The sequence below is a fragment of the Streptomyces sp. bgisy027 genome, assembly GCF_057710365.1.
Map to the genome: position 1 here is coordinate 1 of NZ_JBYIVZ010000028.1, position 57671 is coordinate 57671.

45 protein-coding genes and 7 pseudogenes (1 of these 52 running past the window's edge) are annotated in these 57671 nt (G+C 69.3%); 27 read left to right on the forward strand and 25 right to left on the reverse strand.

Going from position 1 to position 57671, the window contains the following annotated elements:
- Nucleotides 1-139 precede the first annotated feature (139 nt).
- From AC3ETA_RS26900 to AC3ETA_RS26910, 3 genes are all read left to right on the forward strand, one after another.
- Entirely contained in the window at nucleotides 140-1102 is a 963-nt protein-coding gene (locus tag AC3ETA_RS26900; RefSeq protein ID WP_432195485.1) for a threonine ammonia-lyase, read from the forward strand.
- Nucleotides 1103-1160: 58 nt separating this feature from the next.
- Nucleotides 1161-2306: a serine hydrolase domain-containing protein gene (locus AC3ETA_RS26905; RefSeq protein ID WP_432195486.1), complete on the forward strand. Its 1146-nt coding sequence runs from the start codon at nucleotides 1161-1163 to the stop codon at nucleotides 2304-2306.
- 223 nt (nucleotides 2307-2529) lie between these two features.
- Nucleotides 2530-3411 carry a GNAT family N-acetyltransferase gene (locus AC3ETA_RS26910; RefSeq protein WP_432195487.1) on the forward strand — a complete coding sequence of 294 codons (882 nt, stop codon included), beginning with the start codon at nucleotides 2530-2532 and terminating at the stop codon, nucleotides 3409-3411.
- 55 nt (nucleotides 3412-3466) lie between these two features.
- On the opposite strand, the gene AC3ETA_RS26915 is transcribed toward AC3ETA_RS26910, so the two are convergent.
- Nucleotides 3467-4348, reverse strand: a complete 882-nt coding sequence (locus tag AC3ETA_RS26915; RefSeq protein WP_432195488.1) for an alpha/beta fold hydrolase — start codon at nucleotides 4346-4348, stop codon at nucleotides 3467-3469.
- A gap of 132 nt (nucleotides 4349-4480) precedes the next feature.
- Between AC3ETA_RS26915 and AC3ETA_RS26920 the strand changes: the two genes are divergently transcribed.
- Both AC3ETA_RS26920 and AC3ETA_RS26925 read left to right on the forward strand, forming a co-directional pair.
- Nucleotides 4481-4834: an antibiotic biosynthesis monooxygenase family protein gene (locus AC3ETA_RS26920; protein ID WP_432195489.1), complete on the forward strand. Its 354-nt coding sequence runs from the start codon at nucleotides 4481-4483 to the stop codon at nucleotides 4832-4834.
- A gap of 101 nt (nucleotides 4835-4935) precedes the next feature.
- Nucleotides 4936-5331: a cupin domain-containing protein gene (locus tag AC3ETA_RS26925; protein ID WP_432195490.1), complete on the forward strand. Its 396-nt coding sequence runs from the start codon at nucleotides 4936-4938 to the stop codon at nucleotides 5329-5331.
- 155 nt (nucleotides 5332-5486) lie between these two features.
- On the opposite strand, the gene AC3ETA_RS26930 is transcribed toward AC3ETA_RS26925, so the two are convergent.
- The 3 genes from AC3ETA_RS26930 to AC3ETA_RS26940 all read right to left on the reverse strand — a co-directional run bounded on the left by AC3ETA_RS26930 (nucleotide 5487) and on the right by AC3ETA_RS26940 (nucleotide 10775).
- Nucleotides 5487-6107: a DUF7691 family protein gene (locus AC3ETA_RS26930; protein ID WP_432195491.1), complete on the reverse strand. Its 621-nt coding sequence runs from the start codon at nucleotides 6105-6107 to the stop codon at nucleotides 5487-5489.
- Complete coding sequence (locus AC3ETA_RS26935) at nucleotides 6104-7627, reverse strand: hypothetical protein (RefSeq protein WP_432195492.1); 1524 nt, start codon at nucleotides 7625-7627, stop codon at nucleotides 6104-6106. Before AC3ETA_RS26935 ends, AC3ETA_RS26930 begins: the two co-directional genes overlap by 4 nt.
- A 139-nt stretch (nucleotides 7628-7766) precedes the next feature.
- Nucleotides 7767-10775, reverse strand: coding sequence for a 3-keto-alpha-glucoside-1,2-lyase-like domain-containing protein (locus AC3ETA_RS26940; RefSeq protein ID WP_432195493.1), 3009 nt, complete (start codon nucleotides 10773-10775; stop codon nucleotides 7767-7769).
- Nucleotides 10776-11043: 268 nt separating this feature from the next.
- On the opposite strand from AC3ETA_RS26940, the gene AC3ETA_RS26945 reads away from it, so the two are divergent.
- From AC3ETA_RS26945 to AC3ETA_RS26960, 4 genes are all read left to right on the forward strand, one after another.
- On the forward strand, nucleotides 11044-11937 hold the full coding sequence (locus AC3ETA_RS26945; protein ID WP_432195494.1) for a LysR family transcriptional regulator: 894 nt from the start codon (nucleotides 11044-11046) through the stop codon (nucleotides 11935-11937).
- Between the two features lie 227 nt (nucleotides 11938-12164).
- Nucleotides 12165-14525, forward strand: coding sequence for a sulfatase-like hydrolase/transferase (locus AC3ETA_RS26950; RefSeq protein ID WP_432195495.1), 2361 nt, complete (start codon nucleotides 12165-12167; stop codon nucleotides 14523-14525).
- An 83-nt stretch (nucleotides 14526-14608) separates the two neighbouring features.
- A complete protein-coding gene (locus tag AC3ETA_RS26955; RefSeq protein ID WP_432195573.1) occupies nucleotides 14609-15412 on the forward strand; it encodes a formylglycine-generating enzyme family protein in 804 nt (267 codons plus the stop codon).
- 68 nt (nucleotides 15413-15480) lie between these two features.
- Nucleotides 15481-16452, forward strand: coding sequence for an ABC transporter substrate-binding protein (locus AC3ETA_RS26960; protein WP_432195496.1), 972 nt, complete (start codon nucleotides 15481-15483; stop codon nucleotides 16450-16452).
- 19 nt (nucleotides 16453-16471) lie between these two features.
- On the opposite strand, the pseudogene AC3ETA_RS26965 reads toward AC3ETA_RS26960, so the two are convergent.
- A pseudogene (locus AC3ETA_RS26965) lies at nucleotides 16472-16704 on the reverse strand (aldehyde dehydrogenase family protein); the annotation flags it as partial.
- A gap of 139 nt (nucleotides 16705-16843) precedes the next feature.
- On the opposite strand from AC3ETA_RS26965, the pseudogene AC3ETA_RS26970 reads away from it, so the two are divergent.
- Nucleotides 16844-17206, forward strand: a pseudogene (locus AC3ETA_RS26970) (DUF6461 domain-containing protein); the annotation flags it as partial.
- Nucleotides 17207-17260: 54 nt separating this feature from the next.
- Here AC3ETA_RS26970 and AC3ETA_RS26975 read toward each other — a convergent pair.
- The 4 genes and pseudogenes from AC3ETA_RS26975 to AC3ETA_RS26990 form a co-directional block, all read right to left on the reverse strand.
- Nucleotides 17261-17467: pseudogene (locus AC3ETA_RS26975) on the reverse strand (zinc ribbon domain-containing protein); the annotation flags it as partial.
- Between the two features lie 166 nt (nucleotides 17468-17633).
- Nucleotides 17634-19508 (reverse strand): AMP-binding protein, encoded by a 1875-nt coding sequence (locus AC3ETA_RS26980; protein WP_432195497.1) that lies wholly within the window; start codon nucleotides 19506-19508, stop codon nucleotides 17634-17636.
- An 813-nt stretch (nucleotides 19509-20321) separates the two neighbouring features.
- A pseudogene (locus AC3ETA_RS26985) lies at nucleotides 20322-21196 on the reverse strand (Tn3 family transposase); the annotation flags it as partial.
- 70 nt (nucleotides 21197-21266) lie between these two features.
- Nucleotides 21267-21761, reverse strand: a pseudogene (locus tag AC3ETA_RS26990) (DUF4158 domain-containing protein); the annotation flags it as partial.
- A 177-nt stretch (nucleotides 21762-21938) separates the two neighbouring features.
- On the opposite strand from AC3ETA_RS26990, the gene AC3ETA_RS26995 reads away from it, so the two are divergent.
- Both AC3ETA_RS26995 and infA read left to right on the forward strand, forming a co-directional pair.
- Nucleotides 21939-22730, forward strand: a complete 792-nt coding sequence (locus tag AC3ETA_RS26995; protein WP_432195498.1) for a GNAT family N-acetyltransferase — start codon at nucleotides 21939-21941, stop codon at nucleotides 22728-22730.
- Nucleotides 22727-22951 (forward strand): translation initiation factor IF-1, encoded by a 225-nt coding sequence (gene infA / locus AC3ETA_RS27000; protein ID WP_269637243.1) that lies wholly within the window; start codon nucleotides 22727-22729, stop codon nucleotides 22949-22951. Before AC3ETA_RS26995 ends, infA begins: the two co-directional genes overlap by 4 nt.
- A gap of 165 nt (nucleotides 22952-23116) precedes the next feature.
- Here infA and AC3ETA_RS27005 read toward each other — a convergent pair whose 3' ends face one another.
- Nucleotides 23117-23935, reverse strand: a complete 819-nt coding sequence (locus AC3ETA_RS27005) for an SAM-dependent methyltransferase (RefSeq protein WP_432195499.1) — start codon at nucleotides 23933-23935, stop codon at nucleotides 23117-23119.
- 215 nt (nucleotides 23936-24150) lie between these two features.
- Here AC3ETA_RS27005 and AC3ETA_RS27010 point away from each other — a divergent pair, with 215 nt between their 5' ends.
- On the forward strand, nucleotides 24151-25617 hold the full coding sequence (locus AC3ETA_RS27010; RefSeq protein ID WP_432195500.1) for a glycoside hydrolase family 43 protein: 1467 nt from the start codon (nucleotides 24151-24153) through the stop codon (nucleotides 25615-25617).
- 84 nt (nucleotides 25618-25701) lie between these two features.
- Here the strand turns inward: AC3ETA_RS27010 and AC3ETA_RS27015 are convergent, their stop codons facing one another.
- From AC3ETA_RS27015 to AC3ETA_RS27030, 4 genes are all read right to left on the reverse strand, one after another.
- Nucleotides 25702-26988, reverse strand: coding sequence for an ATP-binding protein (locus AC3ETA_RS27015; protein WP_432195574.1), 1287 nt, complete (start codon nucleotides 26986-26988; stop codon nucleotides 25702-25704).
- Between the two features lie 100 nt (nucleotides 26989-27088).
- Nucleotides 27089-27370, reverse strand: coding sequence for an SHOCT domain-containing protein (locus AC3ETA_RS27020; RefSeq protein ID WP_432195501.1), 282 nt, complete (start codon nucleotides 27368-27370; stop codon nucleotides 27089-27091).
- A gap of 89 nt (nucleotides 27371-27459) precedes the next feature.
- Nucleotides 27460-27903, reverse strand: a complete 444-nt coding sequence (locus AC3ETA_RS27025; protein WP_432195502.1) for a DUF6325 family protein — start codon at nucleotides 27901-27903, stop codon at nucleotides 27460-27462.
- Between the two features lie 189 nt (nucleotides 27904-28092).
- The gene (locus tag AC3ETA_RS27030) at nucleotides 28093-28413 is read right to left on the reverse strand and encodes a hypothetical protein (protein WP_432195503.1); all 321 of its coding nucleotides are present in this window, start codon (nucleotides 28411-28413) and stop codon (nucleotides 28093-28095) included.
- 278 nt (nucleotides 28414-28691) lie between these two features.
- Between AC3ETA_RS27030 and AC3ETA_RS27035 the strand changes: the two genes are divergently transcribed.
- Complete coding sequence (locus tag AC3ETA_RS27035; protein WP_432195504.1) at nucleotides 28692-30623, forward strand: protein-arginine deiminase domain-containing protein; 1932 nt, start codon at nucleotides 28692-28694, stop codon at nucleotides 30621-30623.
- A 400-nt stretch (nucleotides 30624-31023) separates the two neighbouring features.
- Here the strand turns inward: AC3ETA_RS27035 and AC3ETA_RS27040 are convergent, their stop codons facing one another.
- Together AC3ETA_RS27040 and AC3ETA_RS27045 are read right to left on the reverse strand one after the other, a co-directional pair.
- Nucleotides 31024-31608 carry a DinB family protein gene (locus AC3ETA_RS27040; protein WP_432195505.1) on the reverse strand — a complete coding sequence of 195 codons (585 nt, stop codon included), beginning with the start codon at nucleotides 31606-31608 and terminating at the stop codon, nucleotides 31024-31026.
- Between the two features lie 187 nt (nucleotides 31609-31795).
- Nucleotides 31796-33112 (reverse strand): MFS transporter, encoded by a 1317-nt coding sequence (locus tag AC3ETA_RS27045; RefSeq protein WP_432195506.1) that lies wholly within the window; start codon nucleotides 33110-33112, stop codon nucleotides 31796-31798.
- Between the two features lie 89 nt (nucleotides 33113-33201).
- Here AC3ETA_RS27045 and AC3ETA_RS27050 point away from each other — a divergent pair, with 89 nt between their 5' ends.
- A complete protein-coding gene (locus AC3ETA_RS27050) occupies nucleotides 33202-34182 on the forward strand; it encodes a winged helix-turn-helix domain-containing protein (protein ID WP_432195507.1) in 981 nt (326 codons plus the stop codon).
- A 164-nt stretch (nucleotides 34183-34346) separates the two neighbouring features.
- Here the strand turns inward: AC3ETA_RS27050 and AC3ETA_RS27055 are convergent, their stop codons facing one another.
- Nucleotides 34347-35609 (reverse strand): AI-2E family transporter, encoded by a 1263-nt coding sequence (locus AC3ETA_RS27055; protein WP_432195508.1) that lies wholly within the window; start codon nucleotides 35607-35609, stop codon nucleotides 34347-34349.
- Nucleotides 35610-35806: 197 nt separating this feature from the next.
- On the opposite strand from AC3ETA_RS27055, the gene AC3ETA_RS27060 reads away from it, so the two are divergent.
- Complete coding sequence (locus AC3ETA_RS27060) at nucleotides 35807-36001, forward strand: HAD family hydrolase (protein WP_432195509.1); 195 nt, start codon at nucleotides 35807-35809, stop codon at nucleotides 35999-36001.
- A gap of 519 nt (nucleotides 36002-36520) precedes the next feature.
- Here the strand turns inward: AC3ETA_RS27060 and AC3ETA_RS27065 are convergent.
- The 5 genes from AC3ETA_RS27065 to AC3ETA_RS27085 form a co-directional block, all read right to left on the reverse strand.
- Nucleotides 36521-37954, reverse strand: coding sequence for a cellulose binding domain-containing protein (locus AC3ETA_RS27065; RefSeq protein WP_432195510.1), 1434 nt, complete (start codon nucleotides 37952-37954; stop codon nucleotides 36521-36523).
- Between the two features lie 47 nt (nucleotides 37955-38001).
- Complete coding sequence (locus AC3ETA_RS27070) at nucleotides 38002-39534, reverse strand: beta-N-acetylhexosaminidase (protein ID WP_432195511.1); 1533 nt, start codon at nucleotides 39532-39534, stop codon at nucleotides 38002-38004.
- A gap of 105 nt (nucleotides 39535-39639) precedes the next feature.
- A complete protein-coding gene (locus tag AC3ETA_RS27075; protein ID WP_432195512.1) occupies nucleotides 39640-40503 on the reverse strand; it encodes a carbohydrate ABC transporter permease in 864 nt (287 codons plus the stop codon).
- Nucleotides 40500-41492, reverse strand: a complete 993-nt coding sequence (locus AC3ETA_RS27080; RefSeq protein ID WP_432195513.1) for a carbohydrate ABC transporter permease — start codon at nucleotides 41490-41492, stop codon at nucleotides 40500-40502. Before AC3ETA_RS27080 ends, AC3ETA_RS27075 begins: the two co-directional genes overlap by 4 nt.
- A gap of 86 nt (nucleotides 41493-41578) precedes the next feature.
- Entirely contained in the window at nucleotides 41579-42847 is a 1269-nt protein-coding gene (locus tag AC3ETA_RS27085; RefSeq protein WP_488187647.1) for an extracellular solute-binding protein, read from the reverse strand.
- A 266-nt stretch (nucleotides 42848-43113) separates the two neighbouring features.
- On the opposite strand from AC3ETA_RS27085, the gene AC3ETA_RS27090 reads away from it, so the two are divergent.
- The 4 genes and pseudogenes from AC3ETA_RS27090 to AC3ETA_RS27105 all read left to right on the forward strand — a co-directional run bounded on the left by AC3ETA_RS27090 (nucleotide 43114) and on the right by AC3ETA_RS27105 (nucleotide 46679).
- A complete protein-coding gene (locus AC3ETA_RS27090) occupies nucleotides 43114-43956 on the forward strand; it encodes a GntR family transcriptional regulator (protein ID WP_432195515.1) in 843 nt (280 codons plus the stop codon).
- Nucleotides 43957-44012: 56 nt separating this feature from the next.
- A pseudogene (locus AC3ETA_RS27095) lies at nucleotides 44013-44123 on the forward strand (RNA-guided endonuclease TnpB family protein); the annotation flags it as partial.
- Between the two features lie 144 nt (nucleotides 44124-44267).
- Entirely contained in the window at nucleotides 44268-45545 is a 1278-nt protein-coding gene (locus AC3ETA_RS27100) for an IS701 family transposase (RefSeq protein ID WP_432195575.1), read from the forward strand.
- 270 nt (nucleotides 45546-45815) lie between these two features.
- Entirely contained in the window at nucleotides 45816-46679 is an 864-nt protein-coding gene (locus AC3ETA_RS27105) for a helix-turn-helix domain-containing protein (RefSeq protein ID WP_432195516.1), read from the forward strand.
- Here the strand turns inward: AC3ETA_RS27105 and AC3ETA_RS27110 are convergent.
- Together AC3ETA_RS27110 and AC3ETA_RS27115 are read right to left on the reverse strand one after the other, a co-directional pair.
- Entirely contained in the window at nucleotides 46618-47985 is a 1368-nt protein-coding gene (locus AC3ETA_RS27110) for a tryptophanase (RefSeq protein ID WP_432195517.1), read from the reverse strand. The genes AC3ETA_RS27105 and AC3ETA_RS27110 overlap by 62 nt on opposite strands.
- Before the next feature lie 63 nt (nucleotides 47986-48048).
- Nucleotides 48049-49299: a tryptophan dimethylallyltransferase family protein gene (locus AC3ETA_RS27115; protein ID WP_432195518.1), complete on the reverse strand. Its 1251-nt coding sequence runs from the start codon at nucleotides 49297-49299 to the stop codon at nucleotides 48049-48051.
- A 181-nt stretch (nucleotides 49300-49480) separates the two neighbouring features.
- On the opposite strand from AC3ETA_RS27115, the gene AC3ETA_RS27120 reads away from it, so the two are divergent.
- The 3 genes and pseudogenes from AC3ETA_RS27120 (at nucleotide 49481) to AC3ETA_RS27130 (ending at nucleotide 53741) form a co-directional block, all read left to right on the forward strand.
- Nucleotides 49481-52402: an nSTAND1 domain-containing NTPase gene (locus tag AC3ETA_RS27120; RefSeq protein WP_432195519.1), complete on the forward strand. Its 2922-nt coding sequence runs from the start codon at nucleotides 49481-49483 to the stop codon at nucleotides 52400-52402.
- Nucleotides 52338-52712: pseudogene (locus AC3ETA_RS27125) on the forward strand (ATP-binding cassette domain-containing protein); the annotation flags it as partial. The gene AC3ETA_RS27120 and the pseudogene AC3ETA_RS27125, both read left to right, overlap by 65 nt.
- Before the next feature lie 132 nt (nucleotides 52713-52844).
- The gene (locus AC3ETA_RS27130) at nucleotides 52845-53741 is read left to right on the forward strand and encodes a LysR family transcriptional regulator (protein ID WP_432195520.1); all 897 of its coding nucleotides are present in this window, start codon (nucleotides 52845-52847) and stop codon (nucleotides 53739-53741) included.
- Nucleotides 53742-53811: 70 nt separating this feature from the next.
- On the opposite strand, the gene AC3ETA_RS27135 is transcribed toward AC3ETA_RS27130, so the two are convergent.
- On the reverse strand, nucleotides 53812-54582 hold the full coding sequence (locus AC3ETA_RS27135; protein WP_432195521.1) for an SDR family oxidoreductase: 771 nt from the start codon (nucleotides 54580-54582) through the stop codon (nucleotides 53812-53814).
- Nucleotides 54583-54859: 277 nt separating this feature from the next.
- Here AC3ETA_RS27135 and AC3ETA_RS27140 point away from each other — a divergent pair, with 277 nt between their 5' ends.
- From AC3ETA_RS27140 to AC3ETA_RS27155, 4 genes are all read left to right on the forward strand, one after another.
- Nucleotides 54860-55351: a DUF2975 domain-containing protein gene (locus tag AC3ETA_RS27140; RefSeq protein WP_432195522.1), complete on the forward strand. Its 492-nt coding sequence runs from the start codon at nucleotides 54860-54862 to the stop codon at nucleotides 55349-55351.
- Nucleotides 55351-55572: a helix-turn-helix domain-containing protein gene (locus AC3ETA_RS27145; protein WP_046086987.1), complete on the forward strand. Its 222-nt coding sequence runs from the start codon at nucleotides 55351-55353 to the stop codon at nucleotides 55570-55572. The genes AC3ETA_RS27140 and AC3ETA_RS27145 overlap by 1 nt, the downstream gene beginning before the upstream one ends.
- A 145-nt stretch (nucleotides 55573-55717) precedes the next feature.
- A complete protein-coding gene (locus AC3ETA_RS27150) occupies nucleotides 55718-56284 on the forward strand; it encodes a PadR family transcriptional regulator (protein WP_432195523.1) in 567 nt (188 codons plus the stop codon).
- Nucleotides 56285-56398: 114 nt separating this feature from the next.
- Nucleotides 56399-57671, forward strand: the 5' portion of a protein-coding gene (locus AC3ETA_RS27155; RefSeq protein ID WP_432195524.1) for an acyl-CoA dehydrogenase family protein. Its footprint extends 446 nt past the window's final position; the window shows 1273 of its 1719 coding nt (coding positions 1-1273); its start codon is at nucleotides 56399-56401; the stop codon falls past the right edge of the window.

A 57671-nucleotide genomic window follows, 5' to 3' on the forward strand; every position in this document is an offset into this window, starting at 1 on the left:
TTCCTGCCCGTTGATGTGGTGTCGATCATTCGACCGGTGAAGGCCGCCAAAGTCATCGCTGCGGACGGTGTGCGCTGGGTCACGAGAGCCCGAGCGGAGGTGACCTTCCCGAATGCCGACGGCGCTAGGCTCCTGTGTCGTGCAGGAGACGCGCCTGAACACTGCCCGGATCAGGGCAGCCCGCCGAGTGATCGACCCGGTCTTTCTCGACACGCCGCTGTACCGCTGCGAGGCGCTGGAGCCCGCCCTCGGCTGCACGGTGAGCATCAAACTCGAAACGGCGAACCCGGTCCGCAGCTTCAAGGGGCGCGGCACCGAAGTGGTCGCGAGCCGGCTCGCAGAGCAGGGCCCGCGAGCCGTGGTGTGTGCCAGCGCGGGCAACTTGGGCCAGGCTCTGGCTTGGTCCGGCCGCGGTCGTGGTCTCGACGTCACCGTCGTGGCGTCCCGCTTCGCGACCGCGGCCAAGCTTGATCGCATCCGCGCACTGGGCGCCACGCTGGAACTGGTGGACGGCGACCATGAGATGGCGCGCGAGCGGGCCGCGGCCATCGCCCGTCGCGAGGGCATTCGGCTGGTCGAGGACAGCCTGGACATCGAGACCTGCGAGGGCGCGGCGACCGTCGGACTGGAGCTGGTGGAAGCCGTGCCGTCCTTCGACACCGTGTTGATCGCCCTCGGCGGCGGCGCGCTCGCCACCGGGGTGGGGCATGTGGTGAAGGCATTGGCGCCCGAAGCAGAGGTGATCTGCGTCCAGCCGCAGGGCGCACCGGCGATGACCCGCTCGTGGCACAGGCGGCGTGTCGTCATCACCGACTCGACCGACACCATCGCTGACGGCGTCGCCGGCCGATGCCCGATCCCGGCCGTCCTGGACGACCTCCTCGTGGTCGCCGACGACGCGGTCCTGGTCCAGGAGGCGTCGATCACCGCCGGTATGCGGATGCTGCTCGACCACGCCGGCCTGGTCGTCGAACCGTCGGCCGCACTCGGCATCGCGGCGCTCCTTGAGGACCGTGACCGCTTCGCCGGCCGGCACGTGGTCACCATCGTGTGCGGCAGCAACGTCGACATGGACGCATATCACCGCTGGGTCGGCCGATGAGTTTCCGGCGGCCGGACAGTCGTAGACCCTACGACCACCTCGACCGGAAGGCCGCCCGATGAGCGCTCTGCACGAGACCCTGCACCGGTACGTCGACGACGGGACGGTGCCGGGCGCCGTCGGCCTCGTGGCCCGTGGCGAGGACGTGGAGGTGGTGACGGTCGGTTCGGTGGACTTCGACGGCACCGCCCCCATAGCGAGGGACTCGCTCTTCCGGATCGCGTCCATCACCAAGCCGATCACGGCGGCCGCGGTTCTGATGCTGGTGGAGGAAGGCCGGCTCGTTCTGGAGGCGCCGGTCGAGGAATGGCTGCCGGAGCTCGCGAAGCCGAGCGTGGTGCGCACTCCCGAAGCCGCCGTCGAGGACGTCGTCCCCGCGGTCCGTCCGATCACCGTCGAAGACCTGCTCAGCTCCCGCACCGGCTGGGGCTTCCCCTCCGACTTCTCGCTCCCGGCCGTGCAGTCCCTGTTCACGGTGCAGAAGGACGGCCGCGCCCTCCAGGACTGGCCCGACGCGGACACTTGGCTGAGCCTCCTCGCGCAGGTACCGATGCTCCACCAGCCGGGAGACGCCTGGCTGTACGGCACCTCGTCCGACCTCCAGGGCATCCTGGTCGCCCGTGCGTCGGGCAGCACGCTCCCCGACTTCCTCGCGGAACGGATCTTCGAGCCGCTCGGCATGACGGACACGGCCTTCGAGGTGAGCGAGTCGAAGCGGCACCGCTTCACCTCGCTCTACACCCCGACCGCGGACGGCCCTGCGGAACTGACGGATACCCCCGACGGGCTGTGGAGCCGCCTTCCGCGCTTCCACTCGGGCGGCGGCGGCCTCGTCTCCACGGCGGACGACTGGCTGGCCTTCGGCCGCATGCTGCTGAACAGCGGCGAGAGCAATGGCCACCGGATCCTCACCGCCACCTCGGTAAGCCGCATGACCACCAACCACCTCACGGCCGAGCAGCGCGCCGACGCCACGCTCTTCCTGGAGGGCCAAGGCTGGGGCTACGGCGGCCAGGTCGACGTCGCCCCGGCCGACCCCTGGAACGTCCCCGGCCGCTACGGCTGGGTGGGCGGCACCGGCACGACGGCACACGTCGTCCCGGCCACGGGAACGATCGCGATCATGCTGACCCAGGTGGGGATGACGAGCCCGACACCGACACTGCTGATGCGGGACTTCTGGCGGAGCGTGGCGGGGAGCTAGGGACCACCGGGCACGCCGGTGGGCTTCAGGTGCGCTGCCGCTGGGCCTCCGGCCCTTGGGGAATTCAGTTGCCGAGCAACGAAGCGCCAACTAGATTCTCCGAGCCGTCCGCTGCGTCCCCGGACCGGCACTGTCGACGAGGAGGTGTGGAGCACATGCGCAGGAGTGCCCAGCAGTTCAGCCCGCGTATCGACCTTTGCTACCCCCTCACGACGGAGACACCTTGTCACTGCGCATCACCCCACTGACCGACCCCGACGACGGGCCGCGCAGCCGGTCGCTCGTCTGGCTGGCGTCCGATGCCGCCTCCATCCCGCTCGGGACGGCCTTTCTACGCCTGTTCACCGATCCCGGACAGGAGCACCTGGCCGAGCTGACGCTCCAGGTCCATCCCGCCGAGCGACGCAAGGGGGTTGGTTCGCGGCTCCTCGACGCTGCCGTGGCCAGCGCCCGGGACGCCGGCCGACGCTGCGTCACAGCGCAGGCCGACGCCGGATCGCCCGGCGACGGCTTCCTGGCGGCGCGCGGCTTCCGCAAGGTCCTCACCCTGCGGTACTCCCGCCTGCCACTGGCCGACGTGAACCCCACCGCTCTCACCGAGATCACCGAGCGACCGCATCCGGGCTACCGACTGGCCCACTGGCAGGGAACAGTCCCCGACGACCTCGCCCACACCTTCGCCGCCTCACGTCGTGCCATGGACGACATGCCCATGGACGACACCGACTACGGCACCGTGACCTGGGACGTGGACCGCGTCCGAGCCGTGGCCAAGGTCGTCGAGCAGCGCGGCGACCATCTGCACACCGTCGTCGCCATCGACACCGTCACCGGCTCGATCGCCGGATTCACCGAACTCGTCATCCCGGCCGACGGCACGGGGGACGCCCAGCACTACGGCACCGGCGTACTGCCCGAACACCGCGGCCACGACCTCGGCCGCTGGATGAAAGCCGAGTCGATCCGACAGGCGCGCGGCACCTATCCGAACCTTGTCGGCCTCCTGACCGACACCGCCGACAGCAACACCCACATGAGGCGCATCAACGACGGCCTCGGCTACACACCCACGCACACCACACACCAGCATCAGCTCGACCTCTAGCGGCGCACGGGCGGGTCGGACGAGGACATCACCTCGCTCGGCCGGCCCGTCGGCCTCAGCCGGTATGGGCCTCCACGGCATCGAGGAGTTGGGGCCAGAGTGCGCGTGGGCGGTCGTGGCCCATGTCGGGGACCAGGAGGAGTCGGGCGCCGGGTACCAGTTCCGCGGTGCGTTGCCCGCCGCTGGGGTCGATCAGCGTGTCGTCCAGGCCGTGGATCACCAGCGTGGGCACGCGGAGTTCGCGGAGCGCGTCCGCGCGCGAGCCGCTGAGGATCATCGCTCCGAGCTGTCGGGCGATGCCGGCGGGGTAGTAGGCGCGGTCGTAGCTGTCGGCCGCCAGCTCACGGAGCACCTCTGTGTCGCCGTAGCGCTTGGAGGCCCACACCAGTTCGTTGTCGGCCGCCGCGACGTAGCCCTCGCGGTCCGCCGGTTTCGGGGCGAACAACACCGCTTGCGCTTCGGGGCCGGGCTGACCGTAGTCGCTCTCGCCGGTCGAGGACATCATGGACGTCAGGGTCACCACCTGCTCGGGGTGGGCGATGGCGATGGTCTGGGCGATCATTCCCCCCATCGAGGCGCCGACGACGTGAGCGCGTTCGATGCCGAGTGCGGTGAGGAGGCCGAGGGCGTCGTCGGCCATGTCCTGTAGCCGGTAGGGCACCATCGCGAGGGCGGCGGGGATGTCGCCCGAGCTCACGGCTGCGATGAACTTCCCCATGTCGACGGGGTGGTCGTCGAACCTGGTGGACAGCCCGCAGTCGCGGTTGTCGTACCGGATCACATAACGCCCGCGGTCGGCCAACGCGCGGCAGAAGTCCTCGTGCCAGGCGATCATCTGGGCACCGAAGCCCATGACGAGCAGAACGGGGCTGTCACCAGGGTCGCCAAAGGTCTCGTAGGCGATGGACACCCTGGGTGACACGTCAACGAGCGGCATGCCGGGAGCATGCCATGATCGGCCTGCGGAACACACCCGGATTGTTGCGTGCGACCTGCGTACCTTCCTTCGGGTCGCAGCAGTTGGAGCGGTCCTGCGCGCGGTGCCGGGCTCGGCGCTACGGTGGGTGCCATGAGTGATCACTCGGAAGCGCCTGTCATGCCGGTCGAGGCTTATGAACCCCCTTACTACGTGGCGGTGTTCACCACTGTGCGAACCCAGGAACAGGGCGGCTACAGCGAGACCAACGCGCGCATGGAAGAGCTGGTGAAGGGCGTCCCTGGGTTCCTCGGGATGGACCACGCGCAGACTCCTGGCGGGCTGGGCATCACCGTCGGGTACTTCCGCGATGCCGAGGCACTCACGGAGTGGCGTACCAACGCCGAGCACCGTGCGGCGCAGGAGCGCGGGCGCGCCGAGTGGTACCAGAGCTACACCCTGCATGTGGCGAAGGTGGAGCGGAGCCACGGGTTCCGGCGCGCGTAGATCAGCCAGGGTGGCGCGGCCGTGCTGTCACAGATGGGGAGGCTGTCTTGTCCCTGCTCTGAGCAGTCCTTGTTTGGAGGCGAGAGATGAGTGCTGAGCATATGCAGGTGCCGCCGGGCGTCGAGGTGATCTCGACGCGATCCGAGGCGGCGGCCTGGATCCCGGCGGGCGCCGAGGCCAGGACGATCCGGGTCACCCTCGTGCCCGGCGATCCCGGCGCGCCGCCGCACCGGCATCCCGGGCCGGTCTTCGGCTACGTCACCGAGGGCGAGATCCTCTTCGAGCTGGAGGGGCAGGAACCCCGGGTGCTCAAGGCCGGCGAGGCCCTGTTCGAGCCCGGGGGCGATGTGATCCATTACCAGGGCGCCAACAATCTTCCCGATGCGCAGTCGCAGTTGGTGGTGACGATGTTCGCGCCGCCGGGAACGCCGATTCTGACGGTGGTGAGCGCGCAGGAACTGGCGGAGCGACGGCACCTGCGGGTCACGCAACCCTGATGGTCACCAAGTAGCGAGGACAAGACGGCGCGGGGTCGCGCACGATGCCTGCTTCGCCGGGCCCGCACGGGCTTGGTACTGCTGGTGTCGGCGCGGTCCAGTGCGTTGGCGCGGACGGGAATGGACACCCCAGGCGGTCAGCCCTCTGTCCGGCGTCAGGAACGGAAACCGATGACCCCGAACCCCGGTCGTTCCTGCGCGTGCCTCATCCAGCCGATGCACTGCATGACGGCGTCGACGACCTCGGGCTCCAACGGCGGTGCTTCGCCCGACTCGTCGACCGCGCGCTTGGTCGCCTCGAACTGCTCCAGGGCCTGGGCGATCTGACCGGGCGTCCACTCACCGCAGCCGGGGGTGAAGGTGTACGGCAGAGGTGAGGGCAGACCGTTGTAGCCGAACTCCTCGACGGACACCGCGGTGATGCCGAGGGCCTTCAAGCCCTGGTCGACGACCGACAGCCAGTCCCCGCGATGCGGTGTGAAGCTGCTGTTGTCCAGGAACGAGCCGGTGAGTGAGCACAGCCGCTTGTAGGCATAGCCGTACTGAAAGGCATGGTCCTCGTCGTCGCTGAAGGGCCCGCCGTGGACGACCGCCCGCAGTGCCTCGTACGCCCTGGGGGCGCCCTGCTCGATCTCGTAGCTGAAGTAGTCGTCGTCGCGAGCCAGGTCGTCGCCGAAACTGCCGCTGATCACTTCCAGGAGTTGATCGTTGCGGGATCCGACGAGGGCGCGCGTCGCGGCCACATCGAGCAGGTAGACACTCAGAGAGGAACTCATGGGACGAACCTAAGGGATGCCACTGACATCACGGTGGGAGCAAGGGAGCGGTTGGAGGCTGCCGCCTCCGCCACCCGGTCGTCGTTGTCGGTGAGCAGTTCCGCGATGACGGGCGGGGGCAGATTCGGGTGAGCGGCGGCCAGCGGGCGGGCGTGCTCATCGGTCAGGCAGGCCAGCAGCGCGGGAGCGGGCGCGTGGGGGTGCCGGGCGACCTCGCGGAAGACCTTCCGCACCGGGGGCTGATGCCGGGTCAGGTCCGCCAACAGGGCGGGCGGGGCTTCCGGGTTGGCCGCTACTCCGGCCACCACCTGGACTCCGTGGCGGGCGACCATGGTGCGCAGAAGGGTGTCGGAGAGGCCCGGGTGGGGTGCGACGGACTTGGCCACCTTGGCGTCGGGGTCGACGGCCAGCGCGTCGCGGATAGCGGCCGGCAGGTCGCGTCGTTGGGCCAGGAGCATCCGTACGGCCGGATCGGGTGAGACGGCGAGTTGCACCGTCTCGTCCGGGGAGGCAGCGGCGATCCGCGGCAGCAGGGTGGAACCGATCCTGGTCGCCCGCGCCAGGTCGGCCAGCACGTCGAGCGGCACGTTGGGGTTGTGGGCCAGTCGGCGCTGCACGTCGTGGCCATGGTCGGCGGCCAGTGTTCGGATCAGGGAATCGTCGATCGCGGGATTCTCGGCCAGGTCGGCCCGGACCCCGGGGATGGGGTCTTTGGCGAGCTGCGCGCCCAGGCCCGGCGGCAGGTCCGGTCGGCTTGCGAGGGCGCTGCGCAGCAGCATGGAGGGGTGATCGGCGAAGCGGACGGCGGCGTCGATCGGGGTGGTGGGGTTGAGCAGCGCCATTCGCTGGATCTCGTGGACGGTCGACTGGTGAGAGCCGTCGCAGGCGGCGCCCGCGGGCAGATCGCACTCGGGCCGTGGGCAGGACCACTCATGTACGTACGGTGTTTCCTCGCGGTCGCAGACCAGGCACTGCCGCGCCGGCGCGAGCCCTTCCCCGGTGATGAGCATTTCCAGCACAGCCGGTGGCGTCGAGTCGTTGGCCGCAGCCGCGCGGCGTACCTCGGCGTGCGGGTGCCGTGCGAGCCTGGCGGGCGTTTCGCCGGTTGTCCACAGTGCGAGTTCCGCGACCACCTTGATGTCCGGGTCGGCGGCGAGTGTCCGTACGACGTCGGGCGGCAGGTCGGGGCAGGCGGCGAGTTTCTCGCGGATCCGGGTGGTCGGGTGGGTTGCCAGGAAGGGTGTCCACTCCTGGCGGCCGGCCCCTTCGTCGAGCAGGGCGAGCGCGGCGTAGGGGTGGACGGCGGGATCGATGTCGTCCGCGGTCAGCCGTCCCTCGTACGCCAGTTGGACCGCGATCTCGTCGCCGCGGGCGGCCAGCGTGGTCAGCTGGGTCGGGGTGAGGTCCGTGCGTGTGGCGAGCTCGCTGCTGAGGTCGAGGTCGGCCATGGTGATGAGCCGGTCGATCAGTTCGGGTGGCAGGGACGGGTTGGCGGCGAGTCCGTGCAGGACGGGGTTCACGGGCACATCCTGGTCGGACTTCGGTCGGATGGCTCGTGGAATTCGAGGTGAGGACGCGCCTACGTGGCTGCGCAGGCGCGCCCCTCTCGTTGCCGCTTCTCCTGGCTCAGCGGCTCCACGCAGTCTCTTGCCGCTCCTTCTAGCTCAGCGGCTCCACCCAGATGTTGCGGTAGCGCACCTTGTTGCCGTGGTCCTGGAGGCGGATCGCCCCGGCCGACGGTCCTTCCGGTCGGCCGCCGCCGGTCGGGCCGTCGATTGTGATGTCGTCGTGGATCTTCTTGCCGTTCCAGACGACGGTGGCCCGCGCGTCGGCAGTCTTGGTGCCGTCGGCGTCGAAGCGGGCCGCGCGGAAGGTGATGTCGTACGTCTGCCAGGTCTCCGGCGCTGTGGCGGCGTTGACGTCCGGAGCCTTCTTGAGATAGATCGCGCCTGCTTCGTTCGTGTCGAGCGTCGTGTCACCGAAGGAGTCGAGGATCTGAAGCTCGTACCGGTCCTGGAAGTAGACGCCGCTGTTGCCGCGGTCCTGGCCGGTCACGTCGTCCGGCAGGAGGGGTACGCGGAACTCCACGTGCAGCTTGAAGTCCTGGTAGGCGTCCTTCGTGCGGAGGTCGCCGCAGCACACCTCCATCGACTGCTCGTCGGTCAGCGGCCATTCGACGGTACGTCCGTCGGTGTGCTGCCACTGCCCCTGCGACGCGGCGGAGCCGTCGAAGAGGGCGATCCGGGCGCCGTGCGGGTGGACCGTGATCAGGTCCAGGTTGACATGGCCCGTGTCGCCGGAGTCGAAGCTGTACGCAATGGTGTTCTTGCCTGCGCGCAGGGTGACCCGTTCGGTCCGGGTCGACCAGGTGTCCCAGTTGCTCGTGGAGGGGAGTTTGGTCTGTCTGAGCTTCTGTCCGTTGGCGTACAGGGAGAGGGACTTGGTGCCCTGGAAGGGGTTGGGGCCGTTGGAGTAGCGCAGGTTGACGTCGTAGTCGCCGGCCTGGGGGACGGTGACGTCGAAGGTGGTGGCGACCTTGCCCTCGGTGGCGTAGCGGTCGACGAAGCCGCTGCCCGAGTAGCCGGGGTGGTCGGTGTTGATTCCGGCCGTGCCGGTCAGCCGTGCCTCCTCGGCCTCGTACAGCGTCGCGGGTGGCGGCTGCTTGCCCGGCAGGGCGTTGAGCGTGTACCAGGCCTCCGTGCTCCACAGTGTCTCGCCGGACGTGGACGCGAAGGGGCGGGGTGAGCGGACGTGGACGACGTGGCCCGGCTTGAGGCCGTCAAGGCGCAGAGAGACCGTGCGGCCGTCCTCGGAAAGGGTCGCCGAGCGGACGTCGAGCCGCTGTTCGGCGATCTTCGGGCCCCCGTAGTCCGATGTGGGGGTGTAGCGCCACTGTTCGGCCAGGTAGTGGGAAGCCAGCTTCTCCGCGGTGGTCCCGGACAGCGGCTGGGTGTACTCCAGGTCGAAGCCGCCGGGGACGGCGCGCATCTCCTTGATGTCGAAGGTGTTGCCGCCGTTGGGCGTCAGCTTCTGGAGGCCGAATCTCAGCTTTCCTTCCTGGCCCCAGTTGCCGTCGGCGCCGAGCCCGCCCGCGTAGACGGCACCGTCCGGGCCCATGGTGATGCGGTTGACGCCGGCTTCGAGTCCCTGCGTGTAGCGGAACACGGCGCCCTGGTACTGGCCCTTCACCTTCTCCAGATAGGCGCGCTGGAGCCCGCCGTAGGTGACGTCACCGAGGAGCATCTGTCCGGCGAAGCGGCCCTTGGTCAGGTACAGCGGTGTGCTGGGGGAGTTGGCGATCTCGTTCTGCGGCAGCCACAGCACCGGTTCGGTCACCGACCGGTCGTCGAAGGGGCCGGAGGGCTCGGTGTAGTGGTTGAAGAAGCGGTCCTGTTTGATGTGGACCAGCTTGGACGCCGGCAGCCAGCCGCCTTGGTTGTCGGTGGTGAAGACGTCGCCGCCGGGTCCCCAGCCGATGCCGTTGGGGGTGCGCAGGCCTCCCGCGATCGGCTGGATCTTCCCTGTCTTCTTGCTGATCTTGTACGTGGTTCCGCGACCGGGTGCCGGCTGTGGGGTCGTGGTCGCGCCGCCGTAGTTGATGGCGACGGACAGGTTCACGTAGAAGTAGCCCTTGCGGTAGAGCAGCCCGAAGGCGAACTCGTGGAAGTTGCCGCCGTAGGGCCAGGTCGCGACGGTGCGGTAGGCGTCGGTGACGAAGTCCTGGTTCGTGTCGACCAGTCGGGTCAGCTCGTGCTTCTGCGACACGTACAGCGAGCCGTCGACGTACTTGATGCCCATCGGCTCGCGCAGCCCGCTCGCGATCTTCTGCACGGTCACCTTGTCGCGACTGGTGTCGCCGGTGACGTGGTCGAGGAGGTACGCCTCGCCCGTGGTCGTCTGCGAGCCGCCCCAGGTGGTGATGGCCAGGCGTCCGTCGGGCAGCCAGTCCATACCGGTGACCTGCGGCTCGAAGCCGTCCGGGCGCAGGTCGGTGAGGGTGAGGTCGGGGCGTACGTCGGTCAGCGGCAGACCGTCGCCCGGGCTGTCCGCCCCGGACTCGCACTCCTTGCGTCCCGGGGCGGTGACCCGCACCACCCCGGCGTCGGTGCTCAGTGCCTCGCTCGGCACGGTGCTGAAGTCGTTCGCGGACGGCGGCTTCCAGGCCAGTGCGAGGCGCTGCTCGCCGCCCCGTTCGAAGTAGTCGATGCGGAACGGGTGTGATCCGGCGGTGAGTTGGACGGATCCGTCCTTGGGCTCGGCGGCGTGCAGTCCGTCGTGGTCGATGACCGTCCGGTCGTCGATGGTCAGACGGGAGCCGTCGTCGCTGGTCAGGCGGAAGGTGTAGGACCCGTCGTCGGGGATGACGAGATAGCCGGACACCTCGGCCGAGAAGTTGTCGGCGAAGCCGCCGAAGTCGCCGGTCGTGGACCAGTCCACGGTCGGCATCAGCTTGTCGTGGTTGGGTGTCTGCCCCGGCTTGAGCTTGCACAGCTTGCTGAGCGGGACCTGGGTGTCGAACACCCGCAGGGTCACTCCCGGTTCCTGGGGCGGAACGTCATCGGGGGCTGCGGCGGACGGGGGCGCTGTCCACACGCCTCCGATCAGGAAGCTGCCGAGGAGCAGGGGAGTGAGGCGTCTTCGGGCATGGCGGAACCACCGTTGATGCATCGGTCCTCCAGAACGGACCGGAGGCCGCCGGATTGCACTCCGGTCGAGTTACCCACTGCGCGGGGGCGCAGAGGTGGTACTCGTGCGGTTGAGCGAAACCGTAGGGGACTTTCGCTGAGCGCGTCCATACTTTGTCATCACCGAGTTCAAAGTCCTGTCGGTGAACCGGCACTGCACCGAACCGCGGCTCGATGCAGACTGTGCGTGCCGCTTGTGCGCAGGTGTGTGCGGTGGCCCCTGGATGCGCGAAGACCCGACGGAGACCCGGATGGAACGACGTCAGCTGGAGTACTTCATCGCGGTCGTCGAGCACGGCGGCTTCACGGCCGCGGCCGCGGCGCTCCACGTTGCGCAGCCTTCGCTGTCGCACGCGATCCGCACGCTGGAGCGCGAATGCGGCGGGAAGCTCTTTCACCGGCTCGCCCAAGGCGTCTGTCTCACCCCGGCCGGTGAGGCCCTGGTGCGGCCGGCCCGGCAGGTCCTGCGCGACCTGTCCACCGCGCGTTCCCTGGTGCGCGAGGTCCTCGGGCTCAGCGGTGGCCGGCTCGACATCGTTTCGCAGACGACGCTGTCGGTCGACCCGCTGGCCGACATGCTGGGCCGCTTCCACCGCGCGCACCCGAAGGTCAGCGTGCGTGTCGTCGATCCGGAGCGTGGGCCCGCCGTGGCGCAGATGGTCGCGGCCGGGCAGTGCGAGCTCGGCCTGGTGGACGCCTCGGTGCCCACGGCGGACCTCAGCGGTATCGACCTGCCGGAGCAGGAGATGCATGTCGTACTGCCGGCCGACCATCCACATCCGGCGGGCGACACCATCACCTCGCGTCAACTGGCGGCGCTGGACCTGATCGTGACACCGCCGGGCACCGAGACCCGGGCGGCCGTCGACGACGTGTGCACCACGCTCGGCGTCGCCCCGCGCATCGCCGTCGAGACCGCGCACCGCGCGATGATTGTGCCGCTCGTCCTCTCCGGCGTCGGCGCCGCGGTACTGCCCGCCTCCATGGCCCGGGACGCCGCACTGCGCGGTGCGCGCATGCTGTCCCACCGCCCGCGACTGCTGCGCCACGGCCGGCTGGTCTGGCGCTCGGGTCAACTCTCCCCGGCCGCCGAGGCGTTCGTGAACCTGGCGTCGGAACCCGCCCGGGACGGACGTACCCAGTAGGTATAGAAAAACTCTACCGACGTCATTCAAAACCGGTTCACGCGAATTCAAGCGGCCTCGTTGACCTGCCCCGACCGCGACTGACACCTTGACTTCATCGCAGGCCGGGGACACTTCCAAGGCCCCGACAACGCCGTACGGAGCCGGTATTCAGGCTGCGAAAAGAGCCTGCGATTTCCCCGAAGAAGGTGTGATTCTTCCGCCGGGTCATCGAATCGGAGAATTGAATGACTGAGTTCGACGCGGGACGGCACATACTTCCGCGCCCGGATGTCCGCCGCCCGCCGACGGTCGCGATGGACGTGCACGACCAGGAGACCGCTTTCACCCCCATCGGCCCGGTCCCGCCGCCCGACGGAGCTCCGAACGTCGTGATCGTGCTCGTCGACGACCTCGGGTTCGGCACCTCCAGCGCGTTCGGCGGACCGTGCGAGATGCCGGCCGCGCAGCGACTCGCGGACAACGGGCTGCGCTACACCCGCTTCCACGTGACGGCCCTGTGCTCACCCACCCGCCAGGCCCTGCTGACCGGACGCAACCACCACTCGGTCGGCATGGGCGGCACCACCGAGATGACCACCGCGGCCCCCGGATACAACGGCTTCCGGCCGCGCAGCGCGGCGACCATGGCCCAGATCCTCCAGGGCAACGGCTACAGCACGGCCGCCTTCGGCAAGTGGCACCAGACCCCGCCGCGCGAGATCAGCCCGGTCGGCCCGTTCGACCGCTGGCCGACAGGGGAGGGGTTCGACACCTTCTACGGCTTCATGGGCGCCGAGATGAACCACTGGTACCCGCTGCTCTACCAGGGCACCACCCCCGTCGAGCCCGATCGCCGGCCCGAGGACGGCTACCACCTCTCCGAGGACCTCGTCGACCACGCCATCGACTGGGTGCGCACCCAGCGCACACTGACTCCGGACCGGCCGTTCTTCACCTACCTGGCGCTGGGCGCCGCACACGCCCCGCTGCACGTCGGCCGCACCTGGCAGGAGAAGTACCGAGGACGGTTCGACCACGGCTGGGACCGCCAGCGCGAACTCACCCTGCAACGCCAGCGGGAACTCGGCGTCGTCCCCCCGGACGCCGAACTCGCGCCCTGGGCCGAGGGCGTGCCCCACTGGGACGACCTCAGTGACAACCAGCGCCGGCTGTCGGCCAGGTTCATGGAGACGTTCGCCGCCTTCACCGAACACGCCGACGTCCAGGTCGGCAGGTTCGTCGACGCCCTGGAGGAACTCGGCGCACTCGACAACACGCTCTTCCTCTACATCCTCGGTGACAACGGCGCCTCGGGCGAGGGCGGCATCGAGGGGACGATCGTCGAGCACCGGCTCGGGCACGGCGTGGTGGACGACCCGGACGAGATGATCGACCACCTGGACGAGATCGGCGGCCCGCTCAGCTACCCGATCGCCCCGGCCGGGTGGGCGCTGGCCCTGAACACCCCCTACCAGTGGACCAAGCAGGTCGCCTCGCACTTCGGCGGCACCCGCGACGGCATGATCCTGCACTGGCCGCGCGGGGTCACCGGGCGCGGCGGACTGCGCCACCAGTTCTCGCACGTCATCGACGTACTCCCGACGATCCTGGACTGCGCGGGCATCCCGGCACCGTTCAGCGTGGACGGGGTGCCCCAGCAGCCCATCGAGGGCACGAGCATGCAGCACACCCTCACCGACCCCGACGCGAGCGAGCACCGCCGGACCCAGTACTTCGAGATGTGCGGCAACCGGGGCATCTACCACAAGGGCTGGATGGCGGTCACCCGGCACGGCATCCCCTGGGAGATGGTCCCGGACAAGGACCGTCGGTTCACCGACGACGTCTGGGAGCTCTACGACATCGACCACGACTGGAGCCAGGCGCGCGACCTCGCCGCCGAGCATCCCGAGAAACTGCGCCGGTTGCAGGACCTGTTCCTGATCGAGGCGGCCAAGTACCAGGTCTTCCCCCTCGACGACCGCGTCACGGAACGCGAGAATCCAGCGATGGCGGGCCGTATCGATCTGCTCGGCGAGCGGACCTCCATCACGTATCGCGCGGGCATGCGGCGGTTCACCGAGGAGACCACCCTCAACGTCAAGAACCGCTCGCACAGCATCACCGCGGACGTCGACCTGCCCGACACCGGCGCCGACGGCGTGATCATCTCCCAGGGCGGCCGATTCGGCGGCTGGAGCCTCTACTTCACCGACGGAAGGCCCGCCTACGCCTACAACTACTTCGGCATGAACCTGTACACCGTGCGCGGCGACGGACCCCTGACGCCGGGACGGCACGAGATCCGCCTCGACTTCGACTACGACGGCGGAGGCCTCGGCCGGGGCGGCACCGCCGTGCTCCTGGTCAACGGCGAGAAGTACGCGAGCGGACGGGTCGCGCGGACCATCCCGTACTACTTCTCCTTCGACGAGACCCTCGACATCGGAGTCGACCTGAGCACCCCGGTGACCGACGACTACCCCGCCCTCGACAACGAGTTCACCGGCACCATCCACACGGTCCGCATCGACCTGGACGACGACAGCGCCGCGTCGTCCGAGTTCGACGGAGGACTGCACCGGCGTGTGATGGGGGCGCAGTGAACTGCTGCACCCCGTCCGGCGGCCGGGACTCGCAGCGGGCCACCCTCCGTACGCCGGCCGTCTCCCGGACGACGACCGAGGGCATGGTCGCCATCCCCGCCGGCACCTTCCGCATGGGCAGCCAGGACGAGCTCGCCTATCCGGCCGACGGCGAAGGCCCGGTTCGCACGGTGCACGTCGACGCCTTCTGGATCGACGCCCGCACGGTGACCAACGCACAGTTCGCGGAGTTCACCGCCGAGACCGGGTACCGGACCTCGGCCGAGCGCATCGGCTGGTCGTTCGTCTTCGCCGGGCTGCTCCCGGACGACTTCCCGCCCACCCGGGCGGTGGCGGCCGCCCCCTGGTGGCGCCAGGTCGAGGGCGCCGACTGGCGGCGCCCCGACGGACCGCAGTCCACCTGGGAGACCCGGCCCGACCACCCCGTCATCCACGTCGACTGGGACGACGCCCGCGCCTACTGCGCCTGGGCCGGCAAACGCCTGCCCGCCGAGGCCGAGTGGGAACGCGCCGCCCGAGGGGGCCTGCACGCGAAGGTGTTCCCCTGGGGCGACGAGTTCGAGCCCGGCGGGCGCCCCCGGATGAACGTGTGGCAGGGCGAATTCCCCAACCGGCACCCCACCGTCGACGGCTGGTACGGCACCTGCCCCGTCGACGCCTTCGAACCCAACGGCTTCGGCCTGTTCAACACCACCGGCAACGTCTGGGAATGGTGCGAGGACCCGTTCTCCCTCTCCCACGGCGAACAGCGGCGCGTCACCAAGGGGGGCTCCTACCTCTGCCACGCCTCCTACTGCCGCCGCTACCGGGTCGCCGCCCGGCAGGGCCTCTTTGCGGACTCGGCCACCGGAAACGTGGGGTTCCGGTGCGCTCTGGACATGACCTGACGTCCCGTCACCCCACCGTCCCCACCATCCGCACGGCGCGAGACGCCCGGCGCACAAGGAGCAGGACCATGGCACAACGAGCAAGAAGGCGGCGCTCCGGCGCCGCGGCGGCGGCCGCACTCGGCCTCACCCTGACCGCGTGCAGCGGGGCGAAGGTCGGCGAGGACAACGCCGGGGCGGGCGGCGGTCCGGGGAAGTGCGGCACCTTCAACCTCGCGGTCAGCCCATGGGTGGGCTACGAGGCGAACGCGGCCGTCATCGCCCACGTCGCGGAGCAGGAACTCGGCTGCAAGGTCGTCCAGAAGGACCTGAAGGCGGAGATCGGCTGGCAGGGCTTCGAGTCGGGCGAGGTCGACGCCATCGTGGAGAACTGGGGCCACGACGATCTGAAGAAGAAGTACATCACCGAGCAGAAGACGGCGGTCAATCTCGGCCCGACCGGCAACAAGGGAATCATCGGCTGGTACATCCCGCCGTGGATCGCGAAGAAGTACCCGGACATCACCGACTGGCGGAACCTCGACAAATACGCCGCGAAGTTCAGGACCTCGGAGTCGGGCAGCAAGGGCCAACTCCTCGACGGCGACCCGTCGTACCAGACCAATGACGAGTCCTTGGTGAAGAACCTCAAACTGGACTTCAAGGTGGTGTACGCAGGCAGCGAGACCGCCCTGCTCCAGGCCTTCCGGAATGCCGAGAAGAACAAGAAGTGGGTGATCGGCTACTTCTACGAGCCGCAGTGGCTCTTCTCGGAGGTGCCGCTGGTCCACATCGACCTGCCCGAGCACACGGCGGGCTGTGACGCCGATCCCGCGAAGGTCGCCTGCGACTATCCGGTGTTCGACCTCGACAAGATCGTCAGCACCCGTTTCGCGAAGTCCGGCAGCCCGGCCTACGACCTGGTGAAGAACTTCACCTGGACCAACGACGACCAGAACACCGTCGCCAAATACATCGCGCTCGAAAAGATGACACCGGAGGCGGCGGCGAAGAAGTGGGTCGAGGCGCACCCCGACAAGGTGAAGGTCTGGCTCGGATAACGCCCGTGGCGGCCTGTGCCTACCGGTTGCGGGTGATCGTCTTGTGCTCGACGCAGCAGGTCAGCCGGCCCTGCCGTACTCACGGCCGATGCCGCTCGACTGGTAGCCGCCGAACGCACCGTCGAAGCTCATCGGGGCTCCGTTCAGACTGACCGTGCCGGTGCGCGGTCGACGCGCGACGGCGAGCGCCCGGTCGGGGTCCGCGGTCCGGATGCCGCCGGAGGGGCCGTACTCGGAGTCGTTGGCGGCGCGACCGGAGGACCAACTCCGGCTGCAGCAAGCCGACTGGCACCGTGCGTTGTCAGAGGCATCAGGCACACTGCGCCCCATGGACTCGGTGACCGCGCACGACTACCCCTGGATCCGCACCTCACAGGTCTTCCGCCATGCGATGGAGAGCGGATACACCCTGGCCCTGATACGGGGGCGGGCCCCGCGCGAAGCGCTGCGCGCGATGGGGGCGGAACCGCGCGGCACCGGGGAGGGAACGGCCGGGCTGATCGAGGCGGACCACGCCCACCGCGCCGAGGTGGACTACGACTACGGGGACGAGTCCTGCGTCGCGGGCACCTTCAGCGTGCCGGGCGAGAACGGCGACTGGACACTCGTCCTCGGCTTCGACGGTGGCCTGGGGATCGCGGGCGCGTGTGCCGAGACGCTGTCGAGGGGCGGTCGGGTGGTGGCGCACTCGACCAACGGCGGTAAGCCCATCCACCTCTTCCACTGGTTCGAGGACGGCGAACTCCGTACGACCTTCGAGGACCCCTCGTCGCGCGACGGCAACACCCCCGTTGACTTCCTCCCCCGCCTACAGGCGGGGGATTCCAGCGGTCGCCCGCTGGGGTTCCTGCTTCACCGACGACTGCCCCGTCCGGGAGGGCTCCCGTTGAGGTCTTACACCGCCTCCACAGGCAGACGCCGCCAGCCCGGCGGCCAGGATATTGCGTGCCGCGGTCACGTCGCGGTCATGCACGATGCCGCACTCGCACGTCCACTCGCGGACGTTCAGCGGCAGCCCCGACGCTGTTTGTTCGATCCCGCCACGCCTCCGTCCGCTCTCTGGAGCGGTACGCCCGCCCCGGCGTCGACGCAGTCGCCCGGCACGTCGCCGAACCCGACCCCGCCGCCCGGCGGAAGGGCTGACGCCTCCAAGATCAACTATTGGCGGCTTCTGGGCTCACCTACGACACCCCTTTTGCAGTGGCGTCGGAAGTCAGACGGATGTCTGCGAGGACGTCAAGACCGGTGCCGGTGGACAGCCAGGCGCGCGGGTCGGAACGCTTGATCTTCTTGGACGGAGTGTAGGTGAGGGCGCGTACGAAGACCAAGCGGGTCAGCTGGGCCCATGCGCCGATCCGCTCGTCGACCAGAGCGCGCAGTTCTCGGGCCAGGTGGTGCGGGGCGAGGTCGGTGTCGTCGCGCTGGACGACGAAGGCGACCGGGACTTGGGTGTAGAAGCCGTCCGGGGCGGCGACGACCGCGCAGCGCTTGACGGACGGGTGCGCACCGATGACGTGCTCGACATCGAGGCCGGACAGGCTGTCGCCGCCGACGTTGATGATGTCGTCAGTGCGGCCCGCGATCCACAGGTAGCCGTCCTCGTCGAGGTGGCCGGCGTCGGAGGTGTCGTAATGGCCGGGGAAGTTCCTGAGGTAGGTGTCGGCGAACCGCTCGTCGTCGTTCCACAGCGTGGTCAGGCAGCCGGGCGGCAGCGGCAGCCGGACGGTGACGTGGCCCTGCTCCCCAGCCGGGAGCGGGCATCCGTCCTCGTCGAGGATCTCGACCTGGTAACCGGGCAGCGGCCGGGCCACGGAGCCGGGCTTGACCGGCAGCAGGCCGAGGCCCAGGCAGTTGGACGCGATCGGCCAGCCGGTCTCGGTCTGCCACCAGTTGTCGACGACGGGGCAGCCGAAGAACGCGCCGATCCAGTCCATCAGCTCCGGCTCGACCCGTTCGCTGGCCAGGAACACCGCGCGCAGCGGTGAGCCACCGGACCCGAACGGCCGGTCCTCCAGGGACGCCGTGCGGATGCGGCGCAGTGTCATGGGCGTTGAGAACAGCACGCTGACGCCGTACTCGGCGATGATCCGCGGGAACGCCGACGGGTCGGGCGTGTCGACCGGAGACCCTTCGTAGACGACGGTCGTGGCCCCGGTGACGAGCGCCCCGTACACGGTGAACGAGTGGCCCATCACCCAGCCGGGGTGGGAGTCGGTCCAGAACACGTCGCCCGCCCGGACGCCGAAGACGTTCTCGACGGCCCAGCGCAGCGCGGTCAGGTAACCGCCGGTGTCCCGCGTGACGGCCTTCGGGCGGGACGTCGATCCGGAGGTGTACAGCAGATAGAGAGGGTGCGCCGATGGCACGGGGACGGGCCGCGGCCCGGTCGCGGTCGAGGTGGCGATCAGGTCGTGCCAGTCGAGGTCTCGGCCGGGCACGGGTGTCCACCGGCCGGCTTGAGGGCGCTGAAGCACCACGCAGTGCCGCGGCCGGTGGTCGGCCTGGGCGAGGGCGGCCTCGAGCAGCGGCTGGTAGACGACGGCGTCCGGGCCGTCGAAACCGCCGGACGCGGTGAGGATGGCCGCCGGGCGGGCGTCGTCGATGCGGTCGCGCAGCACGGCGACGGGTACCGAGGTGACGACAACCGAGTGAGTGAGGCCGAGCCGGGCGCAGGCAAGCATGGCCACGACGGTCTGCGGCGCGGCCGGCATGAAGATCAAGACGGTATCGTCGGCGGCCAGTCCGAGGCCATCGAGGGCCCCGGCGAACGCGACCACCTCGTCGTGCAAGCGACGGTAGGAGTAGGCGTCCTTGGTGCCGGTCTGCGGGCTGTCGAATATGAGCGCGGTGGCCTCGCCCCGGCCCTCGGCGAGATGGACGTCCAGGCAGTTCTCAGCCGCGTTGATCATTCCACCGGGGAACCAGCGGTAGAACGCGGCACCAGTGGCGTCCAGGGCCTTGTCCGGGGTCTGCGCCCAGGTGAGCCGGGCCGCCTGGGATTCCCAGAAGCCCTCGGGGTCGGCCGACCATTCGCTCCGTACGTCCTCGAACTGCATTTCTCGGCTCTCTCGTAGTGCGGTTGCGACATCATGCACGTGCCTGGCACAACTGGATCGGCCCTGGATGGAAACCCAGACACCGGCTCCTCGGGCAGGACCTGTTCGATCGTCGGTCATGCCGTCGGCCCACCGCTTGGTGGAACTCTGAGGGCTTCCTCAGGAAAAGCTGAGGGGGGACCGGCCGGTGGGATCACGTCGGCGAAGGAGGCCGGCAGCGGCGGACTGAGCCTGCACGGCCGCGCCCAGGCCGACACCGACTTACTGCGCTTCATCAACGAGAGCCTCGCCCCGTCGCCCAGGCTATCCAGGGGTGATGGTAAGAACCGCGCCACGAGCCACAAACGAGCACCGTTCTCGCAGGTAAGATGCCTTGTAGCCGACCTGTTCACGATGCTGAGGTCGTAGGAGGGAAGGTTGTTCTCTGCCGTGCACCTGCTCCGACAACCCTTCGCTGACCAGCAGGGATGTTCTGACCACCTGTGTTGAAGACGGTAGATTTCCCACTGCATCCTAGGATCTGTGGCTCGTGGCGCGGTTCTTACCATCACCCCAACCCTGGGCATGAGCACCCTGCGCCGCCGCCACCTCAGTACGAATCCGGGCACCAGGAGCACGTCGGTGCCGGACTCCGCAGCGGCGTGGAGAGAGCGGAGCACCACGGCGCCGCGCGTTGAGACGTGGGCTCGCGTCATAGCGGCCGCCGCTGCCGATTGAGGGATGCCGCCGGCATGGCCGACATCACAGGAAGGCTCGGCCGGAAGCACAGGGCCACGCCGGGGCAGCGGCCTGACCGCGCTGCGGGCTGCGCGGTCAGGGCGGGGTTGCTCCCGCGGCAGTAAGGTCCAAGCAAAGGTCGAGACGGCTGTTCATGTCGAGCTCGAACCGGCCGTAGGGGTTCACGTGCGTCCAGAACAGCGGGGACAGCGCCCGCCGGTCCGCGTCGGTGAGCGTGTCGGCCCACCTAGGATCGGCGAGGACCTGCTGCAACCAGCAGCGTGTTGACGTGGACCAGGGCGGACCGGAGCAGGTGCAGCGCGAGCATGCTGATTTCCTGGGACTCCTTGTCCTGCCCGACCAGGTCTCCGTCCTTGCCGTAGAAGAGGTTTTTGTTCGCCGAGTTCCGGTTCTCCACCACCTGCAAGCCCTCGTGGATCTCCTGGCGCAGTTCGACGTCGGCGAGATAGTCACAGATGAACGCCGTACGCATCGCCCGGCCCAGTTCCTTGATCGCCTGGTACATGGGGTGCTTGGGGCCGCCGGCGGGTGAAGCGGCGCAGGACTTGCTCGGATTCGGCGGTGCCCAGCCGCAGGGCGGTGGTGTACTTCACGATCTGGTCGTACTGCTGGCGGATCAGGTCCCAGTCGATCGTCTTGGCGGAAAGCACCGGCGCCAGGTTCGGCCAGTTGTCGTCCTCCCCGGCTGCCGGCAGGTACAGCTTCGCTGAGCCGCTGTTCTTCAGCCGGGGCATCAGCTTGAAGCCGAGCATGTGCGCGAAGGCGAAGCCGACAATGGAAGCGCCGTGGGTGTCGGTGTACTGCCGGTCCACTTCCATGTCGGTGCAGTGCCGCAGGACACCCTCGATCATCGAAGCGACCTCGGAGGCCGAACAGCTCTTGAGCTGGGAGTAGATGCACACCGACTTCCGCTCGACGTGCCAGTAGATCATCACGCCGGGGCCCCGGTAGCCGCACCTGCCCGGGCGCTGGCGGCTCGATGTGGTCGTTGCGGCACCGGGCCACCACCGCCGCCGCGAGCCGGCCACAGGACAGCTCCACCGGGCACAGCTCGGTGGCCAACCACGCGGCCAGCCGGTCCTGGTCCTCCTCGGTGTTCGCCCGGAACCCGTACGCCGCCCGGATCTCGCCCCGGTGCCGCTGGATCGCCTTGCTCTGCCAGTCGTAGTGCGCCCACGCCTCTGCAGGCACCTTGACCTGCTGGACCACGTACTCCACTGCGGCGGTCGGCACCTCCTGGGCCGACTCGGGGAACCGAACCGGGCCTCCACCTCGAAAAACTTGAGCAGCAGCGCGAACCCGAGCCGAGTCGCTCCGGACTTGTTCAGAGCATGAGACAGGTGAGTGGCGAGCGCGTGCGTGGAGGGCGCGCGCCGGCGCACTCGCCGCCTGCTCAACCTCGTCCCAGCGCCATGCGCTGCGCTCTTGAGGCGGCGCCGGCAGATCAGGCGTTCTGTCCGCTGGTGAGCACTGAAGCCCGGGACATGGTCGCGTTACGACCTCACGGAAAAGGATTTGAGCGAGGTGGCGCCGCGTTGTTACTTTCGCGGTGGACCGTGAAGTCGTCGTATGGAGGTGAGCCCCGTGAACACAGTCACCCGTGGGTGCTCCCTCATCCCGTCACGGTCCGGCGGCTGACGTTCGGTGTCGCCAGGAGCGCCTGAGATCGAGGCACTCCTGGAGGAGATCCCGATGGACGCCAAACCTTTCACATCTGGCCTGAGCGAAAACGCGGTGATGATCACGCGCGTCGCGGACAGGCAATGGCATGCCCTGGATGACGACCTGGTGGTCGGCCGCGGGTATGCGGAGCACCGGCCCGACGGACGCTTGTTCGTCAGTATCGACGCCTGGCACGATGCTGCCTTCGACCGGCTCGCCGAGGCGATGTCGGCGGAACTTCCGGCGCCGCTGTACACGGTGGTCGACGAAGCCGATGTCGAGCTGACGGCCGGCTGGCGGCGGGCCGGGTTCACGATCCGGCGCCGCGAGTGGGAGTACGTCGTGCCGACCGACCCACGGGTCACCGGGCTCGACGAGGCCCTGCCGCCTTCGGGCGTGACGATCGTGCCCGCCGGCCAGGCGGACGAGAGTCTGCTGAGGGCGGTGGACCGCGCGATCCGAGACGAAGTCGAGGCGACCGTCGGGTGGCAGTCGATGCCCGCGGAGGTGCTTCCCCGCCCCGGCGGCGACACCATCGTCGACCCGTCGAAGTACGCGGTGGCCGCGGCGCCGGACCACTACCTGGGCCTGATCCGGGTAGTGAGGGCGAACAGGCCGCGCATCGGGCTCGTCGCGGTCCGGGCCGGCGAGCGGCGCCGTGGCATCGCCCGGGCGCTGCTGGCCCACGCACTGGGAACACTGCACCACTCGGGGTACGCCGCGGCCTGGACGGAAGTCCACGAGTCCAACCGAGCAGGCACGGCGCTGTTCGAGGACATCGGCGCCCGGCCGATGAGCAGCAACCTGGAGCTGGTGCGATGACGAAGAACAAGAACGTCATCGAGGTCGAGGGCAAGGTCGTCGAGTGCCTGCGCAGCGCCATGTTCACCGTGGAACTCGACAACGGCCACCAAGTGCTCGCGCACATCAGCGGCAAGATCCGCAAGAACTACATCAAGATCGTGCTGGAAGACCGGGTGCTGGTAGAACTCCCGCCGTACGACCTGACGCGCGGCCGAATCGTGTTCCGGTACCGGAACTAGCGCGGCGCGGCACCTTCCGCGACCGATGACCCCGCGGCCTCGGTCACGGTATTTCCGTGACCGAGGCCCCGACGACGCTTTCGCGAGGCCACCGCAGGCCACATGCCCCGATCGGCGCCAACCGGCAGCCATTCAGAGGTCGTTGCCCTTCGCGGCCGAAGACGATCAGGCCTTGAGCCCCACGCCACCGAACATGGCCACCTCGGCGGGCAGTTCGGTCTCGGCGTCGCCCGATCGCCAGCGGTTGCAGGACACGACGCCAGGATCCAGAAGTTCCAGGCCGTCGAAGAATCCGGCGATGTGGTCCGGGGTGCGCTGGGTCAGCTTGGGCGTGCCGTGCTCGTTCCAGAACGCCACCGCGGCGTCGACGTCCGGCATGTCCGGGCGCGTGATGGTGTGCGAGAGGGCGAGGTGGCTGCCTGCAGGCAGGCGGTCCATCAGGCGGCGCACGATGCCGGACGCCTCGTCGTCGTCCTCGATGAAGATGACGACGCCGAGCAGCATCAGTGCCACGGGCCGGCTGAAGTCCAGGGTGCGCGCGGCCTGCTCCAGGATGGTGTCGACGTTGCGCAGGTCCTCGTCGAGATAGTCGGTGCGGCCCTCGGGCGTGCTGGTCAGCAGGGCTTCGGCGTGGGCGAGCACGATGGGGTCGTTGTCGACGTAGACGATGCGGGACTCCGGCGCGATGCGCTGTGCGACCTCGTGGGTGTTGTCGGCCGTCGGCAGTCCGGTGCCGATGTCGAGGAACTGCCGTATCCCGCGCTCGCCGGCGAGGTACTGCACGGCGCGCCCGAGGAACTGCCGGTCGGCGAGGGCGTAGTCGCCGATGCCCGGGTGCAGCGTACGGATCTGGTCGCCGGCGGCCTGGTCGACCTCGTAGTTGTCCTTGCCGCCCAGCCAGTAGTTCCAGATTCGGGCCGTGTGCGGCTGGTCGGTCTTGATTCGCTTGCGCGCCTCGGTCGAGGCGGCGGGAATCTCGGTCACGCGATGTCCTCCGGATCAGCCCGATATAGGGGTCAAGGAGCAACCTAGCGCCAGTGGTTGAGGGCGGGCGACTTCTCCGCGTCACCTCTCGACGCAGCACTCTTTACATCGATGTAACAGCCGTGGTGCCATAGACCGCTGCCAGCCCATCAGCGCTGTCCGCGGTCCAAACAGTCCGCAGTCCAAGGCACTTCGAGAGATGTGGGGAGTCGCCGATGCGCGCTCGATCCGTCACCACTTTGGTGACCGCCCTGTCAGCCCTGCTCGTCGGCCTGATCGGGGTACCGCGGACCACCACCGCCTTCGCCACTCAGTGGGTGGCGGACGCCGCACCGGTGGCGGCCGCGGCAGCAGGTACCTTCCGCAATCCGCTCAACACCGGCCCCGACCCGTTCATGACGTACGCGAACGGGGCGTACCACCTCACCACCACGCAGGGCGACAGCATCAAGATGTGGCGCTCCTCCTCACTGAGCACCCTGCTCCAGGCCGACCCGATCACGGTCTGGAGAGACAGCGACCCCTCACGCAACCAGCACATCTGGGCAGCCGAGTTCTACCGCTTCGACAACCGCTGGTACATGTACTACACGGCCGATGACGGAGTGGACGGCCATCACCGGCTGTACGTCCTCGAATCGCAGGGCGACGATCCGGCGGGGCCGTACCACTTCAAGGCGAAGCTCACCCCGCCCAACCACACCGACGACTTCGCCATCGACCCCGGGATCCTCCAGCACAACGGAAAGCTGTACCTCGCCTACAGCGGCATCAACGCGTATCAGCACAACGGCCTGAACATCGCGCCCATGTCGAACCCCTACACGGTCTCCGGCAACGCCATAGCCCTTGACGGGGCCGGAGGATGCCCCGAGGTCCGTGAGGGCCCCGAGTTCCTGTACCGCAACGGCCGCACCTGGATGACGTACTCGGCATGCGACACCGGCAAGCCCGACTACCAGGTCTGGATGATGTCCCTGCCCAAGGGCGCCGACCCCCTGGTGCCCGGCAACTGGACCCAGCACAGCGGGCCCGTCTTCTCGCGCAACGACGCCAGGGGAGTGTTCGGTCCCGGCCATCACGCCTTCTTCCGTTCCCCCGACGGGACCGAGGACTGGATCATCCATCACGCCAAGACCACGTCGGTCTTCACGTACAGCAACCGCACGACCCGTGCCCAGAAGATCGGCTGGCGTGCCGACGGCAGCCCCGACCTCGGTACTCCGCTCGCACTGGGCGCGACACAGGACCTGCCCTCCGGCGACCCCGGGTCGGGCAATCACTGGATCAACGACGACGGCCGCTCCAGCGGCAGCGGCACGGTGACTTATCAGGGCGCCTGGAACTCGGGCACCGGCTGCGCGGCGCAGTGCTTCTGGAGCGACGATCACTGGAGCGACCGGGCCGGCAACACCGCGACGTTCACCTTCACCGGCACCAGGATCGCGTTGCTGTCCGTGAAGGACACGGGCAACGGCATCGCGGGCATCCGCGTCGACGGGGGCGCCGAACAACGCGTCGACTTCTACGGGGCGATCCGCACCGGTGAGACGCTCCAGTACCTCAGCCCACGTCTGCCGTACGGCACGCACACGCTACAAGTCCGTGTCACCGGGGAACGCAACTTCTCTGCCGGGGCAGCGTTCGTGAGCGTGGACCGGGCCGAGGTCTACACCGACTGAGCGTCCCCGCACCGGGGCGACGGCACTGGGAACGGGCCGCGCCCCGGTGAAACATCCCGTGCGGTCGTCCGGCACGTCTCGATGTCACATGCGCAGATATTTCTCGGTGTCCTCGGCAAAGTCCGTGAGCGCCTGGTCGGTGAGAGTGGGCCGAGTCTGTTCGATGGCCCGCAGATAGTCCCCCGTGCCGGCGGGTGCGCCGTCCCCTTGGGTCACCTCACGTTCGAACGCGGTTTGGGCGCCCTTGCGGGCGGCGAACTCGATGTCCGCCGGCGTGAACATCGCGCTCGCCGCCACCAGACGGTCGAGGTCGACGTGGATGGCCGCAGGTCCGAGGTATCGGCGCCAGACCGCCGACCGGGCCTCCGGGTCGGGCGGGCCGACGGGGATGACGTAGTCGAAGCGCCCGGGGCGCAGGAACGCCGGATCGAGGCGGCGGACGGAGTTCGTGGCGCAGATCAGAAGGCGGTCGTCGTGGTCGCGGAAGCCGGGGATCAGCTTGAGCAGTTCGTTGGTGACCCCGTGGCTGGGGTCGACGGCCGTACCGGAGCGGGCGGCGGCGATCTCCTCCACCTCGTCGATGAAGAGCACCACCGTCTCCAGTTCGGCGAGTTCGGTGAACGTCTCCCGCAGGGAAACCGCGAGCCCTCCCTCCCGGGACGAGGCGAGCCGGGAGGGGAAGAGTTCGACGAAGGGCCACTGCAGGCGCGAGGCGACCGCTCGGGCGAAGCTGGTCTTGCCGGTGCCGGGCGGCCCGAAGAGGATGACAGCCTTCGGTGGCCTCACTCCGTACTGCTCGGCCAGCGCGGGCCGGGCAAGGGGCAGGACGATCCGCCGCTCGATGGCTTCTTTCACGTCTTCCATTCCCGCGAGGCTCTCCCACAGACCTTCGGGCAGCATCCTCCCCCCGAGTTCCGCGAGGAGGCTTGCGTCGCTCGCGCCGAGCTGCTCGACCTTCTCGTAGAAGACGAGCCCCGCCCGGGAGCGGTAGCCGGAGTTCTCCAAGGCAGTGGTTCCGGTCACCCCTGGTGCCAGCAGCGCGCCGATCCGGCGGACCCCTTGTGCCCACAGACGGCGCTCGATCTCGGCGATCAAGGCGCTCCCGATGCCGCGCCTGCGCCAGGCGCCGGCCAGAGCCACCAGGACGATCCAGCCCCGCTCGCCATGGGCCTGTGCCACGGCGACGCCAACGAGCTCGTCGCCGACCACCGCAACCACGGCCGGGCCTCCCGACCTGGCCGAGGTCACGACTTCCGACAGCGGAAAGGCGCCGGTCGCCTCGTCCGCCTGCTGGTTGTGGTCCCAGATCTGGATGGCGCGGTCGAGGTCATCGTCGTGGAAGTCCCGCAAACGCCATGCCGGCATCGCCATCACCTTCGCGAACGGCCACCACGGCTCCCCGGGCCAGGACGTGGTGCCCACGGATCCTTGCCGAACGGCAGGGCGTCTGACTCACGGCTGTGACAGCCGGTCAGGCCGCCAGGATCCTGCGCTTCTGCTCCTCGAACTCGGCGTCGGTGAGCACGCCTTGCTCCTTGAGGTCGCCGAGCTGTTTGAGCTGTTCGATCTTGGCGGTCATGTCGGGAGCCGGCGGTGGGGTGCTGGGTGCCGGCTGGGGTGCGGGCGCCGCGTACGCGTTCTGCTCCTGCGCCGCCCAGCGCCCCTGCTGGCGGCGGGACACCCGGTTCGATACGGCGGTCGCCGTTCCGGCCACGACGGCGGTGCGCGCGACCCCGCGGATGAGACCTGGCATGACCGATTCCCTTCTGCGCGTCAGCCGTGACGGCGTCAGCCGCGACCGACTTCAGCAATGACCGGTCCCCGTACGGCGACCGGCCTCGTTCAGCGAGCGCCCTCCGTCGCATCGAGGGCGGTGACGAACGTGTCCACCGGGATCCGCCCGGACGCGACCATCCTGGCGCCGCCCCGGCGAAGGGCGGCGGCGAAGGGCGCGGCCCACCGGTTCTCGTAGACCAGGATGCCCGCGGAGCTGCCCGGCTCCAGCGCGGTGGCCGCCTCCTCCAGGTCGTCCTGGCCCAGGAGGCCGGACGACGCGCCCTCGAACACGGACAGGTCGAGCTCGCCGTCGCCGGTGAGGTCGGCGATCTCCATGCCGGTCACGGATCCGTCGTCGTCCTTGCGGACGAACATCAGGTCCAGGATCCGGATGATGCCGCGGTCCACGAGGTCGACCAGGAGGGGCAGGCCCTCGCCCGTCATCCGGTTACCGGGGAACTCGACGACCAGGTAGTCGATCGGGCCAACGTCTTCAAGTTCGTCGCTCACGGTGTCACCTCTGGTGCTCACGGCTGCCCCCAGTGACGCCCCTCGCCTCATCTGCAGCACCGGGCGGCCATCACCTCAATTGCAGCACCGGGCGGCGGTGACCGCACCTCGGTGTCCGTTCCGGGGCGTGACCGCACGCGATGGCATCAACCGTTTTGGGGCATGGCCGCGGGCGATCGCCTCAAGCGATCACATGCCGCCGATCTTGCCGACCGCGTCACGTACGGAGTCGAACGCGTCCATGAGGGCGTCGTTCCGCCTCCCGCGCGCCGCTCGGTCCTCCGGTACCAGTCGGGCGGCGACCTGCACGGCGTGGGCGTCCGGGTCGCCGAAGGCGGTCCGCGGGTCCTCTCCGGTCTCCGCGCAGTGTGTCGTGACCTCCTTGACCGCCTGGAGCACGACTGCCCGGTCCACACCCGGCTGCATGGCCAGCCGTACCTGGAATCGCGCCATCCACTTCTCGCGGTCCCTGGCCTTGGCCGCGTCCGTCGTCCGGTCCTTCTTCGCCACGTGCTCTCCCCGGGGATCGACAGTTTGTCTGTCGTGAAGCTGGACGTTGAGATTCCGCAGCGGGTTGCGCGGGCGCGTGAGCAGTTGTCGGGCTGACGGTGCTCTGCTCTGTCCCACCCTCCCCGATCGGCGGGACCCCGTCAGACCTCGGTATGACTTTCTGTCAGCACAGTGAACGTACAGCCACTCGTTTCACCTCTTGCACGGTGCACCCCCCAACTGAGGAGGAACGCACCGTGCGTTCACGCAGACGTATACGTAAAAGTCCCGCCGGGCCCGTGGTTGTCGCGCTCGCCGCGGTCGGTACCGCTCTGGCCGCGCCGCTCTCCCCGGCCTCGGCCGCAGAGCCGGCGGCACGGGCCGACCTCCGTGCCGATGTGAACCGCGACGGGCAGGTCGACGTCACCGGCGGCACCGACACGACGGGTGAGGACACCTGGACCTCGGGCAGGGGAGCGGTCTACCTGCCCAACCTCGACGACGACACCAAGCGCTGCCCGGTCACCGGACCCGGCGGCGGACCGCTCTCCGACGCCAAGCTGGCCGCGTGCAACGATGCCTCCGACACCAAGGTGAACGGCACGGCCGACGCCGCCGACCTCGCCCGCATCCGTTCGGTACCGACGCGGGGCCTGCCGTCGGGCGCCAAGGGCAGCATCAAGGTCACCACCGGTGCCCAGCAGACCCGCGTCCACCTCAAGCGTGGGGGCAACTGGGTCATGGTCACGCCGCGGACCAGGTTGTCGGCGGCCGAATTGCGTTCCGGCGTGGAGTTCGGGGTCGAGGCCACCGACATCATCCGGGACACGCGGAAGTGGGACGGCAGGACGGTCATCCGTCTGACCGTGACGGCGGGCGGCCGGAGCACCTCCGACTCCGTCACCCTGCGCGTCGCGCCACTGCTCACCCACCACCATCTGCAGAAGGCCCAGCAGATGATGGTCACCAAGCTGAACCGCGACGCGGACTGGAGCGGGCTCCAGGGCAAGTTCGTCACGGACCTGAAGAAGGAAGCGGAGAGGGCCGGCATCACCCGGCCGCTGGTGACGTTCGACAAGTACCAGGACCCCTGGGCGCAGGACTTCGTCGAGCCGGCGTACGTCAGCATGACCGGACGCAACGGGCGCCGGCACGCGATGCGTGTGATGCTGCGCTCCGCGCAACCCGACCGTGAGGCCGGCCGGGAGCTGTTCGAGAAGGTCCGCGGACGGGACATCGGGGTCGTGCAGGCCTTCGACGCGTCGGCACCGGCGGACTGGTCCCTCAACTCCATGGGGAACCTGGAGACCGTCCCGCCGTACGCCCACGACGGCCGCTCGTTCCCGGCCGGACGGATCATCATGGGGTGGCGCAAGGACAGTGGCGAGCGGCCCTCGGCGACGATGCGCACCCTGCTGAAGTCCCAGGGATTCCAGGACCCGCTGCTCCTGGACACCTCCTGGCTGGAGGTCGGGCACGTCGACGAGTTCGTGCAGTTCCTGCCCGCGGACACCCCGCGCGGCTGGCGGATCGGGGTTGCCGACCCCGAGGCCGGGCTGCAACTGCTGCGCGACGCGAAGCGCGCGGGCCATGGCGGCACCAAGATGTTCTCCGTCCCGGGGCTCGGGGGCTCCCCGCCGCTGCCGGACACCATCGACCAGGCCCTCGCCTCACGACACCTGGTGTCCGACAACACCATGGCGGCTGGGCGGATCGCGGCCAACCTGAAGATCCTCAAGCGTGAGACCGGCGTGAGCGACGACGAGATCGTGCGCGTGCCGGCCCTCTACACGCGCGGCTCGATGGCCCGCACGGAGGGCGGGGAGGACGTCCGGGTGCCGCGACTGACGCGCATGGGCGGGAACACGCCGCTGCCGGACGAGGTGAAGGAGCACGGCCAGCAGCGGTGGCTGGCCAGGGGCCGCAACGACCCCGCCGCGGCCGCACGGGCGACCGTGGCGACGAGCGCGTACGTGCCCGGAGCGGTCAACGGCATCCTCCTCAGCCGCGACCGCTACCTCGCTCCCCGCCAGTGGGGTCCCGTCATCGGTGGCAAGGACATCTTCACCCAGGCCGTCACGGCCGCCTATGTGAAGGCGGGCATGAAGGTGTCGTACATCGACGACTGGTACACCTACCACCTCGGCATGGGCGAGGTGCACTGCGGCACCAACACCCTGCGCGACGCCTCCGCCGCCTGGTGGCAGCCCGCAGGGCCGACGACGCCGTAACACCGGGCGCCTGACCCGCCGGCCGGCGAGGGGGACCGCTCGGCACTCCCGCGATTCGCGTGCGGGGGTGCCGAGCGGGTTGACCGGCCGAGGAAGAGAGCGGTGCGCCGCCCAGCAGCTGTCCGGGCGATCATGTGACTGCCCGTGCCTGGTCGTTGTTGCGAGCACGGGGCAGGGCGATCCGACGGTTGCCGAGTGGGAACGGTTGCGGCCGTTCCTGCCGGTGAGCAGTCGACGTTGTGGCCGGTGGCGGGATCACCGGCAGGTGATCGACGGAATCGTGCACCGGGTGCGGCCCGGCGTGCGCCTCGACCCCGGCGGCCGGTGCCCTGCGCCCGCTGAGCGACGTGGACGCACGCGGCGGTGGGGGAGCTGATATCGGGCTGCCTGACATGTCCGACTAAGCCTTGATCGGTGCGGCCGATCTGGCGGCCTGCTCGATCTTCGCGCAGTAGGCCGCACGGGCTTCCTCGTCGATCTGCTGCTCGTGTTCGGGGCGCATCCCGGTCCGGCCGTCGAGGCCCTCGCGCAGGATGTCGGCGTGCCCGGCATGCCGGTTGGACTCGCCGAGGACATGGACCATGACGGCGAACAGGTTCGTATTGGGAGAAGGCTCCCGCCACCACGGCACGTGGCCGGGTGCGTCGAGGGGAAGGTCGTTGATCGTCGCGTCCGAGTGCTCCCACGTGCGCCGGTAGAACCCGATGATCTGATCGCGGGTCTCGTCCTCGCTCGCCCACTGATCGCCGCCGTCGTGGTCCTGCCACCGGCACAGCGGTTCCGGGGAAGGGCGGTCGAAGACCTCGCCGAAGTACCTGGCCTCGACGGTGGCCACGTGCTTGACCAGGCCGAGGAGGTTGGTCCCGGTCGCCGTCAGAGGTCGGCGGGCGTCGTATTCGGACAAGCCGTCGAGCTTCCAGAGCAGCGCCTCGCGGTCCCGCCGCAGTCTCCCGTGCAGGTTGTCCTTCGCGAATTCATCGATCATGGGGCGTGAACCTTTCCTGGTCTGTTCGTGGTCTGTTCGTGGTCTGAAGATCCGGTACGTGGTCCGCAACGGCTGGCAGAGCCGAGGCTCAGGTCGCCTGACGCAATGAGCTACCGGGAACGACTGTCTGTCAGGGAGACGTGGAGGTGGGGTGCGTGACGGCTCGCGGCCGACCGGCCTGCGACGGCTACCGCGCAGGTGAACTGCCCGGATGCTGCCCGGTGCCGTTCTCTGGTCCCGTTGAGCAGTTCGGGACGGGGACCGGGGAGGCGGGCGGGTGCCAGGTGAGAATCCAGCCGGCGGTGAGCACCGCCGCGCCGCCTGCCAGGGCGATCGCGCCGCCTGCTCCGATGCCTGCGGCCACCGAGCCGAAGCAGGCCGGCCCGACGCCCTGCAGCGTCATGCTGCCGGAGCCGAGCAGACCGAAAGCCTGGCCCTGGCCATCCCGCGGCAGGGCGTCCAGGAACGGCCGTTGCAGGCCGAGACCGTAGGCCAATCCGAAACCGCAGAGCAGCAGCAGACAGGCCGAGACGCCCACTCCGGGCTCGGTGGCGAAGCCGACCAGCGGCAGTCCCGACAGCGCAATCAACGGGACCACCAGCCGCTCCCGGGCGGATGGCCGTAGCAGTCGACCCACCAGCAGGTCACCGACGAGCATGCCGACCGGCAGGCAGCCCATCAGCACCGCGTACCAGCCGGGCGCGAAGTGGCGCCCTCCCGCGTAGGCGACGATCAGACCTTCCGCGCCCGCCACGAACGCGGGCGGTAGCCACTGGGCCAGCATCAGTCGCCGTACCGTGTGTCCGCGCAGCAGCAGGCCGGCACCGTGCAGGCTTGCCCGCACGGCCCCGCCATCGCCCCGGGCGCTGCCGGGTGCGCCGCCGGACTCTCCCGGCTCCAGCCGGGGTAACCGGATACGAATGGCGAGCGCGCAGCCGAGGTAGAGGGCGGCGCTTACCACGAGCGCCCGGCGCGGGCCGAGTACCGCGACGACCGCACCTCCCAGCGCCAGACCGAACAATTGCGCGCCGGAGGAGGCGATGTTGTTCAGTGAACGGCCCAGTACATAGGCGTCGCCCTTCAGCCACTGCGCGACCAGCCGACTCGACGCGCCGCCGAACACCGGTGTGGCGAGGGCGACCAGCGCCACGACACCGAGGCTTGCCGCGATCGGCATCCGCACCAGGGCGAGCAGCAGCGCGGCGGCACACTCCAAGGCGTAGCCGCCGGCGATGAGCGAGCGGGGCGGCAGTCGGTCGGCCAGTGAGCCCAGCAGCAACGAGCCGAACAACTGCGGGAGAAAGCCGATGCCGAAGGCCAGTGCACTCAACAGCGCGGAGCCGGTGGCCGCGAAGACCAGCACCGAGAACGTGGTGATCCGCAGCGAGCCCGCAGTGATCGCGACGGCGCGGGTCGAGAAGAGCAGCCGGAATCGCGGCTCGGCCAGCACCTCCCGGTAGGTGGCACGGGGGTTGCCCTGCGCGGGCTCGGCGGTTGGGATCATGACGCCCAGCCTCGCCGTGCGCCCACGCCACTCACCAATGATTCGTCGCTGGACGAATCGGAGCAGGCGTCCGGCGGTAGCATCGCAGCGTGCTCCGCTTCGAAGTCTCCGTCGAGGACCTGCTGCGCAGCCGCTTCGCACTGTCGCCCGCGTTGGACCTCTGCTTGCTGCTGCGCTCGCTCGCCGGCCTGGACCGGCCGCTGCCGCGAGCCTGGGCCACCCGGCTCCGGCCGGCCTTTGAACGGCTTCGCCGCGAGACGGAACTGGACGCCGTCCTGGCCCTGCACAATCCGCAAGCCGGGCCGGGCTTCGTCGCCCCGCCGCCGCGCGGCCTCAACCAGACCTGGGCAGACGACCTGGCCGTGATCCGGGCCACACCGCTGGAAGCGGCCCGCCACGAAGTCGCCACCACCGCGACCGGCCCGTCCGCCCGTGGTCCCCGCGTACGCGCAGTGCTGGACTCCACGGACGCCGTCTCCAGGATCGCCGAGGCGATGGACCAGGCGTGGCACGAGCTGCTCGCCACGGACTGGCCGCAACTGCGCGCGATCTGTGAGCGCGATGTCGTGCACCGGGTGGGTGTGATCGGCGAACACGGATGGGCCACGACCATCGAGAGCCTGCACCCGAGCATCGCCTGGCGCGCCGGCGACATCGAGATCGGCTACTTCCCACCAGTCGGAGACGTCCGCCTCGCCGGCGACGGGCTACTGCTGATCCCCTCGGTCTTCGTCGCGAACATCGCCGCCCACCTGGACGACCCCTGGCCGAGGACCTTGGTCTATCGTGCCCGCGGCACCGCCGCCCTGTGGGGCGAACAGGCGACCGCGCCCCGACCGGACACGCTGACCGCTCTGGTCGGCCGGGCCCGAGCCCGCCTGCTGTTGGCGCTGGACGCCCCGGCCAGCACCAGCCACCTCGCCCGAAGCCTCGCCATGGCACCCGGCGCGGTTGGAGACCACCTCGCCATCCTGCGAGGCGCGGGGCTGCTCGTCCGCGCCCGGTCCGGACGGTCGGTGCTCTACCGCCGCACGCCGCTCGGCGAGGCGCTGGTCGCCGGTTCGGGTTGAGGTCTCGGGGTTGAGGGCTCGGGGCTCAGGGCTCAGGGCTCAGGGGGAGGGCTCAGATCAGCACTGTTCTTTGCGGCGCCGCCAGCAGATGGAACGGCAACAACCGTTCCCACTCGGCATCCGTCAGGTCGCCCCGCCCCATCGCGTGATCGCCCGGACAGTTTCTAGGAGGGGCTGTCCGTCGCGTCCGCCATCACCGGTTCAGCGGCATTCTGCCCCGGCAGCCTCCGAAGCCGTGCGGCGAGGCCGGTGCCCGGGCCCCTGGTCCGGTGGCCCTCGACGCGGGGGTCGTCCGTGACGTCGTAGCGCTTCACGTACGCCCCGAGGAACGCCTGCAACGTGGCGACCGCGGGGATGGCGATCAGCGCGCCCACGGCACCGAGGAGGGCGGTGCCGGCGATGACCGAGCCGAACGCGACCGCGGGGTGGATGTCGACGGTCCTGGCGGTCAGCTTCGGCTGCAGCAGGTAGTTCTCGAACTGCTGGTAGACGACCACGAAGATCAGCACCCACAGCGCGTACCAGGGGTCGACCGTGAACGCGATCAGCATCGGCAGGGCGCCCGCGAGATATGTACCGATGGTGGGGATGAACTGCGATACCAGACCGACCCACATAGCCAGCACGGGCGCATAGGGAACGCCCAGCGCTTCCAGCATGACGTAGTGCGCGATGCCGGAGGCGAGCGCCATCAGGCCGCGCGAGTGGATGTAACCGCCCGTCTTGGCGACGGCGATCTCCCACGCCCGCAGTACCTCGGCCTGCTTGGCGGGCGGCAGTACGGAGCAGATCGCACGGCGCAGTCGCGGTCCGTCGGCGGCGAAGTAGAACGAGAACAGCGTGATCGTCAGCAGCTGGAACAGCCCGCCGAGAACCTGGGCGGACACGTCGAGGACGCCGGTCGCACTGTTCTCGACGTACTCCCGCAGCCAGGCGGAGCGCAGCAGGCCCTCCTGTACGTCCACCCGCTTCAGGTCGGTGCTGAAGTGCGCGTTGACCCAGTTGATGACGGAGTCGAGGTACGCCGGGAAATCCTCGACGATCTTGATGACCTGCTCTGCGAGCACCGAGCCGAGCAGCGTGACGAAACCGGAGGTCGCGACCACGAGGCCGAGGAAGACCAGGAAAGCGGCAAGTCCTCTGCGCATGCCCCGCGCGGCCATCCGGCTCACCGCGGGCTCGATCGCGAGGGCCAGGAAGAACGCTATGAGGATGTTGATCAGCAGGCCGAGGAGCTGGTGGAAGGCCCAGCTGCCCAGCTGGAACACCCCGATCAGCAGCAGCGCGAGCACCATGGACCGCGGCAGCCAGCGCGGCATGCGGGCACCGGGCCCGGTCGCCTGCCCGGTCGGCGGCAGGGGGTTCGGTGCCGTGTCGGATACTGACGCGTGCGGATCGGCCTGACCGGTCTCGTCTGTGCGTGCCACCGGGCAAGTCTCGCCCACCCCGCCTTGCGGCCGGACGGCGCCCCCGCGCTTGGCGCATCCGGCTACTCCCGTCGGCGTACGCGCTCAGCGCTTCACGCTCATACGGTGTTGCGGGTGACGACTCTCGACCGCATCACCGGCCGGCTGCGGGGCCTCTCGCCCAGGTCCGTGGGTCACCTCGTCGTGGCCGTGGTCGTGTGGTTCACGGCGGCGACGTGCGTTTGGTTGCCGCGCACTCCTGGGACGTGACAGGGGCCCTGCACGCCGGCTGCAAGGCGGCATTTCTGCAACGCCCCGGTAACGTCCTCAGCCCTGTCGGACCGCAGCCAGACATCGTCGCTGACAACCTCGAAGCCCTGGTGGACCTCGTCATCGAAGGCGACTGCGGCTGAACGGCCGTCCCGACCAGCGGATACGGCTCCGTGTGGCTTCGGCAGCGTGACCAACCACTGTCAAAGCCATCCGTGCCACGTCCACGTAAGGGGCCTCCCCTTCCGTGCCTCGACTGCACCGCACGCGGGGCAGGACAGTGGTCGTCCGGGCGGGAGTGTCGGCCGGGTCGAGCAGATTGTGCAGGGCGTGGTGGTGAAGGGACAGTGTCTCCGGGCCTCCACCTGCTTGCCTGCGGAGCCTTTCGCCGAGCAGGCGACCGCCCTTCACGCCACGCCTGTGCGTTCACGGTCCCGAGCGGTCACTGCTCGGCACCGTCACGCTGTCCAGCCCCGGACGAGCGGCGGGCCAGGGATGTGCTTCCCCGACTCTCTGACCCAGGTTCAGGTAACAGCGCAGCCGTACAGCCGGTTCGCTCCAACTGGCGCGCCCACGACCCCTATCACCTTGCCGAACTGCTCCGCACAACAAGGGGCCCCGCCGGTGCGAACCGGCGGGGCCTCGCTGACGGTTGCCTCGTCCTAGCTGCTGGGGACGTTGTCCTCGAAGGCGGTGCCCGCCGTGCGGTAGGCGCTGACCTTCGCGGCGACCTGGGCCGGCGTCAGGACCTGGTCCTTGACGTGGAGCACATAGTCGACCTGTTCGTCGTAGGAACGCGCGGTGGTGCTGGTCTGACCCGCGAGGTCGATCAGCCACTGGTTGAAGTTGATCGACATGGGACGCTCGGGCAGGTAGGCGGCGTCATGGGTGCCGAAGAGCCGGCCGTCGACGTAGTACTTGATGCTGCTGTTGTCGATGGTGAGCACCAGGTCGTGCCAGCCGGCGTAGCTCTGCCGGGACTCGGTGTGCTGGTTGACGGCCTGCCAGGGATCGGGGTTGTAGGTCTCCCAGGACGTCGTGTACAGGATGTTCGCCGGCTCGCCCCAGCCGCCGTTGGGCAGGTACTCGAAGTCGTACTCCGCGTAGTCGTCGGCCATCGGCGCCTTGAGGTCGTTGATGGTGAAGAACGTCTGGACGAGGTGGTCGCCGTCGGGCCCGGACAGGGGTGCGTCGGCGAACTTGACCCGGGCGGCGTAGGTGCCGTTCTTGAACTTCGTCGCCTTGGTGAGGACTTCGGTGTGCTTGGTGCTCTCGGCCGTCCCGGCGGTCGAGGTCCGCAGGTTCATGATCGAGTTGCCGCCGGAACTGGCGAAGGTGACGTTCTCCGGGGACCACGTGGCACCGGGCACACCCGGCCCGCCGGAGTTGGCCCGCACGTTCCAGCCGTTCGCCGAGACCTTCGGGTCGCTGGAGCTGGTGTAGTTGAAGTCGTCGAACAGGCTCTGTCCGCCGGCCGGAGGATCGGTCGGCGGGTCCGTGGGCGGATCCGTCGGGTCGTTGCCCTCGGGGGCCGTCCCCCACACCGTGCTGCCGGACACCTGGGCGGTGACCTTCGACCAGTCCGCGTACGACGTCTGGGACGGACCGAAGGAGTAGTCGTCGCCCTGGTTGAGCGTCTGCCAGTCCGCCCGGTGGAAGCGCAGCTGCATGTCCCCGGTGTCGGCGCCGGGAGCGAGGGTGCCCGCCCCGGCGGTGAAGCCGATGTCCAGGTAACGGTCGGCGGTGGCCGTGGGGTTGGCCAGGGTGCCGAAGGTGCCGGTGATGTTGGCGCAGCCCTTGACCGCCCAGGAGCAGGCGAAACGGTAGGCGGCGTCGGCCGAGTCCGCCTTGAAGTAATAGCGCACCTTGACGGAGCTCAGCGGCAGGGTGCTGGAGCCGGTGTTCCTGACCTTCAGCCACGGTTCGGCCTGGTCCGCCGTGACACCCGTGGCGCTGGTCCGGTACTGGACCGTCACGTCGTCGGTCGCGGCACTGGCGGTGCCGGTCAGGGCGGTGAGGCCGACGGTGCCCATGGCCATGGCCACGGAGGCGGCCGCGGCGATACGCAGCCTGCTCGGAGTGGTTCGGGACTTCATACCGATTCCTTCCAACGCGGGATGTGGGGTTCGTCGTGCTCGGGGGATCAGGGGTGGCGGCTGACCTCGAGGGCATCGAGGCGCGGGAGGTGACCGTCCAGGCGGGAGCGGAAGTCCGTCCACGGCGTCGGGCCGCTCCAGGCGCGGTCCGCCAGGGCGGACAGACGGGGGTAGGTGAGGTACTCGAGACGGTCGGGGGTCGCGGCGTACTCGGTCCACAGCTGGGCCTGTGTGCCCAGGATTCGGGAGGCGGCTTCGGGGGAGGCCCCTTCGGGGACGGGATCGTGGGCGTGGACGCCGCGCAGGGCCACGACGGCTCCGGGCTGCGCCGGATGGTCCTGGGGGCCGGCGCTCTGCGGATAGTCGAAGTAGGTGGCGCGGTGGTGGGCGTTGATGACGTCGTGACCGCGTTCGGCGGCGGCAAGGGCATGTGCGGGTTCGCGCCAGGCCATCACGGTGAAGTCGTCGGGCAGTTCGGTGCCGGTCTCGGCCCAGCCGACGGGCCGCCGTCCGTTGCGGGTCAGGAACGCACCGACGCGGCCCAGGAACCAGCCGTGCAGTGCGGCAGGACTGCTCAGCCCCGCGTCCCGGGCGCGCGCTCTGGCCTCCGGGCTCTCCTCCCACTCGACGGTGGGGCATTCGTCCCCGCCGATGTGGATGTAGGGGGAGGGAAAGACGTCCATGACCTCTTCCAGCACGGTGCGGCAGAAGTCGAAGACTTCCTCATGAACCCCGAGGAGGTTGTCGCTGACGCCCCACCTGGTCCACACGTCCAGGATTCGGTCGGGGCGGTTGCCCAGGTGCGGATACGCGGCCAGTGCGGCGCGGACGTGGCCCGGCATCTCGATCTCGGGCATCACGGTGATGCCTCGCGCGGCCGCGTACCGCACCAGGTCGGCCAGCTCGGCGCGGGTGTAGGCGCCGCTGTGCGGCACGCCGTCGTGGTCGTCGCTGCCTGCGCGGATCATGGACTGGGCGCGATGGGAGCCGATCTCGGTGAGCTTGGGAAAGGCGGCTACCGGCATGCGCCAGCCCTGGTCGTCGGTCAGGTGCAGATGGAAGACGTTGATCTTGTGCAGGGCGAGGAGGTCGACGTAGCGGCGCAGGTACGACACCGGCTGGAAGCGGCGGGCCACGTCGAGCATCGCTCCGCGCCAGCGGTGCCGGGGGACGTCCGTGATCTCCACGCAGGGCAGTGACCAGCGCACGCCGGGCTGCGGCGATGCGGCCAGGGCCTGCGGGGGCAGGAGCTGGCGGATCGTCTGCACGCCCCGCAGCAGGCCGGTGGTCTGTGCGGCGCGCAGCAGTACGGTTTGCGGTCCGACCGTCAGTCCGTATCCCTCGTTGCCGAGTCCGGTGAGGGCCGGATCGAGGGCGAGGACCACGGCCGCGTCCTCGGCGGAGCGCAGCGGGAGGCCGGTGGCGGGGGCGAGCAGGGTGCGCAGCAGCTGGGCGGCGGGTTCGGCACCGCTGCCGATGCGCAGGCGGGTGTCGGGGCCGAAGGTGAAGTGGCCCGCTCTGGTGTGGGCCTTGGTGGGGCGGGGGAGCAGGGAGAAGGTCACCGGCGGGGGTGCGGGCACAGCTGTCTCCGGGGGGTCGGGTGCGGGACCGGACGTCGCGGCGGTGGGGGTGTGGGAGAGGAGGGGGTGCGGGACAGGAGGGGGTGCGGGACAGGAGGGGGCGTTTCAGCCCTTGACGGCGCCGGCGGCGAAGCCGGCCGTCACATGGCGCTGGAGCAGCAGGAACACGGCCAGCGCGGGGAGGGCGAAGAGCGTGGAGGCGGCCATGGTGGCGCCCCAGTCCGTGCCGAAGACGTTCTGGAAGGACGACAGCCACACGGGCAGGGTGCGGCTGTCCTGATGCTTGATGATCAGGAAGTTGGCGTAGGTGAACTCGTTCCAGGCGGTGATGTAGCCGAACAGCGAGGTGGCCATCAACCCGGGCGCGAGCAGCGGGAAGGCGATGTGCCGAAAGGCGCTCAGGCGCGTACAGCCGTCGACCTGCGCCGCCTCCTCCAGTTCCGGCGGGATGGCGGCGATGAACCCGCGCAGCACCACGACGGTGAACGGCAGCGTCATCATGAAGTAGACCAGCGTCAGGGTGGGCAGCCGGTCGAGCATGCCGGTGTCGCGGGAGATGATGTACACCGGGATGATCAGCGCCTCCCAGGGCGCCATCTGTGCGATGAAGACCATCAGCATGAACTGTCGTCTGCCGCGCCACCGCATCCGTGCCACGGCGAACGACGCCCCCAGCGCGACGAGCAGGGAGAGCAGGACGGCGCCCAGGGTCACGAGGATGCTGTTGCGCCAGAACAGCCCGAAGCCGTCGGCGTCGACTGCGGCACGGAAGTGGTCCAACGTCCAGGTCCGGGGCAGCAGTTGAGGACTGTCGGACTGGATGTCCCGGTTGGGTTTGAACGCGGTCGCGACCATCCAGTAGACGGGGAAGAGACAGACCACGACGATCACTGCGGCGGCGAGGTGCAGCGGCATGCGCCGAATCCGCAGGCGTGCCGTGCTGTCGGTGGCGCGTTGCGGGACGCTCATAGGGCCTCGCCCTCCTGGCGGAACATCTGGCGGAAGTAGAAGACGAGCACGCCGGCCAGCATCAGGACGGTGACCATCGAGGCCGCCGAGCCGAGGTCGTAGCGCTGACTCGACAGAGCGGTCTGCACGGCGTAGACGGGCAGGATGGTGGTGGCGTCGCCGGGACCGCCGTTGGTCATCACCCAGATCTGCACGAACGCCTTGAAGGTCCAGATGACCTCCAGCGAGAACACCAGCATGAAGATCGGCCGGATCATGGGGAACGTGATGGCGCGGAAGATGCGCCGCGCCGAGGCGCCGTCGATACGCGCCGACTCGTACAGCTCCGTCGGCACGGTGACCAGCGCCGAGTACAGGGTGATGGCCGCGAACGGCACCGACTGCCAGACGATCAGCACGACCAGGATCGTGAAGGCGGCCGTACCGTGGGCGAACCAGGGATAGTGGTCGAAGGACGTGAACCCCAGCTGCTGCAAGGCCCGGTTGACGATGCCGAACTCCGAGTGGAACAGCCACTGGAACACCGTCGTGGCGGCGATCACCGGCATGGCCCAGGTCAGCACGAGCGCACTGAGCACGGCGATACGGCCCACCCGGCCCAACCGCTCGATCACCAGGGCGACCAAGGTGGCGAGCAGCATGATCAGGGCGACGTTCACGGCCATGAAGAGGAACGTGCGGCGCACGACCTGCCAGAACTGGGCGTCCGTCAGCAGGGTCTGGTAGTTCCGCAGGCCCACGAACCGGGCGTCGCCCTGGATGAGTTGACGCAGCTGGAAGTCCTGGAGCGATATCAGCACCGTGCGGACCAGGGGGTACGCCAGCAGATACAGCATGCCCAGGACCGTCGGGGCGATCAGCAGGTAGGGCCAGACTCCGCTTCCGGCGGGCCCGCGCCCGCGCCCGCGCCCGCGGCCCGGCCGGGCGGAGCCGCCTGCCGGCCGGGGACGCGAGGCGGGTGGCGCGCCGGCTTCACGGACGACCGTCACGATGTCCTCTCCTCTCGATGTACGGCGCGCACTGTTCGCTTCGTGCCGTGCGGCACGGGCGCGCCGAACGCGACGCCGACGACGGCTCAGGGCCGTGACGCCATGGCCGCGGTGATCGACGCGGACGCCTTCTCGGCCTCGGCCTGGGCATCGGCGCCGGCGAGCACGGCGGTCATGTAGTCCTTGATGGGGTTCTTCGCCTCTACGGCGGCCCAGCCGGGGGTGTTGGGCGTGGCCCGGCCGACGGCGGCACCCACGGCCATCGCGGAGGCACCAGGATCGGCGGCGACCGCGTCGGCCAGGGTCGTCTTGTTCGGTACGTAGCTCATGGCCGCGGCGAGCTTGCGCTGCCAGGCGTCACCGGTGAGTTCCTTGATGAACGCGAAGGCGGCGTCCGGCTTGCCCGACGCCGCCGGGATGACGAGGTCGGAACCGCCGATGAACACCGAACCGGGCCGTTCGGCGGTCTTGCCCGGAACCGGGAAGAAGCCGAGCTTGCCCTTGAGGTCGGGATTGCTCGCGACGACGACATTGGCGCCGCCGGGCGTCGAAATGACCTGCGCCACCTGACCCTTGGCCATCACCTCGGCCTGCGGCGGCTGCGCCTCGTCGGCGTCCTTGGGACCCTCGCCGAGAGCCTGGAGCCGCTCGTAGAACTTCATCCCGCGTACGGCCTCCGGGGTGTCGAGCGCGCCCTTCCAGGTGTCGCCGGACCGCGTGGCGAGGTCGCCGCCCTCGTCCCAGATGAACCCGGCCAGGGCGTACCACATCTGGCCCGGCAGGTAGATGCCCTGCGTCCCACCCTTGTTGAGCTTCTCGGTCGCGGTGATCCACTGCTCGCGGGTCCTGATGGCGGCGGCGTCGACGCCGGCCTTCTTGAACAGGTCGGTCCGGTAGATCACGACGCGGTTGGCCGCGTAGTACGGGATGCCGTACTGCTTGCCCTCGTAGGCGCCCGGTTCGGCGAGCCCCTTGAGCCAGTCGCCGCCGCCGAGCTCGTCGACCTTGTCGCTGAGGTCGAGCAGTCCGCCGCTCTGCGCGAACTGGGCGACCTGGGTGTTGCCCGTCTCGATGACGTCCGGGGCGTCGTTGCTCGCGAGCGCGGCGGTCACCTTCTCGCCGATGCCGTCCCACTCCTGGATCTGCACCTTCACGTCGATGTCCGGGTGAGCTGTCTCGAAGCCCGCGACGAACTCCTTCTGGAACTGTGCGGAGACGCTGTCGCGCATCAGCCAGATGTCGATCGTCGTCCGGCCGTCGGCCGAATCGCCGGACGATCCCGAATCAGCGCCGCAGCCACTGAGGCCGCCGGCGAGCACCAGCGCGGAAACACCAGCAAGCATGCGGAGCTTCACAGTTCACCCCTGAGAGGAAAGCGCCACGCCACCTGACCAGTTCGACGACTGGTCAGGTGACCTCCTGTTGGTCGATGAAGGTGGCATAGACCAATCGAGGCGTCAACCCTCCCTGCTGGCTGGGCTCTTGGTTGGATCACGCAAGCCGAACAGTGCCCTGGTGCCCGTTTGATGGCTACACTCCACCTGACCAGTACTCGACCAGTGGTAAGAAGTTTCGAGAACTGGTCAGGTGAAGTCGCGAACAGCGGGGCGGGAGCAGCAGCATGAACGCTGGCGAGTCGGGGACGGTTCTCAAGCGAGAGCGCGTCAGGGACCACATCCTCGAACTCATGGAATCGCTGAACCCCGGCGACGCCATCCCATCCGAGCGGTCCCTGTGCGCCGCGCTGCACGTCTCCAGGCCGACCCTGCGCGCAGCCGTCGACGAACTGGTCGCCGCGGGACTCCTCGTGCGCGAACACGGCCGAGGCATGTTCGTCGCACCCGAGAAGATCACACAGGAACTCGTGTCGGACCACCAGGCCATGGTGCTTCCCCGGGCATCCGGCGCCTGGACGAGCCGCCTGCTGGAGTTCACCACCATCGCCGCCGGCGCCCGCGTCGGCCGCAAACTGCACCTGTCACCCGCCGCCGACATCGTCTACGTCGCACGGCTACGGCTCGTCGACGGCGTCCCCATGGCCATCGAGCACCTGCACATCCCCGCAAGCCTGGTCCCCGCGCTGACCGCGCTGGAACTGGAGGCGGGCGACCTGTACGAACACCTCCACGACCGCCACGGGGTCCAGGTCAGCGAAGCCGTCCAGACGATCGAACCCACCGTCGTCAGCCAGGCCGAGGCCAAGATCCTCGACGTGCCGCACCTCTCACCGGCGCTCCTCTTCGAACGCCTCACCACCGACACCGACGGCCAGGCCGTCGAATACGTCCACTCCATCTACCGCGGCGACCGCTACCGCATCGTCACCCGCCTGACCTTGGGCCTGCCGACGGGCGACGAGCGGACGACCCCGACGGAGTCGATCCCGGGCATCCCGCCGGGTGCCTTTCCGCAGCGCGAGGCGGTCGTGCTCACAGCTCAGGGCGACGTCCACGCCGACCGGTGACGACAGAGACACGACCCGTCAGCGCTGTGCGGCCTCCCACCAAGGCCTTGATCGAGATGGCCAGGAAGCACGGCCGGGCCGTGCACCTGGTCCACCCCGCGCACACCACGATGGACTGCGCGCAGTGCGGAGCGAGAACCAAGCGCGCACTCCCTCTTTCCGAACGAACGTATACCTGCACTGCGTGCGGCGCTGTCTCCCCGAGAGACAAGAACTCCGCCCGTGTGATGCTGGTCCGGGCTGGTCTCAACCCGGCTAGTAGGACTCCGTTACGTCTGCCTGCCGGTCCTGTTTGGGGGCATGTTGAGGGGGTGGATGCACATGAAGTGAACCGTGCTCGGGCGAAGTTGGCGCTATTCGTTGCGGATGTGTTCGCGTCGGTGCCGCGCAAGGATCAGCGGGCGAAGAGCGACTGCTATCTGCGGGGGCTGATGCTGGACGGGCGGCGCAAGTCGATCCAGCCGATGGCGGAGCGGCTGCCGGACGGCAACGAGCAGAACCTGCAACAGTTCGTGAACCAGTCGACGTGGGATCCGCTGCCGGTGCGGCGACGGATGGCGCAGCGGATGGTGCCCCGGGTCGGCCCGGATGCATGGGCGGTCGATGACGTGTCCTTCCCCAAGGACGGGAAGATGTCGGTGGCTGTTGCGCACCAGTACTGCGGGGCGCTGGGCAAGCAGGCCAACTGTCAGGTGGCGGTGAGTGTGCACGCGGTCTCCGACACGGCGTCCTGTCCGCTGCAGTGGCGGTTGTTCGTGCCCCAGGAGTGGGCGGACGATCCCGTCCGCCGGCGCAAGACAGGGATCCCCGAGGAGGTCGGGCACCGGGAGAAGTGGCGTCTGGCGTTGGACACCATCGATGAGCTGGCCGGGTGGGGTCTGGTGCCTCCGGTTGTGGTGGCCGACGCCGGCTACGGGCAGAACGCCGACTTCCGTGACGGCCTGAGCCAGCGGGGTATCGGCTATGTCGTGGCGGTCCGTTCGGACGTGACGGTCCACCCGCATGATGCGATGCCCACGGCGCCGGCCTGGTCCGGAAACGGCCGCAGGCCGCAGCCCCGCTACCGCGACAAGCCGTCCTCGGTGGCCGCGCTGGCAGTCGGCCATGGGCGGCAGGCGTTCACCGAAGTGACCTGGCGGGAAGGCTCCCGCGGGCCGATGCACTCGCGCTTTCTGGCACTGCGGGTGCGGCCCGCCGGGGTCCGGGCCCGACGCCTTGCCCAGGCCGCCGCCACCGCACGAGAGGGTCACTGGGACGGTGTCCTGCCCGAGGTCACGCTGCTGGCCGAATGGCCGGCCGGCGCCGAGGCACCCACCGACTACTGGCTGTCCAGCCTGCCCGCCGACACCGCGCTGATGGAACTGGTCCGCCTGGCGAAGATCCGCTGGCGCATCGAGCACGACTACCGCGAACTCAAGCACGGCCTGGGCCTGGACCACTTCGAGGGCCGCTCCTGGAGGGGCTGGCATCACCACGTCACCCTGGTCAGCGCCGCCCATGCGTTCCTCACCGAACAGCGCCTGGCCCCAAAAGCCGATACAGCGGACTCACCCTCTACCAGATCCTCGACGCCCTCCAGGACCTGCTGAACTGCTGGACCGGCACCTGCACCACCTGCCACCGCCCCCTGCCCAGAACATCACCTTCCAGCCGGAACCCAAGAGCCAGAGCGACCTAACGGAGTCCTACTAGTGCTGATCGTGTAAGACCTGCACCCTCGCCGGGGATCAGGCAACGCGAGCTAGGAATCCCCCGCCTTCAGGCGGGGGAGGTGTCAAGGACGCAGTGGTTCCCGTACCGATGACGAATGTCGATGAAATCGCATTTCATGGCGCACGGCTCCAAAATGAGTAGCCTCGATGACCATGCAGACACTCGGAGACCTTCTACGGCAGTGGCGGCATCGTCGACGACTCAGCCAACTCGACCTCGCGATCGCCGCCGACGTCTCGGCTCGCCACGTCAGCCTGGTCGAGACGGGCAAGAGCAACCCGAGCGCCGAAATGGTCCTCCGCCTCGCTGACCAGCTAGACGTGCCGCTGCGTGAGCGAAACCGCCTGCTGCTCGCAGCCGGCTTCGCACCCCGGTACGCCGAGAGGCCACTGGACGACGGCGCCCTGTCAGCCGCCCGGGAAGCGGTCGCGAGGGTACTTCGCGCACATGAGCCGTACCCCGCTGTGGCGTTCGACCGCCGATGGAACATCGTGATGACCAACCGCGCGCTCGAGCCGTTCTTCGCCGACGTCCATCCCGACCTTCTCCGACGCCCGATGAACCTGGTGAGACTGGGACTCGACCCACGCGGATTCGCCCCTTTGGTCGTCAACCTGGACGACGTACGTGCGATGTTCCGCTCCCGAATCAGACGCCAGCTCGCCATTGCTCCCGACACGGAACTCACCGCGCTCTACGAAGACCTACTGGAACCCAACACCGAGGAAACGTCGAAACGATCGGTCGAATCCGATGTCGTGATCCCGATCATTCTTCGTTTCGACGGTCGCGAACTCCGACTGTTCTCGACCATCACGACATTCGGCACTCCGATGGACATCACCCTGGACGAGGTCGCGATCGAGTCGTACTACCCGGCGGACGCCGAGACCGCCGCCTACTTCGAGGAGTCCAACAGCGACGTGCGACCTACGTCCTACCCGGCCCCTACTGAACGATCGGTGCGAGCTTCGATCGGAACTGCCGCAAAAGCGTGGGCTGTTCGATGATGCGCAGGCCGGGGATCAGGTGGGCGTCGCGCACCGTGCGCACCAGTGCCCGCCCGACGTGGTCCCAGTGGCCACGCGTGTACGTCCGGCGTGGCACCGCCAGTCGCAGCAGCTCGTACGGCGCGCTGGTGAGCGGAGTGCCGTGCTCGTCCTCCGTGCCCAGGTAGAGAGAGCCGAGTTCCACGGAGCGGATGCCGCCCTCCAGGTAGAGCCGGCAGGCCAGGGCCTGGCCGGGGAATTGCTGCGGCGGGATGTGCGGCAGCAGTCGGCCCGCGTTGAGGTAGAGGGCGTGCAGCCCCGGCGGCTCGACGATGTCGACCCCCGCAGAGCGCACGACCTGCGCCAGGTAGGCGGTGTCCTCGGCCCGGGCGCGCAGATACCCCGGATCGGTGACCTCGGTCAGGCCCTGGGCGACCATGTCCAGGTCCCGGCCGGCCAGTCCGCCGTACGTGGGAAAGCCTTCCGTGGCGATGAGCAGCAGCTCGCAGCGCCGGGCGAGTTCGGTGTCGTTCAGCCCGAGGAAGCCGCCGATGTGGGCGATGCCGTCCTTCTTGGCGCTCATCGCACAGCCGTCGGCGAGCCTGAACGCCTCCTCGGCGACCTGCCGCGGGCTGTGGTCGCGGTACGCGGCCTCCCGCTGGATGACCAGCCAGGCGTTCTCCGCGAACCGTGCCGCGTCCAGGAGCAGGGGCACGCCGCGCTCCCGGCAGAGCGACGAGGTCAGCGTCAGGTTGGCCATGGACACCGGCTGGCCACCGCCACCGTTGTTGGTGATCGTCATGATCACCGCGGCGACCCGGGAACCGTCCGGCCCGTCCAGGACGGCCTTCAGGCGTGCGGTGTCGATGTTTCCCTTGAAGGGCTCCGTGCTGTCCGGATCCTGGGCCTCGGGGCAGGGCAGGTCCCACGCCTCACCCCCGCTCAGGGCGACGTTGGCCCGCAGGGTGTCGAAGTGCGTGTTGCTCAGGAAGATCTTGCCGGGCCCGAGGAGCGTCGAGGCCAACAGCCTTTCCGCCGCGCGCCCTTGGTGCACCGGCAGGATGTGCTCGTAGCCGGTCAGCTTCCGAACGGTTTCGTGGAAGCGGTGGAAGGAGCGTGACCCGGCGTACGACTCGTCGCCCTCCATCCCTGCGGCCAGTTGGGCGGCCGACAGGGCGCCGGTCCCCGAGTCGGTCAGCAGGTCGACGGTGACCTCGTCGGCCCTCAGGTCGAAGAGGTTGTAGTGGGCACGGGCGAGGGCGGCCTGCCGCTGCTCGCGGGTGGTGACGGGGATCGGCTCGACCACCTTGATCCGGTACGGCTCCACGGTCGGTCTTCCTTTCGGGACATGCGACATGAGACATGCGTAGGTGTGAGGTCGGGTACGGGCTCAGCTGATGCGGTCCGCGGCGCGGCGGCCGTCGGCCGGGCTCCCCGGTGCGGCGTCCTCCCGCGGCGGGAAGACGCGGTACGCCTCGGGGGAGAGGTAGACGGTGATCCGCGGTGCCTGCCGGCCCGCCTGGACCAGGCTCAGGTACGGGATGAGACCCGCCCCCGCGCTCAGCCGCCGAGTGGTGAGCGCGGCGAGAGCACGGTCGAGCGGCGCGTTGTGAATCCCGTAGTGCCGCAGGAGTTCTACGGCGTGGTCGCGTGCCGCCCGGTCGTCGCGGACGTAGGCGCGGACGGGCACGTAGAGGCTGTGCCCGGTGGGACGGTCGGCGGCCGTGTCGGTGAACGAGTAGCAGGAGATGAGCGGAAGTCGGCTGAAGGGCTCGTCCCCGCCGACCCGGCGGCACAGCTCCGCGATACGTTCGGGAGACGCCCCGGGCACGAGCCGGCCCGCGTCCGCCGCGTCGGCGGCCGTGGCGTGATGGTGGGCGACGTAGACCTTCACCCGCGGCTCGGCCCACGGGCCGACGTCCAGGGCGAAGAACATGAGGGTGGCCCGCTCGGGGAAGCGGGGCTGGAGGTAGCTCCGTACGGACGCGTAGGCCCGTCCGTGACCGAGCCTGGTCATGGCCTCGCCGACGGTCTCCATGCTCCGCCCGGCGCCCCGCGAGCCCGCGTTGAGATACAGCTTGAGCCCTGGGGGCCCACTCGGCCGCAGCTCCAGGGCGCTCCACAGGGTGAGCGGCCCGTGCGGCGCAGGCGGGAGGAAGAGGTCGTTCACGCGCGTCAACTCGTCGAGGCGATAGCCCCATTGCGCCGCGAGCCGTCCTACGGCCGCCCATGCCGCGCGGGCGTTGTCCTGCAGCGCCCGCGCCGCGCAGCCCGGCTCGACCAGCACGCGCAGCAGCGGGGCTCCGTCGGCAGGGAATGTCAGCGAGAACTCGACCGGCGTGTGATCGTCCGACACGAACGACGGTGAGGCCGGAGGGGCCGTCAGCGGCAGGTCGGCGGCCGGACCCAACAGATCGGTCAGCACCCGCTGGTGGGCGGTCCGCCGCTGCGCGTCGATGCCGACCAGATCGCACAGCCGGCCCAGCTGCCCGGCGGTGAAGGCGCCCAGCCGGTCCGGCTCGGAACGCTCCGCGGGCGCGGCCTCCGGCCCGCCGGTTCCCCGCAGCGGGCCGAAGCCGGGGGACCCCGTGCCCGCGGCCCCCTTATTCGGTCCGGCGCACGGTTCTGTGTACGCGTTCATACGTTCTCCCAATTCGGTAGTGCTCGCGGATCGGTGCACGGGCAGGGCGGTACGCGGCCCACGCCGGCTTCCGATGGTTTTCCGGCCCTCGTCACGGGGCCCGGCACATCCGTTTGTAGCCAGTTCCGGTTGTTCACGATCGACGCGCTGGTGCTGAACAAACGCATGGTGAACAATCCGAATGACTCGGGGGAGGTACGTACAGGTGCCACGTGGAGAGCGCCCGCTGGAAGCGGACGGCGGGCCACTGCTGGATTTCGCCACGAAATTACGGAAGGTGCGGGAGGAGGCCGGCAGTCCCACCTATCGCGACCTCGCGAGACGCGCGCACTACTCGATCGCGACACTCTCCGGAGCCGCATCGGGACGCCAACTGCCCACGCTGGCCGTCACCCTCGCCTACGTCCGCGCATGCGGCGGTGACGAAGGCGAATGGGAGCGGATCTGGCGCAGGACGGCCGCCGTATGCGCTTCCAATGCCGCCTCGGATCCGGACCAGGACCGAGATTCGACCTCTCCGCCCTACGTCGGGCTGGCGCCTTTCCAACAATCCGATGCCGACACGTTCTTCGGCCGTGAGAACCTCACGAACAGACTGGTCGAACACCTGAAGAGAAATAGGTTCCTAGTTCTGTTCGGGGCTTCGGGATCCGGGAAGTCTTCCGTGCTGCGCGCCGGAGTGCTCCCGAAATTCGCCGGAACCCCCGCCCTGGTTTTCACTCCCGGCGCACGCCCATTGGAGGAATGCGCGATCCAGCTCGCGGCCCGCGCTCACGTCAGCCCCGGGACCCTGCACGCCGAACTCGCCGCAGAGCCGCGCACACTGCACCGGGCGGTGCGACAGATCCTGGCCGGCTCACCGAACCCGGCCGACGAACTCCTCGTCATCGTCGACCAGTTCGAGGAAGTGTTCACGCTCTGCCGCAGTACGGAAGAGCGCGACGCCTTCCTCGCCGCGCTGCTGCACGCCACCCAGACCCCTGACAGCAGCTGTCGCGTCGACCTCGCCGTGCGGTCCGACTTCTACACGCACTGCACCCGGCTACCCGCCCTCGTCGAAGCCCTGGTCGACGCCCATGTCCCCGTCGGCCCGATGACCACCGACGAACTACGGGCGGCCATCGTCCGGCCCGCTACCCGCGCCGGACTGACCGTCGAGGGCGCCCTCCTCGCGACCCTCACAGCCGACGCCCACGGCCGACCCGGCGCACTGCCCCTGCTCTCACACGCGCTTCTGGAGACCTGGCACCGCCGACGCGGCAACGCCCTCACCCTCGCCGCATTCCAAGCGGCAGGCGGTTTCGAGGGCGCTCTCGCCCAGACCGCCGAGGCCTTCCACGCCGGCCTGAGCGACACCCAGCAGAAGATCACCCGAAGGCTCTTCGTGCGGCTCATCGCATTGGGCGAGGGCACAGAGGACACCAAGCGCCGCGTACCGCGCCACGAACTCGACGACACCCCCGACACGATGCTGGTTCTCGAACAGGCCACAAAGGCACGCCTGTTGACCGTCGACCGGGATCACGTCGAAATCACCCACGAAGCCCTGATCCGCTGCTGGCCCAGGCTCGGCGGCTGGCTGAGCGAGAACCGCGATCAACTGCGCCTGCACCGCGCACTCACCGAGGCCACCGCCGTCTGGCAGTCACTGAACCGCGACCCCGACACCGTCTACCGCGGAGTGCGTCTGGCCGCCGTGAAAGACCTCCCGAAGGACGCACTGACCTCCCGGGAGCGCGCCTTCCTCGACGCGAGCGAGAGGGCGGAGCAGGCGGAGGCCCTGCACGCACGCCACCGGGCCCGCCGCAGGCGCCGACTCGTCGCGGCCCTCGCCGTCCTCCTCGTCTGCGCCGTGTCCGCCGTCGGATTCGCCGTACGCACCCAGCGGATCGTCACCGCGCAGCGCAATCACGTCCTCGCGCTCAAGGCGGTCGAGAATTCGGTGGCACTGCGGACACGCAACAGCTCACTCGCCACCCAACTCGCCCTGGCGGCACACCAGGTGGTATCGAACCAAGCCACCCGCAACGGTCTCCTCAGCGTGCTGCCACGCACACTGACCGGACACGTCCGCGCCATGGCCGTCACCCTCGACGGCCGCACCCTCGCCACGGCGCACGACGACGCCGCCCTCCGGCTGTGGGACCTGACGGATCCCCACCGCCCGGTCCATCTGGGCACCCACCGCGACCACAACAAAGACGCCATCGCCATGGCCTTCAGCCCTCGTGGAAACACACTGATCGCCATCGGCCGCGACAGGGCCATCCGGCTCTGGAACGTGACCGACTTCCGCAAACCCCGCCTTCTGTCGACGACGCGGACACGCCACGCCGACATCGTCTTCTCGGTGGCCGTGAGCCCGGACGGTCAGACCGCCGCCACCGGCAGCTACGACGACACGATCCGCCTGTGGAACGTGAGCGACCCGGCCCGCCCCCGCCTCCTCAACGAACTGACCGGTCACTCCCGCAACGTCAAACCTGTCGCCTTCAGCCCCGACGGCACCACGCTGGCCTCCGGCTCCGACGACCGCAGCGTCCGCCTGTGGGACGTCGCCGACCCACGCCACGCGTCCACCATCGCCGTGCTCAAGGGCCATGAGAACTTCGTCGACGCCCTCGCCTACAGCCGGGACGGCCGTACCCTCCTCTCCGGCAGCGACGACCACACGGCATTCCTGTGGGACGTGTCCGACCCGCGCCACCACCGTCGGCTGGGCCGACTCGAGGGGCACACCGACGTGATCCCCTCAGCGGAGTTCACCCCTGACGGCCGCATGGTGGTCACGGCCGCACTGGACGGGACGGTACGTCTCTGGGCGACGGCCAACCGCTCGCGCCCCGTCGAACAGGCCTCACTGGCTGCCCTCTCCGGAGGGCTCGCTGCGGTACTCCCGCTCTCGGCCCACGGCACGATCGTCACACTGAGCAACGACCAGGCAGTCGAGATCTGGAACACCGACCCGAGCAGGGCACTCGCCCACGCCTGCGCGCACGTCCGCACCCCCATCAGCCGCGCCCAGTGGTCCCGCCACTTCCCCGGCCTCGACTACCGCCCGCCTTGCGCAGGCGTACGCACTGGGCCGCGTGGGCTCCGCTGACGAGCACACTCACGCCCTGCTGTCCCTGGGACTCTTCCGCCCGGGGGAGCTCCGGCTGCGCATCGGCGAGCTGTCGTACGGCCAGCGCCGCCGCGTGGACATCGCACGGCTGGTCTCCGAGCCCGCTGATCTCCTGCTCCTCGACGAACCGACCACCCACCTCTCCCCAGCACTGGTCGAAGAACTACAGGCCGCGCTGGCTCACTACGCGGGCGCAGTCGTGCTCGTCACGCATGATCGCGCGTTGCGGAGAGAGTTCCGGGGCGAGCATGTGCACCTGCCGGAGGCTGCCCGGATCTGCTCGGGCTGACGTCAGGGCGGTGCGCCGCTGGGGCGCGGGCGACCTGGCCGCACCCACGGGAATCTTCGCCGGCGGACCCGAGTTGCCCTTACGACGATGTCGATGGGGGACCGCGGCCCCCGCAGGGAGGAACGGGAGCCGATGAGCCTTCGTCAGTACGAGTACGCCCTGGCCGTTGCCGAGGAGGGCTCGGTGACGGCGGCGGCGGAGCTGCTGCGCGTTGCTCAACCGTCGGTGTCCCAGCAGATCCGAGGGCTGGAGCGGGAGCTCGGCGTGCAGCTGTTCGACCGCACGCCGACCGGCCTGGTGCCCACGGTGGTCGGTCGCGCGTTCCTGCGGGAGGCGGAGATCGCGGTGAGCGCGGCACGGCGCGCGAGGGCGACAGCGCGGGCCGGCGCCGATGAACTGGTGGGCGACCTGGTGGTCGCGGTGCAGATGGGCTTTGCCGCGCGGCAGTTGCCGGGCGCGTTGAGCGCGCTGCGTCGCCGCTTCCCGCGGCTGGAGGTCACCGTCTTCGAGGAGCCGAGCCACGCGGAGCTGGAGCGGCTGTGCCGCCGGGGCCTGCTGAACCTGGCCCTGATGGCGGCGTGCGAGCGGAGCCCCGCCGACGCCCACCACCTCGGCGACGAGGAGTTCGTCGTGGTGCTGGGCGCCGGGCACAGTCTGCTCGCCGCGGACCGCGTCGACCTGCGCGAGCTGGCGGGGGAGTCGTGGGTGAGGTTCGACCGCGACAGCGCGCTCGACGCCGTACTGGTGAACGTGCTGCGGGAAAACGGCCTGACCCCGCACACGGCCGCCCGCGTGTCCCAGACGGCGACGGCCGTGCGCTGGGCCGCCCACGGGCTGGGGGTCACCCTCGTCCCGGCCTCCGCGGTCCCCCACGGTCACGAGCACCTCGCCCGCCCGGTCTCCCCGGCCGTTCCCCAGCCCGTCCTCGCCGTGGTCCGACACGGCGCGGGCCCGGCGGAGACGGCTCTGCTCGAACTCCTCCGCAAGGAGACCTGGTCCGAATCCGCCTCCCTCTCACCGGTTTCCTGACGGCCGAGAAGGAGGCGGCGTCGCGGAATTCTTCCCTATCGAAGCCGATATTTTCCGGATTCCGTGCGCGTCATCCCCTGGGGAATTCACCACCGTCCACGACGAGATTGCTCGCGGTCAGCCAGCTCGTCCGGTCGGACACGAGGAACAGCACCGCGTGGGCGATGTCGTCGGGCTGACCCTCACGTCCCAGCGGCGGGGTGTTGGTGGCCTGGCCGGGCCCGTCGTCCAGGCGCGCCCACTGCTCCCGCGTGGCTTCCCCGCCGGGGGTGACGGTCCTGCCGGGAGACACGGTGTTGACCCGGACTCCGAAGGGGGCCAGGTCCGCCGCCAGTCCCCGGCTGTAGTTCTCCAGCGCCGCCTTCGCCGCCGTGTAGTGCAGGAACGGAGGCGGCGTGGGCGGAACCGCCGCCGAGGAGACATGCACGATCGCTCCGGAACGCCGGTCCCGCATCCCCGGTGCCAGCAGCGAGTCCAGCCGCACGGACGACAGGAAGTTCAGGTCCAAGGCGTCCTGCCAGATGTCGTCGGGGATGGCGAAGGCTCCCTTGTACGGCTGCGCACCGCCCGCGTTGTGGACCAGGACGTCCACCCCGCCGAGCATCTCGTGCGCGGCCGTGGCGAGCGCCTCCGCCCCGGCCCGCGTCCGCACGTCGGCCGCCACGAAGCGGGCTCCCTCCGGCACCGGGTCCGTCGCCGACCTGGCGGTCGTGAGCACGTCGGCACCGGCGTCCAGGAGCTGGCGCACGACGGCCGCCCCGATTCCGCGAGTACCACCCGTGACCAGGGCCCGCTTCCCCGCGAGTTCCCGCGTTCCTGAGCTGTTCTCGATTGTCGTCATGCCGCTGGTCCTCTCAATTGAATAAGCGATATACGTGCCCACAGTGCGAATCTTCGGGGAATCGCGGCGAGCACCTCATCGAGCTAATTCAAGGTACGAGCGGAAAAGAAGGAGAAGCAAAGACGAAAAGACAGCACCTGCCATAGGCGGGTCCTATGCCCCCCGGGGCCACCCTCGGCCCCGCCCGCCCGCCGGCCCGGCCCGGTCCTGGCCCAGCCCTTGCTCAACCTATCGAAACTCGATAGATTCCCATCGCAACTCGATGGAAGGAGGGGGCATGGGAAAGCTGGCAGTGCGTGCGCTGCGTGCCGTGCTCGTAGTGGTGCTCACCGGCACGGTCTTCGTACAGGCGTCGATGGTCTGGGTGTTGGCCGGCGGAAACGATCCGGAGGACGGGTCGCTCCCGCTGACCCCGTTGCGTGTGATCACGATCCTGGGCATGGTGGCGGCCCAGGTCGCCCTGGTCAGCGTCTGGCGGCTCGTGTCGATGGTGCGGCGCGGAACGGTGTTCTCCCATGCCGCCTTCCGGTACGTGGACGCCGTGATTGGCGCGATCGTGGCGGCTGCCTTGCTGTGGTTCGTGGTCACGGCCATCAATGCGCCCGGCCAGCGGGACGACCCGGGCGTCACCGTCATCATGGGCGGGGTCGGCCTGGCCATCCTCGGGGTCGCGCTCATCGTGCTCGTGCTGCGGATGCTGCTCGCCCAGGCTGTCGCGCGCGACGTCGAAGCGACCCAGATGCAGGCCGAGTTGGACGAGGTGATCTGATGCCGATCGTCGTCGACATCGACGTGATGCTGGCGAGGCGGAAGATGTCCGTGGGTGACCTCGCGGACCGCGTGGGCATCACACCCGCCAACCTGGCGGTACTCAAGAACGGCCGCGCCAAGGCGGTCCGCTTCGCCACACTCGCCGCACTCTGCGAGGTACTCAAGTGCCAGCCGGGCGACCTGCTGCGCTGGGAGGCCGAGGACGCGGCGGGCGGATGACGGCTCCAGGGTGAGCGGGAAGGCGACCGGCTTCACCGGTCGCGACGCGGGGGCGGACGGAATGGTCCGCCCCCCGCGCGTGACCCCTGTCTCACCCGACCGGCACCCCTTGGCTATGCAACGAGTTGCATAAGAAGATCGAGGCATGGCGCTCGAGCACGCGATCCTCGTCTCCCTGCTGGAAAAGCCGGGCTCCGGCTATGAGCTGGCCCGACGGTTCGACCGGTCCATCGGATACTTCTGGACCGCCACGCACCAGCAGATCTACCGCGTGCTCAAGCGCATGGAGAGCGACGGCCTGCTCGCCGTCCGCGGATTGCCGCAGCAGAGCCGGCCGGACAAGAAGGAGTACTCCGTCGTCGGCCCCGGCCGCGCCGCCCTCTCCCAGTGGCTGCACGAACCGATCGAGCCCGAGAGCATCCGGCACGAGCTCGCCGTGAAGATCCGCGGTGCGGCCTTCGACGACCCCTCCGCGCTGATCCGCGAGGTCGAACGCCACCACCAGGTGCACAGCGACCGCCTCGCGCACTACCTCGCGGGCGAGCTCCGTGACTTCACCGGCCCGACGGCCCCCACCCCGCTCGACGCCGGTCAGGAGCTCCAGCATGTCGTCCTGCGCGGAGGCATCGCCTACGAGCGGATGACGATCGCCTGGCTCGACGACGTACTCGCCACCCTCCACCGCCTCGGCACGCCGCACCCGCACCCCTGAGCCGCCGGCCCGGCCACCCACGCGCCACGGCGCTCGGGCCACCGCCGCCCGCGCTCCGCGACCTTCTTTCCCGCACCCTCACCCCTCACCCTCAACCCACGGAAGGCGACCTCCATGGCCGACTCCCTCCTCTTCAACCCGCGCACATACGACCCGGCGCAGTTCGACCCCGAGACCCGCAGGCTGCTGCGTGCCACCGTCGACTGGTTCGAGGACCGCGGCAAGCGCAGGCTCATCGAGGACTACCGCACCCGCGCCTGGCTCGCGGACTTCCTCGCCTTCGCCGCCAAGGAGAGCCTGTTCGCCACCTTCCTCACCCCGGCGTCCGCCGCCGGCCACAAGGACCAACGCTGGGACACGGCCCGGATCGCCGCCCTCAACGAGATCTTCGGCTTCTACGGTCTCGACTACTGGTACGCCTGGCAGGTCACCATCCTCGGCCTCGGACCGGTCTGGCAGAGCGACAACGCCGCGGCCCGCACCCGCGCGGCGGAACTCCTCACCGACGGCGAGGTGTTCGCCTTCGGCCTCTCCGAGAAGTCCCACGGCGCCGACATCTACTCCACCGACATGCTGCTCACGCCGGACGGCAACGGCGGCTTCAGCGCGACGGGGTCCAAGTACTACATCGGCAACGGCAACGCCGCCGGGCTCGTCTCGGTCTTCGGCCGACGCACCGACATCGAGGGCCCCGACGGCTACGTCTTCTTCGCCGCCGACAGCCGCCACTCGGCGTACCACCTCGTGAAGAACGTCGTCGACTCCTCCAAGTACGTCAGCGAGTTCCGCCTCGAGAACTACCCGGTCGGCCCGGACGACGTCCTGCACACGGGCCGCGCCGCCTTCGACGCCGCCCTCAACACCGTCAACGTCGGCAAGTTCAACCTCTGCACCGCCTCGATCGGCATCTGCGAGCACGCGATGTACGAGGCGATCACCCACGCGCACAACCGCATCCTGTACGGCCGCCCCGTCACCGCCTTCCCGCACGTGCGCCGCGAGCTCGCCGACGCCTACGTCCGCCTCGTCGGCATGAAGCTGTTCAGCGACCGAGCCGTCGACTACTTCCGCTCCGCCTCGCCGGACGACCGCCGCTACCTGCTCTTCAACCCGATGACGAAGATGAAGGTGACCACAGAGGGCGAGAAGGTCATCGACCTGATGTGGGACGTGATCGCCGCCAAGGGCTTCGAGAAGGACACCTACTTCGCCCAGGCCGCCGTCGAGATCCGAGGACTGCCCAAGCTCGAAGGCACGGTCCACGTCAACCTCGCGCTGATCCTCAAGTTCATGCGCAACCACCTCCTCAACCCGGCCGAGTTCGCGCCCGTACCGACCCGCCTCGACGCGGCCGACGACACCTTCCTCTTCGAGCAGGGACCCGCCC

Bases quoted from the DNA above. Each gene is read 5' to 3' on its own strand.
- AC3ETA_RS26905 (WP_432195486.1), top strand. From the start codon at position 1,161: ATGAGCGCTCTGCACGAGACCCTGCACCGGTACGTCGACGACGGGACG.
- AC3ETA_RS26915 (WP_432195488.1), bottom strand. From the start codon at position 4,348: ATGCCGCTCGTTGACGTGTCACCCAGGGTGTCCATCGCCTACGAGACC.
- AC3ETA_RS26920 (WP_432195489.1), top strand. From the start codon at position 4,481: ATGAGTGATCACTCGGAAGCGCCTGTCATGCCGGTCGAGGCTTATGAA.
- AC3ETA_RS26925 (WP_432195490.1), top strand. From the start codon at position 4,936: ATGCAGGTGCCGCCGGGCGTCGAGGTGATCTCGACGCGATCCGAGGCG.
- AC3ETA_RS26930 (WP_432195491.1), bottom strand. From the start codon at position 6,107: ATGAGTTCCTCTCTGAGTGTCTACCTGCTCGATGTGGCCGCGACGCGC.
- AC3ETA_RS26940 (WP_432195493.1), bottom strand. From the start codon at position 10,775: ATGCATCAACGGTGGTTCCGCCATGCCCGAAGACGCCTCACTCCCCTG.
- AC3ETA_RS26945 (WP_432195494.1), top strand. From the start codon at position 11,044: ATGGAACGACGTCAGCTGGAGTACTTCATCGCGGTCGTCGAGCACGGC.
- AC3ETA_RS26950 (WP_432195495.1), top strand. From the start codon at position 12,165: ATGACTGAGTTCGACGCGGGACGGCACATACTTCCGCGCCCGGATGTC.
- AC3ETA_RS26955 (WP_432195573.1), top strand. From the start codon at position 14,609: ATGGTCGCCATCCCCGCCGGCACCTTCCGCATGGGCAGCCAGGACGAG.
- AC3ETA_RS26960 (WP_432195496.1), top strand. From the start codon at position 15,481: ATGGCACAACGAGCAAGAAGGCGGCGCTCCGGCGCCGCGGCGGCGGCC.
- AC3ETA_RS26980 (WP_432195497.1), bottom strand. From the start codon at position 19,508: ATGCAGTTCGAGGACGTACGGAGCGAATGGTCGGCCGACCCCGAGGGC.
- AC3ETA_RS26995 (WP_432195498.1), top strand. From the start codon at position 21,939: ATGGACGCCAAACCTTTCACATCTGGCCTGAGCGAAAACGCGGTGATG.
- infA (WP_269637243.1), top strand. From the start codon at position 22,727: ATGACGAAGAACAAGAACGTCATCGAGGTCGAGGGCAAGGTCGTCGAG.
- AC3ETA_RS27010 (WP_432195500.1), top strand. From the start codon at position 24,151: ATGCGCGCTCGATCCGTCACCACTTTGGTGACCGCCCTGTCAGCCCTG.
- AC3ETA_RS27015 (WP_432195574.1), bottom strand. From the start codon at position 26,988: ATGGCGATGCCGGCATGGCGTTTGCGGGACTTCCACGACGATGACCTC.
- AC3ETA_RS27020 (WP_432195501.1), bottom strand. From the start codon at position 27,370: ATGCCAGGTCTCATCCGCGGGGTCGCGCGCACCGCCGTCGTGGCCGGA.
- AC3ETA_RS27040 (WP_432195505.1), bottom strand. From the start codon at position 31,608: ATGATCGATGAATTCGCGAAGGACAACCTGCACGGGAGACTGCGGCGG.
- AC3ETA_RS27045 (WP_432195506.1), bottom strand. From the start codon at position 33,112: ATGATCCCAACCGCCGAGCCCGCGCAGGGCAACCCCCGTGCCACCTAC.
- AC3ETA_RS27065 (WP_432195510.1), bottom strand. From the start codon at position 37,954: ATGAAGTCCCGAACCACTCCGAGCAGGCTGCGTATCGCCGCGGCCGCC.
- AC3ETA_RS27075 (WP_432195512.1), bottom strand. From the start codon at position 40,503: ATGAGCGTCCCGCAACGCGCCACCGACAGCACGGCACGCCTGCGGATT.
- AC3ETA_RS27090 (WP_432195515.1), top strand. From the start codon at position 43,114: ATGAACGCTGGCGAGTCGGGGACGGTTCTCAAGCGAGAGCGCGTCAGG.
- AC3ETA_RS27105 (WP_432195516.1), top strand. From the start codon at position 45,816: ATGACCATGCAGACACTCGGAGACCTTCTACGGCAGTGGCGGCATCGT.
- AC3ETA_RS27115 (WP_432195518.1), bottom strand. From the start codon at position 49,299: ATGAACGCGTACACAGAACCGTGCGCCGGACCGAATAAGGGGGCCGCG.
- AC3ETA_RS27120 (WP_432195519.1), top strand. From the start codon at position 49,481: ATGACTCGGGGGAGGTACGTACAGGTGCCACGTGGAGAGCGCCCGCTG.
- AC3ETA_RS27130 (WP_432195520.1), top strand. From the start codon at position 52,845: ATGAGCCTTCGTCAGTACGAGTACGCCCTGGCCGTTGCCGAGGAGGGC.
- AC3ETA_RS27135 (WP_432195521.1), bottom strand. From the start codon at position 54,582: ATGACGACAATCGAGAACAGCTCAGGAACGCGGGAACTCGCGGGGAAG.
- AC3ETA_RS27140 (WP_432195522.1), top strand. From the start codon at position 54,860: ATGGGAAAGCTGGCAGTGCGTGCGCTGCGTGCCGTGCTCGTAGTGGTG.
- AC3ETA_RS27145 (WP_046086987.1), top strand. From the start codon at position 55,351: ATGCCGATCGTCGTCGACATCGACGTGATGCTGGCGAGGCGGAAGATG.
- AC3ETA_RS27150 (WP_432195523.1), top strand. From the start codon at position 55,718: ATGGCGCTCGAGCACGCGATCCTCGTCTCCCTGCTGGAAAAGCCGGGC.